This window comes from Streptomyces sp. TLI_55, from assembly GCF_900206255.1.
GTDB classification, from domain to species: Bacteria; Actinomycetota; Actinomycetes; order Streptomycetales; family Streptomycetaceae; genus Streptomyces; species Streptomyces aquilus.
This window is the reverse complement of sequence record NZ_OAOJ01000002.1, coordinates 171,880-229,550: the sequence shown is the minus strand read 5'-3', so window position 1 is coordinate 229,550 and position 57,671 is coordinate 171,880. Positions and strand designations below refer to the sequence as shown.

Here is a 57,671-nt window from a genome sequence, read left to right as displayed (position 1 = left end):
GAGGCCGCTCCCGCCCTCCAACCGCCAGCGTCGAAGCCACTTGTGGGCTGTCACGGGAGATGCCCATCTCTGCTGCGACGTGGGCGACGGGACGGCCGGAGCGGACACGTTCGACAACGCTCGTGATCAATACACCTACGGCCACAGCGAGGGTGGCAGGGCCCATACGAACTCCGCCCGCCGAAGCGGCTGTTCGCGCTTCGCGGGCGGAGGGGGAGGGCCTGGTGTCACGCCCGTACAGGTGTCAGGCCGTACGCCACTTCTGGTTCGCCGTGCCGGCGCAGGTCCACAGTTGCAGGACGGTTCCGGCCGCGGTGCCCTTGTCCTTGGCGTCCACGCACAGATCCGGATTGACGTTGAGGACCAGGTCGTAGGAGCCCTTGAGCAGGAGCCTCTGGTTCGCGGCGCGCGAGGAGGAGCAGTTCGCCAGCCGCACCAGAGCCCCGTTGCCCGGGTTGGTGACGTCCAGGCACATCGTGCCGCCGAAGTCGCGGACGGTGCCGTCGGAGGGGAACGTCCAGCCCTGCGACGGGTCCTTGCTGTTGCAGTCGGCGAGCACCGTCTGGGTGCCGGCCGCCCGCGAACCGCCCTGGGTGGCCAGGCAGCGGCTGGAGGCGAAGTTGAACAGGAACTTGCCGGTGAAGCCGCTGGACGTGGTGGTCGTCTTCGGCGGCTTCGGGGTCGACTGCGTGCCCGAACCCGTCGTACCGCTCCCAGCGCCGCTGCCTTGGTCCGCGCCGCCGCCACCGCCGCCGCCACCGCTGCCGCCGCCGCTGCCGGTGCCCGGCACCGCGGGCGCCGCGGGCAGCCCGGAACCGGCGTCCTGCGACGACGAGCCGTCCTTCTTGGCCGAGGAGTGGCCCTTGGGCTTGCTGGACGGCCGATGAGAGGGGTGTGCGGAGCTCGCGGACGGGGAGGGCGTCGCCGTGCCGGCCGCCTCGTCGGTGGCCTGGACCGTGGCCGCGGCCTGCGCGGTGTCGTCGCCGCCGAGGCGTGCGATGCCGGCGACCACGCCGGTGCCCACGACCGCCAGGCCGGTCACCCCGGCCAGCGCGATCGCCACCCGGCGGCCGGGTTTGAGCAGCCGGGCGCCGGAGAAGTAGTGGCGGCGGGCGAAGTCGGCCGCGAAGGACCCGCCACCCGCGGCCGAGGGCTCGGCAGCGAGGCGGACCAGGGGCGTCTCACCGCCAGTACGCGCCGGATTGTCATCGCCGCTGTCGTCGGCGGGCGGCGGCAGCGGCTCCTCGTCGGGCGCGGGTGACGGCGGCCCCGGCGGTCGGGGTCCGTCGGACGGGGAGGGTGTCGTCATGTGGCTCTCTCCGAATTCCGAGTACAGCGGTCGTGGGCGGACAGGGTCAGGGCCACTCGGGCAGGTCCTGCGGCCGCAGGGTGATCAGGTCGGTCTCGTCGGGAGCAGCCATCTCCGCCACCCGGTACGCCTGACGCTCGGTCATGGCCTGGAAGGTCTGCCGGGCGGTACGGCCGTTGCCGAACCGTTCGCCGCGGGGGGTCGCCTCGAAGTACGCGCCGAGTGCCTCGCGGGCGGGCTCCGTCAGCCGGTACTGGTGCCGCTCGGCGTGGTGCTCGACGATGCTCACCAGCTCCGGTGTGTCGTAGTCCTCGAAGAGCAGGGTGCGGCTGAAGCGGGAGGCCAGGCCGGGGTTGGAGTCGATGAAGTGCTCCATCTCGTCGGGGTAGCCGGCAACGATGACCACCACCGAGTCGCGGTGGTCCTCCATCAGCTTCACCAGGGTGGCGATCGCCTCGTGGCCGAAGTCGTTGGAGCCGGCGGCCGGGGTCAGCGAGTACGCCTCGTCGATGAACAGCACCCCGCCCATCGCCTCCTCGAACACCCGCTGGGTCTTCGGGCCGGTGTGGCCGACGTACTCGCCGACCAGCGAGGAGCGGTCCGCCTCGACGAGGTGTCCGCGGTCCAGCAGGCCGACCGCGGCGAGGATGCGGCCGTAGAGCCGGGCGACAGTCGTCTTGCCGGTGCCGGGGTTGCCGGCGAAGACGAGGTGCCGGCTGAGCGGGGGCGCCGCGAGCCCCGCCTCCTCCCGGCGCCTGACCATCCGCATGAGTTTCACCAGCGACGACACGTCGTTCTTGACCCGCTCCAGGCCGACGAGTACGTCCAGCTCGGCGAGCAGGTCCTCCAGGCTCTCCTCCGGAACCTCTTCCTCGTCCTCGCCGTCGGGATCGCGGGGCGTGGCGGACAGCGATCCCGCCGCCGCGGTCGCCGGGACACCGGCGGAGACAGGACCCGCACCTGCCGTGCCGGGGGCGGCCCACACCGCGTTCTTGACGTCTCGCGAGACACAGCCGGCCACCTCGGGCAGGGCGCCCTCGTCGACGCTGAGATCCTCCCCGCAGTCCGTCACCAGCAGGTGGCGCAGTACGGGTTGTGCGTCGCCGCCGACGTGGACGGCCGGGTAGGCGGTGGTCGACAGCACGCAGTCCTCGTACCGGCCCTTGCCGCCCTCGTCGACGAACAGGCCGTTCTTCCCGGTGTCCTTCACGGTCGTGCGCAGTACGGTCGGGTCGCCGTCGCGGGCCACCACGAGCCCGGAGCCCACGGTGCCGGAGACCGCGCAGTCGCGCAGCGTCGGCGCCGCCTTCTCGGCGATGACGATCCCGGCCGTGCCCGCGCCGCTGATGCGGCAGTCGGTGAACTCCGGGACGCTGTCGGGGCCGCAGGTCAGTCCGGCGCGTTCGACGTCGATGATCCGGGCGTCCTTGATCCTCACCTCGCCCCGGGACTGGGCGGTGACGCCGTTGCGGCTGCGGCGTACCGTGACGCCGTCGACCGTGGCGGCCGCGTAGCCGTCCAGGTTGAGGCCGGACAGGCCGCAGCCGGTGAGCCGGCAGTCCTCCGCCGTGAGCCGGCCGCGTTCGCTGACGCCGATGCCGTGTTCGGGGGTGTCCTCCACCCGCAGGGCGGCGAGTTCAGCCGTGGCCTCGCCCGTGATGTGGACGGCGCTGTAGGAGGTGTCCCGCACGGCGCCGCCGACGACCCGGATCTCGGCCCGCTCGCCGACCAGGATGCCGTTGCCCTGCGCGCCGCGCACGGTGGTGTCGGCGACGACCGCCCGGGCCGAGCCGCGCACCACCACGCCGGAGGCGCCGGAGCCGTTGATCCGGCAGTCAATCAGCTCAAGGCGCGCGCTGCCGTCGGCGGAGACACCGGCCGCCGCGCTGTCCCGTACGGAACACGTGGACACCAGGACGTCCCCGGTACCGGCCGCGAGAATCCCGGCGGCACCGGCGCCGGTCACCTCGCCCCCGGTGATGCGCACCCCGCCGCTCTCGCCGTCCTCGGTACGGGCTGCCGAGCCCAGCACGCGCACGGCCTCCGCCGCCGCGTCCTTGAGCCGGCACTCGTCCAGCACCACGGCCGCCCGCTCCTCGACGAGCAGGCCGTTGCGGCCGGGCTTGTCGACGGCGCAGCGCCGCAGCACGGCCGTGGCCTCGCCGCGGACCCGGATTCCGGAGCCGCCGACCGCACGTACCGTCGAGTCCGTCAGGTGCGCGGTGGCGGCACCGGAGACGACAACGCCGGTGCCCTCGATGCCGGTGACGAGGGTGTCGGTCAGCCACAACTCCCCGGTGGTGTCGGCGTGCACACCGGCCAGGGCCGCTTCCCGGACCACGCTGCGGGTGATCCGCAGGGAGGCCGCGCACACGGCCTCGACCCGGCCGCCGGCGATGTCGCAGTCCCGCAGTTCGGTGGTGCCCGCCGTCACCAGCACCAGCGGCCGGGACGGGTCCGCGCCCAGCACGGTGAGACCGTGCACCGTCGCGGAGGCGGCCAGTTCCAACGCCGGCAGGCCGGGCTCGACCGGCGTCAGCCGTACCGTGCCGGGGCCTTCCTCGGCGACCAGCGTCACCGCCCGGTCGACCAGCAGCCGTTCAGCGTACTCGCCCGGGGCGATCCGGATCTCGTCCTCGTTGTCCGCCGCCCGCACCGCGTCGGCGAGGGTACGGAACGCGCCACGGCGCGCGTTCGGCCGTACGTGATGGATGGCGGGGCTCACCGTCCGGTTCCCTCCGTGGGTGCGGGGCGGCCAGGCTCCACGAACCCGGGATTGGTCACGTAAGGGCCGACTGCGCGGCCCGCCTCCAGCCGCTGCGCGCCGCGGATGTGGCGGCCGTCCACCCCGCCCGGGTAAAGCACCTCGGCGCGCTCCGGGTGCGGGGCGGCCAGGTCGAGCGTCGCGTCGACGTCGACTCCGCCGGGCGCGGCGATGTCGTACCGCCAGCCGTAGCGGCCGAGCAGTTCGGTCGCGGCCAAGTCCCCGAGGACGGTGGCCTGATCCCGCAACCAGCCGATCTTCCGGGTGGCGGTGAGCCAGGCGCTGTCCGGGACTCCGCCGACGTGGGCCGCGACGTGCACCAGCTGATCACCTGCCGGACGCAGCCCGTCGGCGAAGACGGCGGCCGGGTGCTCCGCCCCCGCGCCTGCGAAGACGTACAGCTCCTCGTCGTCCGCGCGCCAGTGCAGGCCGGCGCTCCAGGGCGCGGTCTCAAGCGCCGATACGAGGGGATCGGCGGCCTCGGCAGCGGCGATCCGCGCGGGTGCCGGGGCGGCGTTGTGCGCTGTCGCCGTCGTCGGCAGTCTCAGGGGCGTGACGGCCACCGGCCCGCTGTGGCCGGGCAGCTGCCAGTGCCAGGCTCCGACACCCCCGTCCGCGGTCGGCGGCACGAAGACACCCCGCAGTCCGAGGGCGCTGTTCTCGATCGCGTACGAGGAGGTGTGCGGGGTGTCTCCGTCGTGGCCCCACATCGTCCAGCGACCGGTGTGCACCAGGACGTCCGGGAACCGTTGCCGGACGGCGTCGAAGGCCGCTGCCGGGTCCGGGTATGCCGTTCCAGCAGCCTCTTCCAGGTCTGGGTGTGCCGTTCCGGCCGCCTCAGATGCTCCGACCGGCACGGATTCCTCCTCGACCATGACATGTGTTCCGTTCGCGACCTTACCCGGGGAAGGTGTCGCCTTCGCGACCGAGGTGTGCGCTGACACAAGTGTGCCATCTCCGGCAGGTGTCTCCGCTGTCCGGGCGGCCGGTCCGACCGCTCCGGGCTCAAGTGTCTCGACGGTGAAACCGAGCCCCGCCTCCTGGGCGAACTGCTCCAGCCGCGCCTTCTGTTGATGCGCCGGCGTACCGCCCTCCCGGACCAGCACGATCCGCTCCACGTCTTCCCAGCGCACCCCGCCGTGGAGCTGGACCTCGAAGAACCCGACGAGGTGGCGCTCCAGTTCCCCGGTGTCCCGCAGCAGCCGGAACTCCTCGTCGTAGCGGAAGCCGGTCGCCTCGGCGAAGGCGAGCCGGACCAGCCGGTCGGGTCCGTGGTTCAGCAGCGGCAGCAGGTTGCCGGAACCGGTGACGCTGCGGGCGCCCTGCCGTCCCGGGCTGAAGCTGTCCCCGGGGGTGAACGTGGCCCGCTCCAGCAGCTCGTGCTTGAGGTGGAAGACGGCGTTTCCGTACAGCCCCAGGCCGCGCGGCCGGTGCCGCGAGGTGAGGGCCGCGTAGTTCGGCAGGTCCGCGCGGTCGGCCGGGGTTGGGGCGAAGGACTCGTCCCAGGCGTCCGGTCCTGGCCTGGGCCGGTAGATCCCGGACGCGTGGGTGGTCCGCTTCACGCTCGCGGGGTAGCCCATCGCCTCCTCGGCGGCACCGCGCCGTTCGAAGTACCGCAAGTAGCCGGGGACGACCTCCCACACGTTGCGCAGCAGCCGCTCGTCGCCGGTCATCGCGTCCAGCAGCGTGCCTTCGCCCACCCGCGCGCCGAGATCGATGTTGACCGTCGGTGAGAGGTCCGCCAGCAGATGCCGGTGCACCTGCCGGACGAACCGGCCGAGGTTCTCCTCGTCGAACGGATAGGACCGCGTCCAGCGCCAACTGCCGCGGCCTTCCAGCAGGTTGGCGGTCAGCCGGTCCCAGTCGGCCGACAGGGTGCGCAGGGCCCGCCGTTCGGCCAGCACCACCGCGACGAGCTGGGCGGGCGCCAGCTTCCGCAGCGAGGTCCGGTCCTCCAGGACGCGGAGCAGTCGCACGTCCTCCTCGAAGGACGTCACCTGCCGCTGGACCACCTTCTTCAGCTGGGATGTCTGCTCGGCGGCCGTCAGCGCCTTGTCCAGCAACTGCCGCTGTACGGCGATGTCCCCCGCGTACGCCTCCTGGCTGGTGGCCGGGTCGGCGGGCCGGCCGTGGGCGGACGCCGGGTCGCTCACCCAGTGCGCGACCGTCAGGTCGGGGCCGCCGGGGACGAGGGCGTAGGCCTCTCCGTCGTCGGTGTCGAAGACGACGTGGCTGGCGGACGGGATGTGCTCGACGGAAACCACCTGGCCGACGGGGGCCTCGGAGGTGTACGGCACACCTCCTCTGCGCGACCGCGACCAGTGCGGCGCCCCGCCGCCGAGTCCGGGCACGGACCCCTCACGGACGACCGGCACCGGAAGCGGCCGACCGCCGGTCACCTCCGACCAGTGGGCCTCAGCCAGGAGTTCGGCGGCCTCGGCCCGCTCCCACTGCGCATGGGCCATCGCCCGCCGGGTGCCGTCGGCATCGGTGACGCCGCCGACACCGGTCTCCTGCCGCTCCTTCAGATCGCTCAGCACCCGCTCGGCCTCGGCCCGCAGCCGCCGGGCGTCGCTCAGCGCGGCGCCCGCGTCGATGGCCTCGCCCTCGTCGACCGTGAACTCGGCCCGCTGTTTGCCCTTGCCGGGGGAGGGGGCGGGCACGGGCGTCTCCGTACGCTCCGGCGATGCCGCCCGCGTGAAGACGTGGCCCTGGTCGACCACCACATGTTCGGTGATCTGCGCCGAAGGCACCGAGACGCCAACCGGGACGATGCCCGAGACCTTGGTCTCCGTGCCGCCGCCGCGATGGAAGGTGAAGGTGAACTCGACGTGCCCGTCGTAGTGTTCGAGCCGTGTCGGGATCTTGGCGTTGGTGAAGGTACGGCCGCCCGTGACCTGGTCGCCGCGGGTGCGTCGCCGGAAGCCGCCGCCGAAGGTCATCGCCGCGCCCAGCTTGCTCTCCAGGGTGCCGGCGACCGCGCCGACCTGGCCCAGCAGGAAGAACTGCCGTGAGTGCAGGTCCCGGCGTCCGTACACGTAGGTCTTCTCGGTGGCCAGGGCGACTTCGGCCTTGGGTTCGGGGCGCGCGTGCGTCAGGTCGAGCACCTGCGCCCTGACCGACACCCACGCCTCACGGCCGTTCACCCGGAACGACTCGCTGCGCAGCTCGCCCCCGCGGGTCAGCTCCGGGAGCGCCGCCATCAGCCGGTCCTTGGTGAAGCCGCCCATCACCAGCTCGCCGCGCCGCTGCCCGGTCCGGGTGACGTCCGACCAGGCGCCGCCGAACACCTTGCCGCCTTCGTTGTCGAGCAGACCCCGCAGGGACTGGACGTCGGGCAGGTCCCGGACGAGCTGCCCGTCGGACATCCCGTGCGTCAGCAACGACTCCGGCGGCCTGGGGACTTCGACCGGTGCGGGTGCCGCACCCGGCCGCTCGGCGGGCCGGGGGCGTGGGGCGCCGAGTGCGGGAGCCGTGAAGCGGGCCTGGTCGGGACCGGCGACCTTGACGGCATCGGCGCTCGGCAGCAGCGCCTGGAAGCCGATCTCGGCCTCGCCGACACCGCGCACCCGCACCCCGAAGGTCCTCTTGGTCATCGGGGAGAAGCCGAGCGTGCCCTGGCCGGTCCGCCGGGTGTCGACCGCGTTCCGGATACGTGTGCTCTGGTCCGTGAGTGCCTTGTCGAACGTGGCCTTGGCCTGGTCGAGCCGCGACTTGAGCGCATCGGTTGGGTGGCCTTCCGCCGAGGCCGCCCCGAACTGCCGTTGCAGGTCGGCGACCTCCTGGCGCAGTTCCTTGAAGCGGACCTGTTCGTCGACCGTGCCCTTCGGCACGCGGGTGTCGACCCCGCGCCCGAAGGGCCGCCAGCGGTCGCGGACCTCGATGTGCAGCCGGGCGACACCGTCGTAGACACTGCCGGGCACCTTGGTCTTGGTCCCGGCGGCGGAGCGTATGCCGGAGGAGGAGTCGGCGAGGTGCTCGGACTGGGTGGTGTGGGCGAGGGTGCCGCCGCCGAACACCTCGGCCGGGGAGCCGCCGATCGGATCGGAGGTGCCGACGACGGTGACGTTGGTGCCGTCGGAGGTGATCTGCGGCCCGGTCAGTCCGCTCTCCGTTCGTCCGCCGCCCGTGCCGTCCACGGTGGCCGAGTTGAACTCGGTGGCCTTGGTGTCGGCGGTGTGGATCATCTCCTGCACGCTGGCGCGGATGGCCACCTCACGGCCGTTCACCCGGACCACCCACGGCTGTCCGGCCATCATCGACTTCAGCCGGCGCTGGAACTCCGACGCGGGCAGCCGCTCCGCGAGCTTCGCCCGGGCCGCCTTCCAGTCGGCGGCCGAGCCGAACAACTTCGGCCCGTTCGGGTCCAGTTGCCGCAGTACGTCGTCCACGAGCCGGGTTCCGGCAGCATCGCCCCGCACCGGGCGGGTGTCGAGCACGACGTCCTCAGCGCCGAGGCGCAGCGAGTCGGCGATACCGTCGGGGACCCGGCGGTACTGGTCGGGCCGGAGGGCCGCACCGGTGGCGGGATCGGCGGGCAGGTCACGAACCGGGAAGGCGAACTCGCCGCCGTTGGTGACGGTGAACGTCCGCTCGCCGCCCCGGCCCGGCAGCGCGTGGGAGACCTTCACCTCGACCGTGTAGGTCACCTCGCCCTTGAACACGGCCGCCGGTTCGACGGTCTTGTTCTTGGCGACGACCCCGCCGCGGACGTCGACGCCGTGACCGGCGACAGACTCGTTGTGGCGCACATGGCCGAGCGTGAAGGTGACGTGCGGGGCCTTGAACCCGGCGCGCTCCCACAGGGTGCGCCGTACGTGGGTGTCCTTCTGGACGGACGCGGCGGCGGCGGACTCCGTGCCCTGTTCGAACTCGAAGTCCTTCTCGACGCGCAGGTACTCGGTCATCTTCGCGTCGGCCGCGGTGATCCGGATGTCGGCGGTCAGCGGTCCGGCGCGGAAGCTGCCGCCCCAGGTGTCGCCCGCGGTGAGCCCTGCGGTCCTGGGCTGGAGGGCGATCGAGTCGAAGAACTGCGCCACCTCGCCCTCGACCTGGTCCCAGCGTTCCCCGAAGGTGTCGGAGAGCTGCCGCCTGAGCTCCTTGACGACCTGGTCACCGGGCAGTTCGAGGACGGCGTCGCCGTTGCCGATCCGTCCGGAGTCGGACACCCGGAGCGGGGGCCGCACACTGAGGTCGGGCGCGGCGGGCGCGGGGCGCGGGGCCGCGACGGATTCCTGGCGGTGGAACACCTGGATGCCCGCGGCCCCCTCCGTGATCTCGTACCGCTGCGTGTGGCTCTTCGGGATGGCGACGACGAACCGCACGTCGGTCCGGCCGCCGTGGGTCGCGTCCTCCCCGACGCGTCCGATGTGCGCGTCGACGCCGACCGTGGCGATGTACACCGTCATCGGCTCGGGGTACTTGGCGCCGGCCACACTGCTGTGCCCGCCGGACACCCCGTCGGCGGTGCGGTACCGGTGTGCGATGCCGCCGCCGGGGGCGTGCACGGCGAGGGTGACGTCGCTGCCGAGCTCCGGCTGCACGCCACCCTGCGCCAGCTGACCGTGACCGAAGGCCGAGCCGAGCCGGCCGCCTGTCTCGTCCGCGACATCGCTGAGCAGGTTGATCTCGGCGGCGTCCAGGGTCCGCACGTACTCCAGCGACTCCAAGCGCCCGCTCAGGCTCAACTGCGCGTTGGAGCGCAGCGGCAGGGGCAGCGGGGCGCTGCGGGCGGTGGTGCCCCGGGTGAGCTGGGGCAGGGTCGCCGCGAGCTGCTCCCGGGTGGCCATGTCGTGCGCGGCGGGGCGTACGTCGGCCCAGCCGGCACCGAAGTGTGCGCGCCCCGCACCGTCCACGAGGTCGGCGAGCCGGGGCGACTGCGCGGCTCCCAGGGCACGTTCCTCGCCGGACAGGACGTCGAGGACGACCGTGTGGGACGGCAGCCCGTCCCAGACCCCGGCCGCGGGCCGCCAGGCGTGGTCGCCCTCCTGGAGGGCGGGGGCAGCCATCCGGCGCGGGCCCTGGGGCCGGGTGGCGGCGGAGAAGACGCTCGGTTCGGCGACGGGGCGGGCGTCGGCGGCGTCGACGAGGACCTGGAAGCCGAGTTGGGCCCGCCCGCCGGGCGGGGTGTTCGTCGCCGGGTGCGGCGTGCGGCCGGTGTCTGTGGCGGGGGTGGCGGCATGCGTCGGTGTCGGTGCCGGGGCGGGGGTGGCGGTGTGTGCCGGTGCGGGGGCGGGGATGGCCGTGTGTGCCGGTGCCGGGGCTCCGAGAGGGTCTGCGCGGTGGACGAAGGAGAGCGTGGCCACGCCGTCGAAGACGGCACCGGGCACCTTCATCTTCACCGCGGTACCGGTGCGGACCGAGTCCTGCACGGTCAGCGCGCCGTCACGGTCGAACTCGCCGTGCCCGACGCCGGTGACGGTGGTCGGCCCGGCGTGCAGGTCGGCGCTCTGTGCCTGCATCGTGGCCCGTACGCCGTGTTCGGAGCCGCGTGTGTGAGTGTAGACCCGGGTGACGTCCGAGCCGGTGTTGAACTCGGTCTTGTCGGTGTTGCGCAGGTGCTTCATCGTCGTCACCTCGGCGGTGACCAGCAGACTGCCCTCGTCCGCACCGAGGTCGATCTCCAGCGCCTCACCCGCAGTCATGCCCTTGAGCCGGTACTGAAGGGAGTCCAGGGAGCCGATGCGGTCCAGGACCAGCTCCCGGACCGCGGGCCAGCGGTCGCCGAAGGCCCGTTTGCCGTACGACTCCAGTGAGTGGGGGTCGGCACCGCTGCCGAGGAGGGCCTTGTGCAGGGTGCCGGAGACCCGTGCGCCGTCGGCGTCGACGAGGAACAGGTCGCGGACGGTGTCCATGCCGCCGAGGGCGAGGGTCTGCTCGACGCGGGCCGGCGGCAGATAGTGCTGGATGGCGGACTGCGGGCGGACGTCGCCCTCGGCGACGGCCACGGGCACGTTCGCCGTCACCTCGACCCGGTCGGCGGCGCCCGGCGTCAGGTGCTTGCCGAAGGTGCCGGCGACGGCGGAGAGGTCGAACTCCAGCCGGACCTCGACGTCGAGCTTCAACGCCGGCTCCGGGGTCTTCGTACGGCTGAACAGGCGCCCGCTGGAGGTCATGCGGTGCGACTCGGTACGGGACCAGTTGGAGGACAGGTGTCCCGTCAGGTCGGTCTGCGCGGCGGCCTTGCCCTTGACGAGAACACCGGCGGTGACGACCGACCGCGTCTCGCGCTGGAAGCCGTCGCGGACGAGGGACTCACTGCCGTCCTCGAACTCCAGGCTCTTGAAGGCGCCGTCCGGCTCCGCCTTCGTCACCTCGGCCCGGACCGTGATGTCGCCCCTGAACCCGGCCGTGTCCACGGTGAGGGTGTGCGTCTCGCCGCGGGTCATCGCCGACAGCGACGGCCAGACCTCCCGGCCGAGTTGCGCCTGGAGGTCGGCGCGGAGCGTCTCGCGCTGGGCCGGGGTAAGGCCGTCGAAGTGCGCGACGAGATCCCGGCTGACGCCGGCCGCGGCCTCCTGGGAGGGCAGGACGCGGTCGGCGCCACCGATCTGGCCGGTGCCGGTCATGCGGGCGGGGGGCGGCAGCGGCGCCCCTGAGGCGGACTGCGATGCGGCCTCACGCACAGGCGCAGGTGCAGGCGCGGGCCCGGCTGCGGCGGGAAGCGCGGTGTCGACATGGGGTACGCCGGCATGGGATACGGCGGCGGGCGGGTTGTCGGCATGGGATACGGCGGCGGCGGGCGTGGCGTCGGCATGGGATACGGCGGCGGGGGGCGCGGTGAGGGGCTCCCCGAGCGCCTTCTCGACCTCGGCGTGCTCCGCCCCGGACACGCCGGGACCGGGCGGGCCGGCCGACTCGGCTTCGCGTACCGGCCGTACGGCGAGACCGTCCGGAGACGGCGGCAGGAGTAGGTGGCCGCCTTGCTCGGTCAGGAGCAGTCCCCCGTTCACTCGCCGGACGAGGCCCTTACCCTCCAGGTCCTTGGAGACCTTGTCGTAGGCCCGCTTGCTGAGGCCGAAGGTCTTGCCTGCCTCGGTCGGTGCGCTGAGGTCGCCGTGCTCGACCAGGCCCCGGGCCACCGTCACCAGATCGGGGGTGGTCCTGTCCCCGAAGAGCGGGGACAGCGCCGTGTGCAGACGGGTGCCCTCGGCGTCGGGGAGCGTGGCTCCGGCACTCTGGACGGCGGGTGTCTTCGATCCGGATGCCTTGGGGCCGGCCCCCTTGGCGCCCACACCCTTCGCCCCGGAGGGCTTCGCAGCCGGTGTGTGGTCCGCGCTCTGCCATGTCGTGAGTTTCGTGTCGATGTGCTGGACGAGGTCCGTCCGTTCTTTCAGCAGCTTGGTCGCCAGGTCCCGTCGTTCGCCGGTCGAGCCCTCCTGGAACGCCTTCGTCAGGTCGACCGACTGCTGGGCGTGCGCCTTCGCGTCCTTGAGGTGGTCCTTGGCCTTGCCGTCATGGCCGGTCGCCTTGCTGTTGTCGGCCTGGCGCAACGCGTCCGACGCCATGTCGTGCTGCTTGCCCGCGGCGCGGGCGACGGGGTCGATCGTGCCGTCGAGGAGATAGCGCCCGTCACCGTGCTCGTTGACGACGCGCAGGGGCTGCGGCATGCCGTGGTGGACCGCGGCGTTCATCGGGGTGATGGGCAGACCGGAGCCGAACTTGGCCTCGGGCCGGAAGAGTTGGGAGACGACCTTGCCCAGCCCGTCCGTGTCGAGCCCGAGGACATGGGCCGGGAAGGCGCCGCCGATGCTGTCCACTTCACGGATGACCGACAGCGCGAGCGCCTCCACCACGTGCTGCCCGTGGAAGACCTCCTGCTCGAAGGTGACGGTCCGGGACGCGCCGCTGTTCTGCGGATAGGTGTGGGTCCACTGGGCCCGCTTGCCGATGTCCGTGAAACCCTCGTCGTACTGCCCTGTCCGGAAGACCTTCGCACCGGGTTCCTGGGTCGGTGCCATCTGCTCGTTCAGGGACAGTTCCCGCATCGTCTGCCGGTCCAGCGGGTGCAGCTGGTCGTGGAGCGACACCCAGCCGCCGTGCTCTTCGAGCACCTTGGCGTCGAAGACCAGGGTGGTCGGTCCGTAGCGGCTGGCCATGGCCCCGTCCCCGACCTCCATGCGGAAGAAGACGAAGTCGTCGTTGCCGAGATTGGTGGTGTTGTTGGCCGAGCTCTTGCCGGAGGCGAGGTGTTTGACGTTCCGGCGGGCCAGGTCGCCCTGGGAGGACATCACCCCGCTGTTGGCGATGGCGTGGTAGGCGGGTGTGGCGTGCTTGATGCGGTACGGCAGGTCCAGCAGCCGCTGCTTCAGGGCGCGGAAGGCCTCCTGCCGCTCGGGCGGCATCTTCGCGATGAGGGTGTCGATCTCCTGGCGCAGATTCTCGATGTTCTTCTGCGACAGCTTCTGGACGAACGCCTCCTGCTGCGCGATTCCCTCGCGCAGGCTCGTCAGCTCGGCCTGGGAGAGCTCGTGGGTGGGCGCCGGCTGCCGGGACGTCAGCTTGTCGAGGTCGCCGAAGACCTCCTTCCACTGGCCCTCGCTACCGGGCAGCACCGCCTGCCACTGCGTTCCGGTCGGGACGTCGGCGTACGCCTTGCCGGTGCGGAAGTCCCGGAGCCAGTGCGTGGCCCCGTTGCGCAGGCCCTCGGCCGCCTTGTGGGTGTTGAAGGGGTCCGTGAGCCGTACGGCCGTGCCCGGGCCAGCCTTGCTGAGGGCGTCGTCCGCGAGGTCCACGAGGTGACCGGCCGCGAGGGCCAGCGGCCCGTGCGTGTTGCGCAGGGCGTAGATGCCGCCGTGTGATGCGGCGTCCGTGATGAAGCCGTCGAGCATCCCGTGGAGTTGGCCGACGGACGCACGTACCTCGTCCACCTGGGCCTGGACGTCGGCCCGCGTCGCATGGCTGCCGTCCGCCAATTGTTCTTCCAGCCGCGCGGCCTGGACACGTATCCGCTTCGCCTGGTCCTCGATGTCCTTGCCAGTCCACAGGACCTGGTCCGGCCGGGCATCTGGGCCGTCGAGTCCGCGACGTGCGCTGATGTCGAGTGCGCGGGCGTGTTGTTGCAGACGCGTCGCGTGCTCGACGTCGGCGGCGCCGGCGAAGGTGTCGACGAGGCGGCTCAGTTCCTGCTGCGTATGTGTGCCGGCGCGTACGGCGTCGTCCACCGCGCCGTCCAGCGCGCGCCAGGCCTGCGACACCTTGGCGTCGGCCGCGTCCAGCTCGGCCTTCCTCGCGTCGAACTTGGCTTGCTGCGCCTGGTAGTTCTTCTCCTCCGACTCGGCTTCCTTCTGTGCCTTCTGGTACTGCCTGGTCTGCTGTTTGGTCGGCTCGGGAAGCTGGTCGTACTCGGACTTCAGGGCCTCGAACTTCTGCCGGGCGGCCTGCGACTTGGCCAGTGCGCCGTCCCGGGCGACGGTGGCGTCCTCCAGCCGCACTTTCGCCGACGGCACCTGGCCCGCCACCTTGGTGTGCTCGGCCAGCAGGTTGCCCAGGGCGTGCGGCTCGCCCGCCGGGTGCGGGGCCGCCGCCTGATGCCCACCGGCTACCGCGCGCGGGCGCTTCTTCAGGCTCTGGGAGTAGAGGGCGGACAGGTCCCGGTCGACCCGATCAGGGTCAAGCCCCAGTCTCACCAGGTCCTGCTTCGCCGAGTCGAGTTGGGTGTTCGCGGCGGCCATGTCCTGCCGGATCTTCACCTCGTGCGCGCTCGGCCCGCTCGACCCACCGGCATGGGGCTGACCGCCCCGCACCTGCCCCTCAAGCCGGCCCACGTCATAACGCGCCTGCGTGAGCTTCCCCCAGGCCGCCACCCGCGCGTCGTACAACGGATGCTGCGAGCCACCGAACAACGCGCCGACCCGTTCGACGTCCTCGTCCCAAAGCCGCGCGACATCACCCGCCGTCAGCCGCTCGACCGACGTCAGCTCCACACCACGAACCGCATGCGACAAGGAGTCCAACTCGAAGCCGACCTGGACCTTCAGCAGTTCCACCCCCGGAACCCGCTGCGGATCGGGCTCACCCGCGAGGTACCGCTGGGCCTGCGACTCCAGTTCCCACAGCACATTCACGCGCTGCACTACGTCCGGCTCCGGAACAGCCTGGTACTCGCGCAACAGCTCGTCCAGGACCCGGATCTCCGACCACGACCGGACACCCGTCAGCGTCGACGTCTGCTGCTTGAAGACGACGGGATCCAACATGTCGGGCCGACGCCCACCATTCACACCCACGGACCCCTGAACCCGACCGGGCCCATCGGCCGGGTCGGCGGCCTTGGACCCGGTCTGAGATCGGCCGGGCGCGGCAGGGGCGTCAGGCGTGACATGTACGTCGGGGGCGGCATGTATGTCGGGCGCGGCGTGTATGTCGGGCACGGCATGGGCGCCGGACACGGCATGGGCGTCGGGCGAGGTGTGGGCGTCGGGCACGGCATGGGCGTCGGGCACGGCATGGGCGTCAGGCGAGGTGTGGGCGTGGGGCCCGCCGTGGGCTTCGGTCACCACAGTCCGCTCCGGCACCTGCCCCGCGGAAACGTCGGTCTTCGCCGCGACGGACTCGGAGGCCTTGGCCCCAGGGGTCTCGGATGGCGCGGTGACCGCGGACTCGGGCACCTTGGGCCCGGGCGGTGTGACCGGCGAAGACTCCGACGCCTTGGGCCCGGACGGTCCGGACGGCGTGGCCGTTGCTGCCGATGCCTTCGGCTCCGCGACCGCCGTCGTGCCGACCTTAGGCTCGGGCAGCTGGATGTCGGCGATCGGGCGGCCTTCGCGCGCCCCCGACACCGTCTTCACCTGCACGTCAGCAGCCGTCACCTGCGCGTCGCCGGACACCGGCACCCCGGCCTTCCCGGCCGGTGCCTTGGGCTTGCCGGAGGGCTTCGGACCGGCGACTTGGGAGGGCTTCGGAGCCTTCGTCGCAGCACCGTCCTTCGGAGCCTTCGCGGCACCGTCCTTCGGGGGCTTCGCGGCGTTGTCCTTCGGGGGCTTCGCGGCGCCGTCCCTGTAGCTCGTGCCCTTCGGTTTGGGCGTTTCGCCCGTGCCGGGCTTGTCGCCGTCGCCGTGGAGGGTTTTGACCTCCACCTTCCAGTTGCCCTGAAGGTGCTCGATCTTCGCTAGGAGCGACTCCCGCCGCTCAAGGAGGCGCTCGATGAGTTCCTGGCGTTCCGGGTTCTTGAGCTGCCACCCCTTCGTCAGCCCGATGGACTTCTCGATGGAAGCCTTCGCTTCCTTCAAATGGGCGTCGATCTTCACGGTGTTGTTCTCCTGCACACCGTGCTCGGCCGACCGGAACGCGTCGTCCGCCGCATCGGCGTGCTTTCCTGACCACCGCCCGATCGGGTCCATCGTCCCGTCGGGGAAGTACCGGCCGTCGCCGTCCGGATCGTGCACATGCAGGGGTTCCGGGCCGACTCCCAGGAGGTTCCACTCCCCCTGCGAGAGCCCGTCCACGGCCTTCGGCGTGATCGGAAGACCCGACCCGAACTTCGCCTCCGGGCGGAACAGTTTCGACACCAGACGCCCGAGATCGTCCGCCGACATCTTCAGCGCGAGTTCCGTGTATTCGGAACCCATGAGAACGACTTCGCGCACCACCGACAACGCGAGCGCGTCGGTCACGTGCTCGCCGTGGAACACCTCTTTCTCAAAGGTGACCGTCCGCGTCAGATCGCCGTTCTGCGGATACTTGTACGTCCACTGCGCGTGCTCGCCGATCTTTTCGAAACCCGAGTCGTACTGCGCGCTGCGGAACACCTTCGACGTCGGCGCGTCCCCCGGCGCCGCGCCCTTCTGTTTCACTTCCAGCTTCTGCATCGCCGGACGGTCCAACGGATGCAACTGGTCGTGCAGGGAGACCCAACCCCCGTGATCCTTCAGGACCTTCGCGTCGAAGACCAGAGTGGTCGGACCGTAGCGGGTCGCCATCGGCGCGTCGCCGACATCCATCCGGAAGAACACGAAGTCGTCGTTGCCGAGACTCGACGTGTTCTTCACCGAACTCTTCCCGGACGCCAGGAATTTCACGTCCCGGCGTGCCAGGTCACCCTGCGAGGACATCAGACCGCTGTTCGCGATCGCGTGATACGCGGGCGTGGCGTGCTTGATTCGGTAATCCAGGCCCTTCAGATTCGCCAGCAGCCCGCGCAGCTCCTGTTCCCGGCCGGGGTGCTGCTTCATCAGCCCCTCGACCTCGGATTCCAGTGTCGTCAGGTTCTTCTCCGAAAGATCCCGCACGAACTTCTGCTGCTGTTCGGGAGTCAGCTTGTCCAGGCTGCCGTACAGCTTCTTCCAGTCCTCGTCCCGCCCCGGCAGCACGGTCTTCCACTGCGTCCCCGTCGGGACATCCTGGTACGCCTTGTCCGAGCGGAACTTCCGTACTACCTGCCCCAGTTCATGGAAGTCGGCCAGGGCCTTCTCCGTGCTGAAGACACCGTCGATACGCACTACGTCGCCCGGTGCGGCGTTCTCGAGCGCGTGATTCACTCGTTGCGCGAGCTTGCCCGCCGTGAACGACAGCGCTCCGTGCTCCGCGCGCAGCCCGTAGATGCCGCCCACCGAGGCGGCGTCCTTGATGAACCCCTTCTCCAGCATCGACCCGAGGCTGTCCGCCGACTCGCCCAAGCCCCGCGCGGCATCCTTGAGCCCCGTTGTCACCTTCACCTCGACGAAGTCCAGGTGCCCCGACTTCTTCACCGGCCCGAGCAGCCCTTCCAGCTCCTTGGCCTGCGCCAGCACCTGCGCCGCGTGCCGCTTCACCTCCTGGCCCGTCAGCGCGATCTGGTCCCAGCGGACCGGACCGCCCGTGCCCAGGTCGGCCCGCGTCAGACGGGTGAGCTCCTCCGCGTGCGTCCGCAGCACGCCTGCGAGGTCCAGATGCCCCTCGGCGGCGAACTTCTCGACGTACCGCTGCACATCCCGCTGGGTGAGGTCACGGGCGGCCACATGGAGATCCACGCCGGCGGCCAGATCGTCCTTGGCCTTCTGCAGCGCGTCCTGGGCCTTCTTCAGCTCGGTCAGAGCGGTGTCGAGACCCGGCTTGACCTTGTCCACGTCGGCCTGGGCCTTGTCGAAGTCCTTCTTCGCCTTCTGCAGCGCACGCTCATTGGTGCCCGCGGGCAGTTGGTCGAACTTCTCCTGCTGCTGCTTGAGCTTGGCGGCCTTGGCGTCGTAGGAGCTCTGCGCCTGGGCCGCCGCCGACTCGGCTTTCGGCATGCCCTTCACGGCCGCCTGATGCCCGGTCATCAGGTCGTCCAGTTTCGGCATCTCCCCGGCCGCGTGGGACGACGACGCTGTTCCCTGCACACCGGCGCCGTCCAGACGCGGATGCTCCTTCAGGCTCTGGCTGTGCAGGTCCCACAGCTGCCGGTCCATGTGTGCGCTGTCGACGCCCAGTTCGTCCAGCTGGCGTCCCAGGTCGTCGAGGTTCGCCTGCGCCGCGGACAGCTCCTGCTGAAGCTTCAGCTCATGCGCGCTCGGCCCGCTCGATCCCCCGGCATGCGGCTGATCACCCCGCACCTGCCCCTCAAGCCGGCCCACGTCGTAACGCGCCTGGGTGAACTCCCGCCACAGCTGCCGGCGATCGCCGCTCAGCGGATCGTGCGGACCGCCGAACAACGCGTCGACGCGTTCTCCGTCCAGCCCCCAGAACCGTTCGATCTCGCCGGGCGAGAACGGCAGGGACTTCCCGAGCGCGGCGGAAGTGGCGCCGACGCCAGCCTTGGTGCCGAGCCCCGTACCGTCTTCCGCGGCCTTGCCGGCCGCCCCTGCCCCGTGCCCGGACGCGCCGTCGGCCATCCGGCTCGGGCGCGGCCCGGGTATGCCCAGCGCGTCCAGGTGACCCTCGATGGTCTCGACGTCCATGCCGAGCCGGACCATCTTGCCCTTGGCGATGTCGACGGCACCCTCGGCGTGCTGGAGGTCGAGCTTGGCGGCGGCCTGGTCGACGGTCTCCGAGGGCTGCCCGAACTTGCCGCCCGTCTCGTCGAGTTGACGCTCGGCGTCGGCTACGGCGGCGCTCGCCACCTCGTACTCGTTCCAGGCGGTCAACCGTTCCGTGCCGGTCTTGCCCGCGACGCCCCCGGTCACCGCCTCGAACTTGCTCAGCGGCGCCAGCCTGCCACCGCCCGCGTGCGGGGCCGGCCTCGGCGTGGGAGTCGGGCGCAGGGCGATGTGCTCGCCGACCACGACCGCGCCGTCGTCCAGCACATGTGCGGCAGCGGTCGGGGGCGTGCCGGACCCGGTCTTGACGGCGGTCGGGGCAGCCGCGCCCGCGGTGTCGCCGGTGCCCTCCCGCTGACCGAGCAGGTCCAGGTCGGCACGGGCCGACACACCGAGCTGGTCGCCCTGCGCAGTGACCGAGGGAGATACGGGTTCCTCGGTCAGCTTCTCCGCAGCACCCGCACCCTTGCCGCCGGACAGACCGTCGAGATCCCGAACGCCCGTCTTGGCACCCGCGGCGGACGGCCCGGCCGTAGCACCGCCCCCCGTCGCCGGGTTGCCCACCGAACCGGCCTTGACATCACCGCCGACCGACCCCGCCTTCACCTCCACGCCGGGCGACGAAACGACGGCACCCGCCTGGACATCGGCCGCCGACACCTTGACGTCCGTCGCCAGAGGAGCGCTCCCGAGCGTGCCGGGCTTCACGTCCACCGTCGCCACAGACGTGTTCAGCGCCCCCGCCTTCACATCCACCGTCACCGCAGACGTATTCAGCGCCCCCGCCTTCACATCCACCGCGGGAGACAGGACCGGGGCCGGGGCCTGGAGGCCGTGCGCGGCCCCATGGGTCGTCATGATGTCGGCCGTACCGATCGCCTCGTGCACCTCGGGCGCGACGACCACCTGCTTGCCCTCGCCGTTGGTGACAGCCGTACCGCGGTAGTCGACGTGCAGCGTGGTCGGCGTACCGCTCTGGGCGCCGACCTGCATGCTGATGCCGTCGTGCGTCATGCGGACGCCGGAGATGTCGCCGTCCACGATGCTGCGCAGCTCCGGGATGCCGAGCGCGTGGAAGTCCTCGACGTGGCCGGTGGCGACGCGGACGGAGTTCATGGCGTCGCTGAACGACGTGTGCAGGCCGGTGCCGGAGGGTGTCAGGTCGCCCCGCAGGGCGTGCAGGCCGGTGGCGCCGAGGTCCGAGAGGTGGTGCGCGCCGGTGAGCGGCGTGCCGCCCAGGTTCGTGGGCAGCGGCTCCAGCAGTCCGACGCTGGTGCGCTGGAAGCCGGTGGCGTGGTCGAAGGCGGTCAGGTGGTCGATGGCGTCCAGGCCGCCCGCGTTCGCCATCAGGTTGCCGACGGAGCCGGGTTGGCCGGTCCCGTTCAGCGAGTGCAAGGAGCTCAAGCTGCCGTTGGCGCCGCCTATGTCGGTGCCGAGGTTGATGCCGTGCAGGCCGCCGAACTGGGTCTCGATGCCGGTGTTGAGGCCGTGCAGGCCGCTGGCGTCGAAGCCTGGCAGGGCACCGTGGCCGAAGCCGTCGACGGAGACTCCGGTCGGCAGCCCGGTGAGCCCGCCGTGTCCGCCGGTCAGTGCACCGATGTGCAGGCCGCCGCCGAGGGCCGACTGCGGCAGATGCGCGGTCGGGGTCAACAGGCGGGTACCGAAGCCCATCGTGAAGGCGCCTTTGAAGCTGACGCCGAGTTCGAAGAAGTCGACCGGCAGCACGGCCCCGAGCAGGAGTCGGCCGCCGAAGCTGATGGGGTAGACGGCCACCTTGCCGACCGTGGTGCTGATGCCGGCGGTGGCGACCTGGAAGTCGGTGCGGAAGGTGTTGGCCAGCAGCTTCAGGCCGCCGGCGGTGACCTTGAGGCCCTTGATGGCCAGTCCGGCCAGTCCGTTCAGTCCGCGCAGGACCAGCCCGGGCAGCGCCGTCACCCCGCTGTAGATGCCCTTGAAGGTGATGCCGGTGGTGAGGATGTGGGTCAGGGCGCCGCCGACGTCGGTCAGGCCCGCGGAGAGCGACTTGGGCAGGTTCTTCAGCGCGTTGAAGACGCCTTTGGCCAGCGCGCCGACGTTGAGGCCCTTGGTGGAGGGGAAGAGGATGCCGACGAAGGCGAGGACGACGTCCAGGACACCCGCCTTGCCCTGGGCGAAGTCGACGAGTGAGCTGATGAACATGACCATGCCGAGGCCGAAGGCGAGCAGGCCGATCCAGCCGCCGAAGATCGCGCCCACGATGGCCAGGATGATCTCCAGGATGCCCAGGCTCTTCAGGAACAGGTGCCAGGCGTCGATCGGCTGCCGGATCATGTGCTCGGCGTCCCGCATCCGCTGCTCGAACAGCCTGACCGCGTTGTGGTAGTCGTCCTGCGCGGCATGGGCCTGCGCCTTGTGCGCGGCCAGCTGCGGGTCGTCCTTCGCCAGTCCCTGAGCGCCTGACAGGGCCTGGTCCGCCTTCGCCTGAGCGTCCTGGATCGCGGTCTGGTAGGCCATGGCCGCTTCCGCGGCGGCGCCGAAGGAGTGGCCGATGGCGTCGATGAACTGCTTGAGATGCCCGTCGATCTTCTCGCGGACGGCCTCGGCGGTCTTGCCGATGAAGCCGTTGCCCGACTGGTCGAGTACGCGGTTCAGGCCGCTGGTGATCTCGTCACCCAGGTGCTCGGTGTCCCGCAGGGCTTGGTAGAGGGACGACAGGGCGTCCGGATCACCAGGGGTGGGGTCGCTGTGCATACCCAGCGCACTCCAGTCCTGCGACCGCCCCATGTGCACACTCCGTACCGTCGAACAACCCCATGACGCATGGCACGTCGGGGTGGTTGGTTCACATGTATGCATCCATCGTAGTGTGAGTACTGCCGCGTCTTCGCCGAGGCCGGACATATGTGTCGTAAAAACATGTGCCGGTCGACTGCGATGGCGGCAGGTGAGCAGGCGTGCGGAGGGAGAGGACATGCCCGATTTCGACGTAGCGTTCGACTACGAGTTGCTGAACACGCTGGCCAAGGACACGGACCGGCTCCACGACCAGCTCGGAGACGGCCGTCTGCTGGGCCGAGGGTTCTACGACAGTGCCGCTCTCGGGGCGGGCTTCAAAGCCGTCAACCATTTCTTCTTTCAGTGGGGCGGCCCTTTCGCGAACGCCCAGGACCTGCTGAAGTCCCTCAGCGAGACCTACCGGTTCGTGGCCCAGCGGATGTTCGAGCAGGACGCGGGGTACGCGGCCAGCGCCGCCGTCCAGGCCCAGGGCTTCATGCACAGCAACTGGAAGATGAAGAAGGACTCCTACGACGCCTGGAAGGACCTGACCGGGCAGTCCATCACCGTCCACGCCTGGGACGACAAGGGGCACGAATACCTCAAGGAGCAGAAGCTCGCGGACCCCAACGCCCCGGACGCGCCCCCACCCCCGGGCTACGAACCGACCCTCTACGACTACATCCACGACGACGGCGAAGGCACCGACAACGTCCACCACTCGGCGCAGGTCACCTATGACTCCGACGGCAAGGTCACGTCGACCGACAGCACGGTCGACGACGGGGACGGCGGCCTGAAGTACCACGAGCACACCGACTACGGGGCGAACGGCAGCTACACGACGACGATCACCCACACCGACGGCTCCAAGACGGTCATCGAGGTCCACGGCAACGAGAACGGCACCGGGACCCGGAACATCACCAACACCGACAAGGACGGCAAGACCACGGACACGTCGAGCTGGAGCGGTACCGGCCTGGGCGGCGACCACCCGGACCCGAAGTGGACCAACAACGACCCGGACGCCACCGACACCGACGGTGACGGCAAGGACGACAAGGACGACGGCGGCACGAAGAACTCGAACACCGGCGTCGGCAGCACCTTCTGACACACCACCCGCGGACAAACCCCGAGGAGCCCACATGCCCAGCAACAACGTCCAGCTTCAGTACGGCCAGATCGACTCCGTCGCCAGCCAGCTGCAGAACGCCGTGACGAACATCAACCCACAGCTGCTGTCCTTGAAGGGGACGGTGGACCAACTGCTTCAGGACGGTCTGTGGCTTCAGCAGACCAGTCCGGCGATGCAGCACTCCTACTCGGAGTTCACCAACCAGCTGACGCAGATCGTCACCAAGATCGAGGACTTCGCCAAGCAGTTCACGGCGATCAAGACCCAGATCGACGACATGGACCGGACGATGCACGCGCAGATCACCGGCAACAAGTGACACCGCACAGGTGAGAAGAGGGGCGCCGCTCGAAGTGGCGCCCCTCTTCCGTTCGCTCGTCCTCAGCGGGCGTCGGCGGCCACGGTCTCCGGCACCAGGACCGTCATCAGGGCCCCGGCCTCGTCGACCGTGAAGGCCCGCCCGGGGACCCGGTTGACGCGGATCACGTTGTGCGGCAGCCGCAGCCCCAGGACGTCACCCTCGCTGATGGTCTGCGGGGACAGCAACAGGCCCTTACGGGACCGCCGTACCTGCCCGATCCAGGTGCTGAGCGGCGACACCAGCGCCTCGGCGGGACCGGCGACGGCCAGGCCGACGGACCGGTCGCGGCCGGAGGAGGCGATGTCCCGGAGCATGCCGTCCAGCGGTGACATGCCCAGCAGGTCGGCGTCGTCCACCATGACGACCGCGGCACCGCCGACCGTCTCCAGCGCCGCCCGCAGCTCCTCCTCGCCCGGAGCGGGCGAGGACAGCACGACCGCCTTCGGATGACCCGCAAGGCCGCGCAGCGGCGACTCCCGGGGAGTGAGGGCCACCACGCCGGTCCCGGCGCGCAGCAGGGACGCGGCCAGCGACAGCAGTGCGGTGCTGCGGCCCGAGCCGGGCGGGCCGACGATCGAGTACGTCGAGGCGACGCCGGCGAAGTCGACCCACACGGGGGCCACGTTGTCGCCGCCGAGCCCGAGCATGGCGGTCAGCGGGCCGCGCGGCGCGGCGCCGGCCCGGCCGTACGCCTCCTTGAAGCCGATCGTCATCGGCAGGGTCTCCACCCGGAACGGCCGCAACGGCGCCGGCACGCCCAGGTCCCGGGCGGCCGCCTCGGTGCCGATCTTCTGTACCGCGTCGGCCTGTTCCGGGCCGCTGAGACCGCCCGGCAGCACGGCGACCTGGAGTTCGCCGCCGGTGTCGGTGCGGAAGCCGCGCCCGGCCGGGATCACGGAGGGGATCTGCTCGCGCGGGATGCCGCTCATGGTGTAGTCGCCGACGTCGTTCATCCGCAGCAGCAGCTTGTTGTCGTTGAGCGCCGCGATCCGCCCGGCCATCAGGGCCCGTTCGGAGGTGGCGACGACGTGCACGCCGACCGCCGCGCCCTCCCGCAGCAGCATGCCGACCTGGCTGACCATGCGGCCTTCCTCGATCTCGCCGATCAGCGCGCTGAGCGTGTCCCAGCCGTCGATGAGCAGCATCAGGTGCGGCGGGCGCTGGTTGGCGGGCAGGGCCGCGCGCAGTTCGGTGATGTGGCCGGCCGAATGCGTGGTCATCAGCTCCTGGCGGCGGACGAGTTCGGCGGTGAGCCGGTTGAGGAGCCGCCCCAGGCGTTCCAGGTCGGCTCGCGGCACCACGGCACCGGTGTGCGGGAGCGCGGAGAGCACCGACAGCGCGCCGCCGGCCGCGTCGATCGCGTAGAGGTGCAGGTCCGCGCAGGAGTTGGCGCGGGCCAGTGCGCCGGCCATGGTGCGCAGCGTCTGGGAGCGGCCCGAGCGCGGCATGCCCAGGACGAAGAGGTGGGAGAAGGTGTCGAGGTCGAGGAACACCGGTGGCTGCGCCTGGAGTTGTGGCAGGTCCTCGCGGGCCCAGGCGACCGGGACCAGTCGTCCGTCGCCGGTGGGAGCGGCCGGTTCCGGCAGGTCGGACAGGGTCAGGGTGTCGGCCAGCGGCGGCAGCCAGGGGCTGGGCTGCGACTGGTGACCGTACTGTTCGGCCGCCGCCACGAGCGCGTCGACCAGCGCCATCAGGTCGGTCGGCCCCTCCTCGTCGTCGAGGAGGGCGAACTCGTCCTCGCTCTCCTGGGGTGCCTCCACCGGGCGGCCGAGGCCCTGCCAGGACAGCGGGGTCATCCACACCCCGGCGTCGTCGTCGGGGAGTTGGGCGGGGCGCTGCTCCTGGGACTCCTCGTGCTGCGGGCGAGGAGCACCCACGTACGCGGTCTGGAAACTCATCGCCGAACGGTGCCCGGTGCGCACCAGGGCCCGGCCCGGGGTGGCCGGGGAGATGCTCGCCGCGTCCGGCACGTCCAGTACGTCGGTGCTCTCGGTGGCGTCGGTGACGCGCAGCGAGATCCGCAGGTTGGTGTTGGCGCGGATGTCGCTGGTGACCACGCCGGCGGGCCGCTGGGTGGCCAGCACCATGTGCAGACCCAGGGAGCGGCCGCGCTGGGCGATGCCGACGAGGCCGGGGATGAAGTCGGGGATCTCCCGGGCGAGGGTGGCGAACTCGTCGATGACCAGCAGCAGGCGCGGCATCGGCGGCAGGTTCGGGTCACGGCGGCGCAGGGCCCGGTACTCGGGGTGGTCCTTGGCGCCGGCCGCGGCGAGCAGGTGTTCGCGCCGGAGCAGCTCGGCCGTCAGCGAGGCGAGCGCGCGCTGCACGAGGTGGCTGTCGAGATCGGTGACCATGCCCAGGGTGTGCGGCAGCCGCACACAGTCCTTGAAGGCGCTGCCGCCCTTGTAGTCGACCAGCACGAAGGTCAGTTCGTCGGGGCGATTCACCGCGGCCAGAGAGGCGACGAAGGTCTGGAGCAGCTCGGACTTGCCGGAGCCGGTGGTACCCGCGATCAGCGCGTGCGGGCCGTCCTTGACCAGGTCGAAGGCGACCGTCCGGTCGAATCCCTGCCCGACGGGCGCGGACGTGGAGGCCGGCCGGCGCTCCCAGCGCCGCAGCACCTCCTCGGCCGTGGGAGGCTCCAGGTCCAGCAGGTCCAGCAGAGAGACGCTGTCGGGCAGTCCGCCACCGGCATCCGGGGTGACGTCGTGAACCGGGGCGATGCCGCGGGCCAGGCGTTCGGCCCACTCGGCGGTGACGTAGTCCGGGCGGATGCCGCTTATGTCGGGCATACCGGTGCGGCGCAGCGTGAGGGTGTCCCGGGCGATGGACACCACCGCGCTGGCCTCCTCGGGCAGCATCCGCTCCTCACGGTCCAGGCACAGCAGGTGGATGCCGCGCAGCGGACCTTCCTTGAGCACCTGGACCATGCCGGGCACGTCACGCAGTTCACGCGCCCCGTCCAGGACGACCAGCACATCCGGCTCGCTGAGCAGCGCGCCGCGCAGGGTGGCCTGTTGCGCCTGGTTGCGGTTGCGGATGACGTTGATCAGCTCGGTGACCCGGTTGGCGACGGTCTCGGGGTCGTTGCCGAGCAGGATGACGGGCGCGTTGTCCTGGGCGGCGGACAGCCCGGACCGGGCGTGCGGCAGCCAGCGGGCCCACTCCCAGGCGTCGGCGGCCTTGCTGTCGGTGAGTACACAGATCTTCAGGTCGCGCGGGCTGTGCAGGACGGCCGCCTGCGCCACCGCCCAGCGGGCCAGCGCCCGGGCAGGCTCCTCGGGACCGGCGACACCGACGACCTGACTGCCCGCGAGGTCCACGCCGATAGGCATGTCGGGAATCTGCCAGTGCGCGGTGCGGTGGTTGTCCTCACGGGACCCGTCGTCGATCTGCAACAACGACTGCTGCTGCGTGGTGCCGATCCGCAGCACGAGGTTGTCGGGGTCGGACGGCCGCCGCTCCCACAACCGCGCACCCGGTCCTACGGCCATCAGCCCGACGACCGCCGGATCGGGCGCGGAGGCGACCCGCACCCGCCGCTCGTGCTCCACCTTGGCCCGCACGTCCGCCTCCAGCGAGGCGCGCCGCAGCCGGTAGTTGGCGACGCCCTCCAGGTACTCCTTGCGTCCGCCGCGGCGCCCGCTGATCCAGTTGCCGACGGCCAGGACCGGGCTGAGCACCATGAACATCAGGTAGAGGAAAGAGTGGAAGAAATACACCATGGCGACGCCCATGAACATCGGAGCGATGATCAGCAGGAAGGACAGCGGGCGGCGCTTGGGGGGCTCGGGCGGCCCGGGCAGCCGGAAGGTCTCCGGTTGCAGCGGGGGCAGCAGGCGCGGCGGCCGGTTGAAGTCCAGGCTGGCCTTCGGCGAGGCCACCACGGCGGCATCGGCCAGGGTGGGCCGGGCCGCGCGCAACAGGTGCTCGCCGACGACGAGTTCACCGTCCAGCTCCCAGGCGGTCCAGCCGCGCGGCAACCCGTCGGACTCCTGCTCATCGAGGCCGGGGCCGGGATCAGGTTCGGGCGGCAGTGCCACCACGTCCACGCGCGGGCGCGGCGCCGGCGCCTCGGGAAGCGACAGCCGTACCTGCCCGTCGTCCTCGGGCAGTACGGCGAGGACCGTACCGTCCGGACGCACCGTCAGCCGCAGCCCCTCTTCCGGCACGCCCCGGCCCGCCAGAGGCACGGAGCTGCCGACCCGGGGGCCGATCAGATGGGTGCCGACGCCGAGCTGGTACACCTGTCCGGCGTCCGGACCGCCGATCACCTGGATCTCGACGACCGGGGCGGAACCGGGCGCCTTGGGCGTGGGCATCTCGTCGCGGGCGGGGCCGTAGACCGAGGCGGCGTCGGCGACCGGGCGACCCAGGCCGAGGGTGCTGCCGTCCCGTATCCCGGAGGCGGCCAGAGCGAGGTCGGGGTCGAGCAGCCGGTCGCCGAGATAGAGCGGGGTGTCCTGCTCGGCGGCGGCCGCCTCCGATTCCTCTCCGGGCGCGCCGCCCTGGTGCGCGGCCACCAGCTGCGCGGCGAGCCTGCGGACGGGGGTGGCGGTGGCCGCGTTGACGAGTACGTCGCGTCGCTCCCGCCGCTGGTCGTCCACGGTGGTGACGAGGAACTTCACGACTCGTTCCGCCTTTCGGCTCGGGGGTTCTCGAGGGGGTCGGGGTCACCGCTTCCGGCTCCGGCTCCGGCCGCCGAGACTCCGCTGATCTCCGGCTCGGCGAACAGGTCTCGGATGGCGGGAGACAGGGGTTCGGTGGGGGCGGGGGGCAGGGGTTCCGCGGGGGTGGAGGTGGTCGTGCTGGCGGAGGGGGCGGCCGTGGTGCCGACGGAGGCGGTGGAGGCGGGCTCGGCGGTCAGAGACGCCCCCGGGCGGGTACCGGACCCGACGGGCTCCGGCAGCGGGCGACGCGACTCAGGGCCGCCGATGGGAGGCCGAGGCCCGGCAGGAGGCTGAGGCCCGGCAGGGGGTCGCGGTCCAGCCGACCGCGACCGCACGGCCCCACTCACCGACGGAACCGCACCACCCGTCGGCCGCTCGGCGCGCGGCCTGCGCGAACCAATCCTGCGGGCGACGCGGGCCACGCGGGCGACGGCCGGACCGAGCGGCGCGGCGTCGGTCGTAATGTCCAGGCCGGGTGTCTCGGTACGACCACGCGAGTTGACCCGGATCTCCCAGCGGTGGACGGAGACCGGTCCGACGACCACAGCACACAGCAGTCCGGCACCGGCCAACTCGGCCAGCCGCGCCGCCTGTTCGTCGTCCGGCGCCGCACACACCACGACCACCGGCCGGGTGCGGTCGGCCGTCAGGTACACGAGGGAGTGCAGCACCTCGTCCAGGTCGGGGCCGTCGAAGCGGGGGTGTACTCCGCGCGTCACGAGCACGTCGGCCGGGCCGCCCGGCAGGTCGAGGTAGGCCGCCACAGCCTGGACGAAATCACGGACCGCCCGGCGGTCGCCGTAGGTGGTGAGGATGCGGGGCCCGCGCATGAGGTCGAGGAAGACTGCGCCGTCGTCGCTCAGTCCGAGCGGCACAAGAACCCTGGGCGCATCGGCCGGCAGCCCGGCTCCGGCACCCTCGGCGTCAACGGCGGAGGCGTACCACAGCAGCGGATCGTCCTCGGTCTCCCACGGATGCCCGGGCGGCGGCACGCCCCGGCCCGCCACGGACACGGCGACCTCGCCGTCGCTGCGCCGGGTGGCGGGCCGGACCGCGACCGCGAAGCCGAAGGCCTGGGGGGCGGTGGGGCGGACCTCGGCGTCGACACCGTCGAGTGCGTGCCGGGCGATGGTCACCGGCCCGTCGGACGCCAGCAGCCGGGTGAGCCGCCTGACGGCGGCGCGGAAGCGCAGGAACTCGCGTACCGGCTCGGAGAAGGCCTGACGGGTCAGGCGGACCTGGCGGACCAGTCGGCGCCAGGCCCGGCGACGGCCGCCCTGCCTGCGCACCAGCCAGCGCACCAACAGCCAGACGAGCAGCAGGAGTTCGGCCAGCGCGAGGATCAGGGCGCTGGCACCCGAGTCCCAGGAGAGGGCGAGCGTCCTGTCGGCTCGGGCCGCCGTTGTCCAGGCCTCCATCGGACCCACCTGATGGATGTGCACGAGAACCCCTCGATATGTCGCCGACCGGAGAACGACCGGATGTCTCAAGGGCTACGACACATATACCAGGTGTGTGCTCCCCCGGCCGCACAGGTGTGACCGCGACCGTCTCGCGCCGCTGTCACCGCCGAGTCTAAGCGGAAACGTGTCCCCTGCACGCGCGACCCCGTCCGGACGACTCACATGTGACACCGGCATGCCTTGGTGCCCTTGCCGACACGCGCCCGGACGGACCGGGACGCAGGTCCGGCGGCCAGCCGTGGCGGCCCACCGGGGCGAGGGTTCAGCCATCGATGTGTACGAGCGTTCCCGTACCGTCGGGGTATTCCACGTAAGCGGTGGCCGGCCCGCTGGTGTCCACACCGGACCAGGTGCCGGTCACGTCGAAGGGCACACCCGGCTTCGTCACCGGGCGGGTGGGGGACACGCTGAACGTACCCTTGCTCGGTGTGTTCGTACCCACCACGTTCGCCTGGAACTCGAACTTGATGTCGGACGAGAACGCCGAGCCCGGGGACCAGCCGGTGATGACGGTGGCCAGATACTTGCCGGGTTTCAGGTCGGCCATCGCGACGCGTGCCTGATGCGTGGGATCGCTCAGCGCGCCGCCCGGTCCCGCGGTGCCGTCGGGCAGCATGGGAGCGATCCAGAGGTACACCCGGGCCGCGGGGTCCTTGGTCGTGGCGTAGAACGCGCCGGCCTTGCTCCCCTCGGGCACCGTGACGGCGAACTCCTGGTAGCCGCCGGTCTCCTGCCGGAGTTCACCGCTCACCGGAGCGCCCGCGACCGGGCCGTAGGCGGTGAGGGTGAGCTTCTCGGTGCCCGGGGTCACGGAGTAGGAGACGCTTCCGGAGCTGCCGGTGCCCGAGATCTGCTCGGGGGCCAACAGCCCTTGCGGTGTCACCACGATCGGGCTGCGCACAACCACGCGCCCGCTGCCGGTCCAGGTGAGGGAACCGGTGACGGCCACCCCCGAGGGGGCCGTGGGCCGCGTCAGCTTGATGCTCACCTTCGCGCTCTGCCCGGCGCGGGTGAAGTGCAGGGTGGCGGGCTGGACCTTGGTCGTGAAGCCGGGCAGCTTCACCGACGCCCGATACGTGCCGGGCTCGGCCGCGGTCAGCGTGCGGGTGAGGGTGCGCGAGCCGAGCAGCTGGTCCACGGAGAGGGACGGGTAGTTCAGATCGCTCGGTGCCACCGGTGCGACGCCGGTCCCGGTGTCGATGCCCAGGCCCTCCTCGTAGGCGAGCCAGTCACGGTTGGACGAGTCGTACACCAGCCCGGGGTTGAGCATCGCGGCCGGGTTGACCACGCCGGAACCCTGCGCGTACACGTCGGTGTTGGTGCCGCCGGAGGCGAGCTTGGTGTCCACGGCGGTCGTCATCAGGGCCGACTTGACCGCCATCGGGGACCACTTGGGGTGCACGCCGAAGTAGAGGGCCGCGAGGCCGGCGACCTGCGGTGCGGCCATCGACGTGCCCGACATGAAGTCGAAGTCGTGCCCCTGGTTGTCGGGCGGGGCGACGGCGGCGAGGACGGCCACGCCCGGTGCGGCCAGGTCCGGCTTGATCAGGGCGCCCTTGTTCTCATCCGAGGGCCCTCGGGAGGAGAACGGGGCGATCTGCGGGTACGGCGTCCCCGTGGAGCCGCCCGGCTTCAGCACGACGGTGGCGCCGGGTGTCGCCGCGTAGGCGCGGACCGTCGTGGCGGCCGGCGTGTTCAGGTGCACGGTGGGGACGACGTGGATGTCTCCGTCCGTGTCCTGGTCGCTGGTGTTCACCAGGACCATGCCGACTCCTCCGGCCCGGGCCACCTCGGCGGACTTGCTCACCCGGGTGTTGACCCCGCGGTCGCACACCACGACCTTCCCGGCCGTCTTGTCCGGGTCGAGGGTGCCTTCCTGGCACAGTGCCGCCGCGCTCTGTGCCGCCGACGCCAGTCGCACGTCGGTGGACGGCACCAGGGGTTTCGGGCCGAGTTCGGCGTCCAAGGTGACGCTGGCTCCGACGAAGGTCCGGCCGTCGCCGAGTCGCACGGTGGCCTCGGGGGTCGCCATGGTGCTGGCCGCGACCGTCGTGATCCATGGGGCCGTGTTGTCTATCCACGCCGGGGAGGGACCGTTGTTGCCCGCGGACGCGGACACGAACACCCCGGCTTGCGCCGCCGCCCGGAAGGCCTGCTGGATGGGTGAGTCGAGCGAGGTCTCCACGATCTGTCTCGCGGAGTAGTTGATGACATCGACGCCGTCCGCGACCGCCTGGTCGATGGCCGCGACGATGTCGGAGTCGGCGCCGCCCCGGTCCTTCCAGAGCGCCTTGTACACGGCGACCGCGGCGCCCGGGGCCACGCCCGAGATCTTCCCGAAGCCCTTGCCCGCCACGGTCACTTGAACGTCCGCGTCGCCCGCCGCGGTGGAGGCGGTGTGGGTGCCGTGCCCCTCGCGGTCGCGCGGCGATATGTAGTCGTCCCGCTGCTCGGGGGGAACCGCGGCGAGATAGGCGTGGCTGAAGTACCGCGCGCTGATGAGTTTGGAGTTGCAGGCCGCGGCGGTACACTCCTCGCCGGTCTGGCAGGTACCCGTGAAGGTGCCGCCGTCGGCCTTCTTCATCCTGATCGTGTCGCCCGACCGGTACGGGCGGTAGGGGTCCTTGGCGGTGGGCCGCGTGCTGCCGAGGGCGGGCGCGGCGAACGACTTGCTCTCGGGCCAGATGCCGGTGTCGACGACGCCGACGACCACGCCCTTGCCGGACTTCGCGGTGCCGCCCAGCGCCGACCACACGCCGTTCGGTCCGGACAGCCCCATGAGATCCGTCGACCGTGCGTCGTCGGTGGTTTTGTTCCAGGCGTCCGGCCTCACCTGGAGAACGCCTGGTTGCCCACTGAGCCGGGCCGCCTGTACGGCCGTCAGATTCGCGGTGAACCCGTTGGTTACCACGGAGTAGTGCCGGCGGATCTTGGCGCCGACCGCGGCAGCGGCCTTGTTCTGCCGCCCCTGGAGGTAGTCCCGGTATCCGTGTGCCTGGGCGCTGGACGTGTCGAGCTTGCCTCCCGGGGCTGGCGCGGTGGCGGCCAGGCCGTCCACGCCGCCCCGGTAGAGAGCGACGGGCTCGTCGGCGAGAGTGACGATGTAGCGCCCGGACTTGAGGTCCCCGGTCACGGGGACGGGGGTCGGCGGCTCTCCGGCGGCCCGAGCGGGAGAGGCGGGGCAGAGCGCGGTCAGGGAGACGGCGAGTACCGCCGCGCTCAAAGGCAGAGTCCTTCTTCGGAGCGTTGAAGTCACACGGTTCTCCAGGGAGAGGATGCGAGCCGGAGACACATGTCCGGCGGAGAAAGTGAACGTTGCACCGCTGACAGGTGTCCAGATACGGTGTTGGCGAATTTGGACGGATGGCCAACCGCGCCAGGGTGGTTACCTACCTATCCGACGGAGGTACGCATACGTTCTTGCCGCTCTGGGCATAGCGGAGTCCGACGAACGGGTGTACCGGTGCCTCCTGGACCGCGGTCGGGCCGTCCCCGCGGAGATCGCGAACTCCCTTGGGGTGTCAGAGACCGACGTCCTGCGATCCGCGTCTCGACTACGCGAACTCGGGCTCCTGCACGGCTCGGCCGGTACTTCTTTCCAGGCGACGAACCCCGAAGGCGTTCTGCTGCCCTTGCTGGCCAGGCGGAAGTTCGAGGTGGAGTCGACGCTGGCGGCGGCGTGCACGGAGATCGACCGGATCGCCGAGCACTACCGCGCGGGCCGGCTGCGCTCCGATCCGCACCGTCTCATCGAGGTTCTGTCGGACCGTGAGCTCATCCGGGAGCGGGTCGACCGGCTGAGCAACTCCGCGACGAGCCACATGTGGGCGCTGGACCGGGCCACCCTACATAGGCAGGCCCGACGGTGAATTCCACAGCAACGAAGAAGAGTTCGCCATCACGGCCACGTGGTTGAGCCGGGGCATCGACGTGCGCTCGATCTACTGCCCCCAGTCGATGGAGCGCCCCGGCCGGTTCGCCACAGTGCGGCGGCTCTCCGAACTGGGCGAGCAGTCCAGGATGCTTCCCCAGCTGCCCTTCAAACTGCACATCATCGACAAGCAGGTCGCACTGGTCCCGCTGTCCGGGCCGGTCTACGACGACCTCGTCGTCATCCATCCGTCCGGCATGCTCGACGCCCTGATGGAGCTCTACGAGGCCTACTGGGCGCGCGCCGAACCCATCACCGGCACCGCCCCCGCCGACGACGACGCCCTTGGCCCGGAGGACGTCCTCATCCTCGGGATGCTCAAGGCCGGGCTCAAGGACCTGGCCATCGGACGCCAACTGGGGTGCAGCACCCGGACAGCGACCCGCCGGGTAACCGCCGTCCTGCTCCAAGCTCGGGGCCGACACCCGATTCCAGGCAGGGATCAAGGCTGCCGGCCTGGGCCTGATATGACAAAGGCGCTGGATGCGGCCGGCCCGGCGGGGGGCCGGGACGGCCGCTGAGCCCTTCACTCCTCAGCCGAGCGAAGGGCGTCTGTAAAGACAGACGGAATCTGACCGGGAAGGGTTCACACGCGTTCGGTGCACATGCCGTACCGACGGCAGACACATATGCTCCTCGGCGGTATGTCCCGATCACACATTCACACGCTCACACCCGAGGACGAGACGGACGTGAACGACTTCCATCCCGGCCGCAGGCGCCTGCTGAAGATGTTCGGTCTGGGCGCCACCGCGAGCACGGCGGCCATGCTCCAGGCCGACCCGGTGCTCGCAGCGACGCTGGGCTACGACGAGAAGATGGGGGTCTCCCCCGCCACGTACCGGGCACCCAAGGGGCTGGCGCAGAACACCGCGGCCAAGCAGACCGCCCTCGACTGGATCGCGGCCGAGCAGGGTGCGATCACCCGGCTCAGTGACGAGGTGTGGCAGCACGCGGAGCTGTCGTTGCGCGAGTCGTTGGCGATCTCGGTGATGCGTGGTTCCATCGCGGCGGACCGCTTGCGGGAGAAGACACCCAAGACCAGGCGGCGCAGCCGGGTGTGCTCGGGTGGGTCCGTTTCCAGCATCTAGGCGCCGAACCCGGTGCCGCGCTTGTGGCCGAGGAACCCCGCCGCCTCCAGCGTCGCGGCGGCCGGTTCCGGGGTCCTTGAGCAGCGCCGGATGGGTCAGCGCCTCGCGGGCGAGGTCGTAGTCCACGACCAGCCAGCCGGTGATGCCGGGGAAGAATTGCGCCCGGTGGATCGGGCCCCGTGCCCGTAGCCGCGCGTGGCGCCGGGGGCGTCGGGGGCGTCGGCCTTGAACTCCGGGTTTATGACGACGAGTTCATGCGGGTCGTCGGCTTCGTTGTGCACAGCGTGCTGCTCGTCCGGTTCTCCGGCCGGCCGGGTGGTGTTCTGGTCTGTGGCCATCCTGGTTCATCGGCCCGGACGCCCCTGCCGGGTGCAACGGCCGCCATGCAGGACACGGAGCGGAGCGGCCGGAAGGTTCACACGCGCATCGTTCGCGTCCGGGACGTCACCGGACCCGGACCACCTCCAAGGTGCTCGGTCCCTGTTTCGTGCCGCGCAGCGGGTGGTCTCGGCTCCGGGTTCGAGCGCCCGTTGTGGTCCCTGCTCACGCTCGCCCTGGCGGGCCCCGTCTATGCACGTTACATAGACGCGGGAGCGGCCCGCGTTGCGCACCGTCACGCCGTCTGTCCGTACACATCGACGGACTTCACCAGGCCCCGTGGGGCAGCGATATCGCAGGTCACCGAACCCGTAGGTGGCACAGGGCAGTTCCATGCCGCGGGGCAGGGCGGACCGGCACGTCCGGCCCGCGGCCACCAGAGCCAGTGCCGCCACGACGGACCAAGGGCACAGACCGGGCCAGGGGACGGCCGCCCTCCGCCACAGGGGTTTCATCGGCGGCATCCTCCATGTTCCGCACCGGCCGGGAAACGCGCGCCAGTCTAGACACACCCGTCAACTGCCAACGGACACATGTGCGTTGGTGACGGGTGGTAGGGTGCGCGCCGACCTCCCTTTCACATGTCTCTGGACTCACAACCCTTTGGATTCCATGAGTAACGCGGCAGAGGAAACACAACAGCCGAACGCCTTCGTGCCCGGTGGCCGTCGCCGGCACCGAAGGCCCTCACAGAGTGGCTCGCATGCGCGGCGGGCGCTCGTGCTCGCGCTCGCCGTTCCCATGGCCTCGGCCGCGCTGGCCGCGCCCTCCGCCTTCGCCGCGTCCGGCAACGGCACCACGACCGCGGCCGCCGACCAGACCGGTGACATCGACGCCGACGATCAGCGGATGGCCGCGAACCTCGACTCCCGCGTACTCGACCAGCGACTGAGAGCGGACGTGAGTGGCGTCGTCCTCGACGCGGACTCCGACAGCACGCTGTGGGACCACAACGGCTCCACCGCGCTGATGCCGGCCTCCAACGTCAAGCTGGCCACGTCGACCGCCGCCCTGTGGGTGCTCGGCCCGAACCACCGGTTCACCACAAAGGTGGTATACGGCGACGGCACCCTCACCCTCGTCGGTGGCGGCGACCGCACCCTCACCAGGGCCGACCTCGCCGAGATGGCGCGGAGCTCGGTCGCGGGGCTGAAGAGAGCAGGCCTGACCTCGGTGAAGGCGCCGTGGACGACAGCCTGTTCCCGGCGCCGACCCTCGCGGACGGCTGGAACGACGGCTACTACCCGGACACCGTCGCCCCGGTCCGCGCCCTCGTCGTCGACGACCACGGCATCCAGGACACCTCTCTCGACGCCGGGCAGACCTTCGCCGAGCTGCTCGCGCGGGACGGCGTCACGGTGGAGGGCGACGTCACACGTGGCACCGCCGACCGCACCGGCGTACCGGTCGCACGGCACACCTCGGCGCCGCTGGCGGACATCGTCAAGAAGATGCTCAAGACCAGCGACAACAACATCGCCGAGACCCTGCTGCGAATGACCGCCCTGGGCGCCGGACATCCCGCCACCTTCGAGGGCGGCACCGACGTCGTCCGCGAGGTGCTCAGGCACTACGGCGTCTCGCTCGACCACTTCGAGATCCACGACGGCAGTGGCCTGTCCCGGGCCGACCGCATCCCGGCGGCCACCCTGGCGCAGATCCTCGAACTGCTCACCGAACCACGCCACGCGCACACCCTGGGCACCATCCTGGACGGCCTGCCGGTCGCCGACGAGGCGGGTTCCACCCTCGGCCCGGAGTGGGGCAGGTTCAACGACCCGAACTCCCAGTGCGCGGTCGGCAAGGTGCGGGCGAAGACCGGCACGCTCACCGGTGCCCTCGCCCTGAGCGGTCTGACCAGGACCGACGACGGCGAGTGGCGGGTCTTCTCCTTCATCGAGAACGACTCGACGGCCGCTCCGAACGACATCAAGGACGCGATGGACGGCCTGGCCGCCACCGTGAACGGTTGCTGGGGCTAGGGCCGCCGCTGCGTACCGGACAGACCGGGCACCGTCCGACCGCCGAGGTCGGGCGGCGCTCCTGTGTGCCGCCCCGTCCGGGCCCGGACGCTCTCCCTCGGCTCCGCTGGAAAGGAATCCATGAACCCTCCCCACACGCCCCGGCCGGAAGGGGAACTCCCGAAGAGAGTTCCGGGCAGTGCCAAGTCGGTCAGCTCGGCCGGCTCTGCTTCCGACCCCTCACCGGAGGGTGCCGCGGCCGACAGACGTGGCGGCTCGCTGCCCCGGCTCACCCAGCTCTCCTCACTCGGGTCGCGGGGTACCGCCGGACGCGCGGACGCGAGCCGGGAGCCCGCCCCGCTCTCCTCGGCCGCGCACACTCCCCTGCCCCCCACCGTCTCTCCGGACACCGCCGATAAGCCCCGGCGTGAGGGGCTTCGCGGCGCTCTCGGCGTCGTCGGTGTCGTCGGGCTGTTGTCCGTGATCGGGGTCCTGGTGACCCTGGGTGTCGTCAACGGCTCCGACGACGACCAGCGTGCCGACGATTCGGTGCGCGTGACCTCCGACCGGGACACCGACGTCCTCGACGCGCTCGGAGGCGCTTCGGTGACCCCGGCGAGCGTGTCCGCCGACGCGTCGGGCAAGAAGCCCGGTGCCTCGAAGACGTCGGCCTCCGCCTCACCCAGTGGCAGTGGGTCGGGCAAGAAGTCGGCGGCTCCTGAGGCGGACAGCACCGATCAGGCGGCGACCGACGGCCGGCCCAAGGCCACAACCGAGGCCGCGGTGCCGGGTGTGAACATATTCAGCCACGACTCGAACCGCTGTATCGACATCGTCGGCGGCCAGGCCGTGCAGGGCGCGAAGCTGATGATCTGGGACTGCTCCGGTGCCGCCTCACAACGGTGGACGTTCACCGGCGGGACCATGCGTGCGCTCGGTATGTGCGTGCAGCTGGCGGGCGGGTCGACCGACGACGGCACCGACCTCGAGATCGGTACGTGCAACGGGAGTGCGGCGCAGCGGTTCGTGCTGAACTCCTCGCACGACCTGGTGAACGTGCCCGCCGACAAGTGCGCGGACGTACGGGACCACCAGCAGGGCAACGGCTCCAGGCTTCAGCTGTGGTCCTGCTCCGGCCAGGACAACCAGAAGTGGTCCACGCAGTAGCAGCGCGGGGCCGGCGGCAAAGAAGGTACGAAGCAGACGGGTCCGGCGCGAGTCGTCGGACACGCTCAGACGGGCGTGAGCAGGCCTTCCGTCCGAGAGCCGACGGGGGAGCCGGCGCGCCGGACGGGTCAGCTGCCGTCCGCCAGCCGGTCCAGCCACTCCCTCAGCAGGGCACGCTCGCCGGGGGTGAGGGCCGTGGCGGCGTCCTGGTCCAGAGCGGTGCGCAGGGCCATGGTGTGGCTCGCCAGGGTCGCGCGGGAGGCGGTGGGCGTGTCGGTCCGGCCCTCCACCGGCGGAAGCGTCAGGGTACTGATCACCATCTCACGGGCGATGTCGGCGGTGCGCGGGTCCCGGGCATCGGGCGGGAGGCTCAGCAAGGTGATGATCGTGCCCACACCGGAGGAGTGCATGATCTGGGTGGCTCGCTCGACGCTCATGCTCAACCGCCCGGCGGCCGCGACCTGGGTGATCATGCCGCGCAGACCGGCGACGGCACGCTGGCCGGCCTTTGGCATACGCCCCGGACGGGGCTGTCCGTAGACAAGACCGTAGTAGCCGGGGTGCTCGAGCCCGAAGCGGATGTGCAGGTCCCATGCCTCCCGCAGTCTCTGGACCGGATCGTCGCCGACGAGCAGTTCGTTCTTGATCTCCAGGTAGCGCTTGAAACCGTGCTCTGCCACCTCGTCCAGCAACCCGTCCTTGTCACCGAAGAGCCGGAAGATCGACGGCGCCGGCACACCGGCGGCAGCGGCGACGGCCCGCGTCGACACGGCGTCCAAGCCGCCTTCCTCCAGCAGCCTGGCGGCGGCCAGGACGATCCTGCGCCGCATGGTCAGGCCCTCGGGTGCCGCTTCTGCCTGCGTCTCGATGAACATGAACCAATGATATCAACGCATACATATCGCTGATTCCACTGATGATACGTTTGACCGTGAGCACCTGCTCGCCCCATTCACACGTGTGTACGTCGGGCTCTCGCGGACGCACATCAGAAGGAGCTTGTGGCCATGGAACGTCAGCACTCCCCCCATTCCGTCCCCCGACTCGACCCTGAGCAGGCTGCCGAGCTGGGCTACGACGTGATCGTCGTCGGGGGCGGCTCGGCCGGCTGTGTCCTCGCCGCGCGGCTGACGGAGGACGCCGACGTCAGGGTCCTGCTCCTGGAAGCCGGCGCCGCGACACCGCCGGCGATCGCGGCCCATCCGCCGGCCTGGCCCGCCCTGGAGGAGACCCCGGCCAGCTGGGGTGTCACGACCGTCCCCCAGTACTCCGGCTCCGCCCTCGAACCCGGACCGCGCGTCCAGGTTCCGCGCGGCAAGGGGCTCGGGGGTTCCTCGGCGATCAACGCCATGGTCTTCGCCCGGGGTCATCACACCAGCTATGACAGGTGGAGCGACCACGGTGCCAAGGGCTGGACCTTCAACGACCTGCTGCCCTACTTCCAGCGTACCGAGACCGCCGTCAGCGGGGCCCCGGGCCGCGGCACCAGCGGCCCGCTGACCGTCGCCCCGACGGCCGACCCCAACGCGGTGCTGCTCGCCTGCCTCGACGGCGCGATCGAGACCGGACAGCGCCGGGCACACGACATCAGTGGCGGCCTGGAGGAGGGCTTCGCCCCGGTCGACCTCAACATCGTCGACGGTCGTCGGCAGAGCGCCGCGGACGCCTACCTCACCCCTGTCCTCGGCCGCCCCAACCTGACCGTCGTCACGGGGGCGATGGCTCACCGGCTCCTCTTCCGCGGCGACCGCTGCACGGGGGTCGAATACGGCGTCGACGGCCGGGTGCTCAAGGCGCGGGCCAGCCGTGAGGTGGTTCTCACCGCGGGCACCATCGGCTCCGCCCAGCTGCTGCTGCGGTCCGGCGTCGGCTCCGCGGCGGAGCTGCGCAAGGCCGGGGTGGAAGCCTTTCACGAGCTGCCCGGCGTGGGCCGCAACCTGCATGACCACCCGAAGGTGGACCTCGTTTACCGCGCCGTCCGTCCCGTGCCCACGCCGCGTGCCAACCACGGCGAGATCATCGGTCTGCTGCGCAGCACACCCGAACTCGACGGCCCCGACCTGCAGATCATCTTCGTCGACGTCCCGTTCCCCAACCCGGTGGCCGCCGTGGAGAACGGCTTCTCCATCGCTGTCTCCCCCCTGCTGCCGTACAGCCGCGGCACTCTGCGGATCACCTCCGCCGACCCGTACGCCACGCCGGTGCTCGACCCCGGCTACTTCACAGACGAGCGGGACGTACGTACCGCCCTTTCCGGCATCGAGACGGCGCGCGCGATCGCCCGCTCCAAGGCGCTGGCACCCTGGGGTGCCGTGGAGGTCGCCCCGGGCCCGGACGTCACCGGCGCGGAGGCGCTCGCCGCGTACATGCGTACGGGCGTGACGTCCTACTGCCACCCGGTCGGCACCTGCGCACTGGGTGAGGAGGAGGAGTCCGTGGTGGACTCCAGGCTACGAGTCCGGGGGCTGGAGGGGCTGCGCGTGGCGGACGGCTCGATCATCCCCTCGATCCCCTCCAACAACACCAACGCGACCGTATATGCCATCGCGGAACGGGCCGCAGAGCTCGTCTCCGAAGGCGTCTGAGGCTGACCTCCTGGACACGTGTTCACGCATATCTTCCCTTTCGCGGGCAGCTGACACGACTCCAGGAGCAAGGATGACCGCGGACCTGGCCCCGAGGGGCCTGCTTCTGGCCGGGCCAGGTCCTCGGCGGCAACAAAGCCTCGAAGGCGACGGGTTCAACGTCGCCAAGACGTTCGACATCGCACCACGGGCTACCGGGTGTGCTCGGCGGACGGGAAGACGACCTACGCCCACGGCAGCGTTACGGTGGTGCGCCTCGACGGCGCCACCATGCGGCCCGCACCGTGGTCCGCACGGGTCCCGGAGATCGCGCGGCCCCTGGGACTGCCAGACCTGCAACCTGAAGGACGACGACAGCGGCGCCGTCGATCCGGGTGCCAAAGCGGCGGACGGCAAGGCGGCCGTCGTCCTCGACCAGCGAGCCGCCCCCCGCGCCGCGACGAGCCATGCCGCCGAAGTCAGCGTCGGCCAGGGCCTTGCGGCGTGTGTCATGCCCGTCGGCGGGCCCGCAGCGCGGCTGCCTTGACGCGATTTCCGCAGGTCCGCATCGCGCACCACTCGCGTCGGCGCCCTCGGGAGCGGTCGAGATAGACGTGGGTGCAGTCGGTGCGCCCGCACTCACGCAACAGCGTCGCGTCGTCGCCGGCAAGGATCTCGACGGCCTGGCGGGCGAGGTCGGTGAGGGCCTGGGCGGTCTTGCCGGAACGGCTGCTGCCCGCGACGCCCAGGCGCATCACCACCGGGACCCCGGCGGCCTGCCGGTTCACGGTGATCACGGCTTTGACGGGCAGGGCACAGCCGGTGAGCCGGGCACTGACCAAGGCGTAGATCGCCTCCCGCAGTTCCAGCGCCGCGCACAGATCGGCCCGGTCGGAGCCGGGGTGCCGGTCGAGCAGCCCGGCTTGGACCAACCAGGAGTCGAGCAGCGCGGGAGAGCCGATCCGCTCGAGGGGGACCGGTGTCCGCCGCTCTTGCAGGGTGCCCACAAAGTCGAGTGCGGGTATTCCGCACGGAAACACATGTCTCACTCGACCTCCTGGGCAGGGATCTGACCGCCTTTCAATAGTAACCATCTTGACAGGTGACGAAAACCTTTGGGAAGCTCTCGTCACCGGTCAGAACGGTTACTTTCCAGTGAGGACACTGCCATGACAGTCGTACGCTTCCACCTCGTCTCCCAGCTCGGTCCGAAGGACGTGCTCCAGGTGCTCACCGACTTCAGCCCCGCACGGACCAAGGCATGGCCCACGATCGACGCCGAGCACTTCGAGGTCCACGACCTCGGCGACACCTGGGCCGAGGTCACCGAAGGAACCTCAGCGGCCTGGGAACGGGCCCGCTACGAGTGGGAGCCCGCCGGTGACACGGTCACCATCACCACGCTCGACTCCAAGCTGTTCGGCCCGGGCGGCGGCTGGGTCTTCCGGATGACCCCGGAGGGCGAAGGCACCCGGATCGACGTCGAACTGACCCGGCAGCCCCAGACGGTCAAGGGCAAGATGCTCGCCGGCCTGCTCCCCCTCGCCGCCCCCGGGTCGCTGCGCAAGTCCTTCGCGGGGCCGCTGCAAGCCAGGTGACGTCCTGCGGTCACTTGGTGAGATGAGTGGTGAAGTAGTCGGTGAGCATGTCGACGGCGGGGTCGATGTACTCACGCTTGTCGTAGAGGTCGACGTGGCTGGCGCCGGGGATGCGGTGGAGTTCCTTGGGGCCGGTGGCGGCCTGGTGGGCCTCGGTGGCCATCCAGGCGGTGACGGCCCGTTCGCCGATGATCTGCAGGATCGGGCGGGGGCCGATGAGAGGCACGGAGCGGAAGACGTCGCTGGAGGCCATCTTGTCGATGCTGTCCCAGGTGAGGAACTTCGCGGAGCGCTCGTGGTAGCCGCGGGCGCCGCAGTAGTACTCCCAGCCCTCGATGCCGTGCTCGCCGCCGAGGGCACCGGCTTCCTCGGCGGTGTCGGGGAACATGGTCAGCACGCCGGGGTCCTCGCCGCGCGCGGCGCGGGTGCGGGCTGCCGCGGCGGCGTCCAGCAGGCTCTGGAAGACGGCCGGGTCCTGGGAGCCGTCGGCGCCGAAGCGGAACTGGCGGGCGGGTTCGGCGGTGGAGACGGTGGCGACGGCCTTGACACGGTGGTCGCCACCGGTCGCGGCCAGCGAGTAGCCGCCGCCGGCGCACACGCCCAGCAGGCCGATCCGCTCGGCGTCGACCTCTTCGCGGGTGGTCAGGTAGGAGACGGCGGCCTTGAAGTCCTCGATGCGCTGGGCGGGGTCCTCAAGACCGCGCGGCAGCCCGCCGGACTCGCCCTGGTGGGCGGCGTCGAAGGCGAGGGTGACGAAACCGCGCTCGGCCAGCAGTGCCGCGTAGGTGCCGGAGGTCTGTTCCTTCACCCCGGTCCCGGGGTGGCCGACCACCAGCGCCGGACGCGGACCGGCCTCGCCGGTGTCGGGGAGGTAGAGGTGTGCGGCGATCTCGATGCCGACGCTGTCAAAGCTGACGCGGGTCCTGGACATGGCGAACACTCCTGAGATGTTTCGGGGACGAACGAGGTTGGTAGCGCCCGGTCTCCGCCGGGCACATATCCACCATCCACCGTCCGCCCTCATCGCGGGAGAGACAGGTTTCTGCCTGGGAAAGAACCTGCCCCCTCATACCTGTGCCGGGCTCACCTCATCCGCAGCACACTGGAGAACATGAAACCGACACCCGACTCCCACCTCGGCGCCTTCTTGCGGGCCCGGCGGGCGCAGCTCGACCCGCAGGAGTGCGGCCTGCCGACGACGGAGTCCGCACGCCGGGTCACGGGACTGCGACGGGAGGAGGTCGCCGCCCTCGCCGCGATCAGCGTGGACTACTACACCCGCCTCGAACAGGGCCGCGTCCGCGCCTCCGCCCCCGTCCTGGCCACCCTGGCACGCGCCCTGCGCCTCGACGACGACCAGCAGCGCTACCTCTACGAACTCGCCGGCCGCACCGACGACCGGCCACGCCGCCGCCGGGCACCGCAACGCCTGCGCCCCGCCATGCGCCGCCTGCTGGACCAGCTCACCGACACCCCCGCCCTGGTCCTCGGCAAACGCCTGGACATCCTGGCCTGGAACCAGGCCGCCGCGGCCCTCTACACCGACTTCGCCGCCGTACCGGCCGCCCGCCGCAACTACCTGCGTCTGCTGTTCACCGACCCGGCGATGCGGGAGCTGGACGTGGACTGGGAACACGACGCCCGCGACGCGGTGGCCGCCCTGCGCCTGGAGGCCGCGGCCGACGTCGACGACCCGGAACTCGCCCGCCTGGTCGGCGAACTGTCGATCAGGGACGCCGACTTCCGCACCTGGTGGGCCGAACACCGGGTGAGCAGCGCCACCTACGGCACCAAGCACTACCGCCACCCCCTGGTGGGCGACCTCACTCTCGACTGCGACACCTGGGCCAGCCCCGACGGCTCCGGACAGCGCCTGATCGTCCTGACCGCCGAGCCCGGCAGCCCTTCCCACGACGCCCTGCGCATTCTCGCCTCCTGGACCGCGGAGGCCACCGATCCCGAGGCTGTGAACCGATGACCGCCTGGAAACCCGAAGACCAGTCCCTGTTCTCCGAGGCCTACTCCCTGTTCCTGACCGCCGGAGACAGCGACCGTCCCGGCGTGGAGATCGGCATGGTCGTCGTCGACGGCGAACTGTACGTCCGTGCCTACCGGGGCGTCCGCTCCCGCTGGTACCAAGCGGCACGCACACACGGCCACGGAACGATCCAGGTGGGCGACGTCAGCCACGCCGTGGTGCTCACCACGGAGGACCTCGAACCACCCATCGGGCTCGACGCCGCCTTCCGCACCAAGTACGGCCCCATCGCCGACGCCCTCGTCGCCGGCCCGGAGGCCCGGGCCGCGACCATCCGCATCGATCCGACACCTGAGGCAGGTTTTCGCACGGAAGAATCCCTGTCTTCTCACATGTGACGCGTGCCACTTGAACTGTCAGGTGTCTCCGCCCCCATCGTCGAGCAGACACATATGCTCCTCTTCGGCATGTCACGACCACACACCGAGGACGAGACTGACATGAATGACTTCCATCCCGGCCGCAGACGCCTGCTGAAGATGTTCGGTCTGGGCGCCACCGCGAGCACGGCGGCCATCCTCCAGGCCGACCCAGTGCTCGCGGCAACGCTGGGCTACGACGAGAAGACGGGGGTCGCCCCCGCCACGTATCGGGCACCCAAGGGGCTGGCGCGGGACACCGCGGCCAAGCAGACCGCCCTCGACTGGATCTCGGCCGAGCAGGACGCGATCACCAGGCTCAGTGACGAGGTGTGGCAGCACGCTGAGCTGTCGCTGCGCGAGTGGAAGTCCTCCCTCGCGCACGCGAAGTTACTCCGGGACAACGGCTTCACGGTCACCTGGGGCGCGGGCGGCTTCCCGACCGCGTTCGTCGCCACATACGGCACCGAGGGCCCGGTCATCGGCTTCAACGCGGAGTACGACGCCCTGCCCGGCCTGTCGCAGAAGAAGGGCGTGGGCACCCACGACCCGCTGGTCTACCACTACGACGCCTACGGCCCCACGTACGGCGCCGGCCACGGCGACGCCCACAACGCCCTCGGCGCGGGCGGCACCGCCGCCGCCATCGCGGTCGCGCGGGCGATCCGCGCCCACGGGCTGAAGGCGACCGTCAAGCTGTTCGGCAGCGCGGGCGAGGAGCAGCTCGTCGGCAAGGCGTACGCGGTCAAGGCGGGCGTCTACGACGGCCTCGACGCGTTCCTCGACTGGCACCCCTTCAACATCACGGTGCCGTTCTGGAACACGACCAGCGCCCTGATATCGGCCACCTTCACCTTCCTCGGCGCCTCCGGCCACGGCGGCACCCCGCTGGGCAACAAGTCCGGCCTGGACGGCGCCCTGCTGATGGCGACGATGTCGGAGTACCTGCGGGAGAAGAACGTCGCCCCGTCCGGCCGCTTCCACTACGCGATCATCAACGGGGGCGGCGCCCCGAACGTGACCCCGGACATGTGCTCCATCTGGTTCTTCGTCCGCGAGGGAAGCCCGGCGCGCGCCAAGGTGCTGTACGACAAGATCGTGGAGTGCGGCAAGGCCGCCGCCCAGGCCAGCCAGACCCGTCTGGTGCACAAGTTCCACTCCGGGACCTGGAACCTGCTGGCCAACAAGGCCGGCGCGGAGCTGCTCAACGACAACATGCGGCAGATCGGCGCCCCGCGGTTCACCGACGCCGACCACGCCCTGGCGAAGGCGGTCCAGAAGTCGCTGGGCAAGCCCGAGGTGGGGATGCCGACCGAACTGACCCCGCTCACGCCCCCGGCGGCGGCGTACACCGGCGGTCTGGCCACCGACACCGCCGACATCAGCTGGCACGCGCCCACCGCCGTGCTGCTGTCCGCCACCTACCCGCCCGGCATCCCGAACCACAACTGGGGTGCCACCGCGACCGCGGCCACCAACATCGGCCATCAGGCGCTGCTGTCGGCCGCCCGCTATCTGGCGGCGGGAGCGATCGACCTGATCGAGCAGCCGAACCTGCTGGACGCGATGAAGCAGGAGTTCAAGGACCGTACCGAGGGCCTCGCATGGTCCTCGATGATCCCCGACGGGCAGCAGCCCCCGCTGTACGAGCCGCCCGCGGAGTTCCTGAAGGCGACCGGGCAGTCCTGGCCGCCCAAGGGCGTGACCTGGCCCGTGACTCCGATCGTGTCCACCGAGCAGCTGGGCGGCACCGGCCCGGCCCTCGCCCCGGTGACCTGACGGCACACCGCCCCGCACACGCCTCCGCCCGTGGTCGTCGCGCCCCCGCGACCGCGGGCGGAGGTATGTGTGACTTACGTCAGACCGTCCGCGCTCCGCGAGACACCTCGCGGCGATTCCCCCGGCGCCGCCACCCGCACCGTCAACTGACCGATGTGCTGCCCCGGCGCGCGGAGAACAGTGGTGAGCACACACTTCGACCGAAGGAGGGGGAACTCCTGTCATGCACCGTGATCAGTCACCCCTGAGGGCGCGTTCGGCGCCCGAGCTCGTGCCCTCGCTATACCTCCCCATCGACCAGATGATCGACGAGTTCACCCGACAACCCATCACCGCGAAGTTCCGGTTCGACCCGGACATGCCCGCGGTGATCACGGTGGAGTTCGTGGCGGAGCGCGGCCCGGGGCTGGTCTGGCGCATCGGCCGTGAACTGCTCCATCGGGGGCTGACGGCGATGAGCGGCTGCGGCGACGTCCGGATGTGGCCGATGGCGCCCGGGGAGCGGCGATCGTCCTGGCTGCTGCTGGAATCGCAGGAGGTGGAGGCCCTGTTCGAGGTGCCCATCCCGCCCTTGGCGCAGTGGCTCGACACGACGTACCGGATCATCTCGGCCGAGGCGGAGATGGCGGGTCTGGACTGGGACGAGTTCCTCATGGATCTGCTCGACGGCCCGGAGGCTGCCGCGGGTTGAGCGTGTCAGGGACCACGCGGGGGGTGACTTGCCCTCCACACCGTCACCTGTCAGAGTGGTGACGCACAGGGTTTCCGTCCCGACGACACCCTGTGCCGCAAGCCGCACGTGTGCGGCGACGAGGAGGACCGAAGTGAGGACCAGCAACCCTTTCCTGTCCCGCTGGGGAGGCACCCCTGACTCCGGTCGGGCAGCCGCTCGCGCGGGACGGCCGGTGGGCGCCACCGTCGGCGGCCGCCCGACGGACGACCACGACTACCTGACCAACCCCTACGCCCAGGCCGACCAGACCGACCAGGCCGTCCGGACCGGCTCGACCGCGGTGACCATGGACGACGTCGTCGTCCGCACCGCGACGACGCTCGGCACGGTGGTCCTAACGGCTGTGCTGGCCTGGCTGCTGCTCCCCGTCGACGAGGCGAACCTCGGCCGCTCCTACGGCCTGGCGACGGGCGCCGCCCTCATCGCCTTCGTCCTGGCGATGATCCAGTCCTTCAAGCGCACCGCGTCCCCGGGCCTGATCCTCGGATACGCGGCCTTCGAGGGCGTCTTCCTCGGCGTTCTCTCCAGCACGATCTCGACGTACATCGCGCCCGGCGTGGTCGTGCAGGCGGTGCTCGGCACCTTCGCGGTGTCCGCGGGCGTGCTCATCGCGTACCGGATGCGCTGGATACGTGTGAACCAGCGGTTCGCCGGCTTCGTCGGCGCCGCCGCGACCGGCTTCGTCCTGTTGCTCGTCGCCGACCTCCTCTTCTCCGCCTTCGGCGCGGGGGACGGCCTCGGCTTCCACAGCGGCGGCCTCGGCATCGTCTTCGGTCTCGTCGGCATCGTGCTCGGCGCGGCCTTCCTGGCCCTGGACTTCAAGCAGGTCGAGGACGCCGTCGCCTACGGCGCCCCGCGCGAGGAGGCCTGGCTGGCCGCCTTCGGCCTCACCACCACCCTGGTGTGGATCTACCTGGAGGTGCTGCGGGTGCTGTCGCTCTTCAACAGCGACAACTGATCACCCCGCCACGACCGACGTTTGAGGGGCATGCGCACCGCGCATGCCCCTCAGGTGCGCCCGTGGCCTGAACCCTCCATGGGAGCAAGCTCGTTGTCATGAAGACCGCCCGACCGCCACCACGGGGGAGCCGCACCATGAGCCCGCACGAGCAGTGCCCGTACCAGGACGGCCGGGTGGTCATCGACGCCGCCTTCAAGGCGGACGCCCCCGCGCGGTACGCCCGTCTCCGCGAGCTCGGGCCCATCCATCCCGCCCAGTTCCACCTCGGTCTCAAGGGCTGGGTGGTCGTCGGTTACGACCTGGCGCGCGAGGCGCTCACCCACCCGGCCCTGCTCAAGGACGCCACCCCAGCCGCCGAGGCCCTGGCCGCCGCCGGTTACGTCCTGAACAAGCCCTCCGTCGGGCTCGGCGCGCAGATGATGGAGGCCGACCCGCCCGAGCACACCCGGCTGCGACGGCTGGCCGCGGCCGCCTTCACCCCCCGCCGCACGGCCGAACTGGCGCCGCGCATCGAGCAGATCGCCCACGACCTGATCGACGCACTGCCCCCGGCGGGCGAGGTGGATCTCGTGGAGGCGTTCAACGCCCCGCTGCCCGCCACGGTCATCGCCGAACTGCTCGGCATCCCCGCCGCACACCATCTGGACTTCCGCCGCTGGTCGGCCCAGGCGCTGCGGGTCGCCTCCCCCGAGCACCGCGCGGCGCTGAGCGGCCTGCACGCCCTGCTGGCCGGCCTCCTGGCGGACAAGCGCCGCAGCCCCCAGGACGACCTGCTGTCCGCCCTGGTCGCCGTGCGCGACGAGGAGGACGGCCGGCTCTCCGAGGAGGAGCTCGTCGGCACGGCACTGATGCTGGTCGTGGCGGGCCACGAGAGCACCGTGAACCTGCTCGGCAATGCCGAACTGGGCCTCCTCCAACACCCCGAACAACTAAGGCTGTTGCGTGAGCGACCCGAGCTGATCCCCGGCGCGGTGGAGGAGTTCCTGCGCTACGACACCTCCGTCGAGCGCTCCACCAGCCGTTACGCGGCTGAGGACATCGAACTCGCCGGCGTGCCGGTCCCCCGGGGCAGCATGGTCGTCGTCGCCCTGGGCTCGGCCGGGCACGACGCCCCGCAGGCCGAGGACGCCGACCCCGCCGTACTCGACGTGACCCGCCCCGGCGCCCGGCACCTGGCCTTCGGACACGGCATCCACTACTGCCTGGGCGCCCCGCTGGCCCGCCTGGAAGCGGCCATCGCCCTGCGGGTTCTGCTGGCCCGCGTCCCGGAGCTCGAACTCGCCGTACCGGCGGACTCGTTGGAGTGGATCGGCTCCGGCATCGTTCGCGGGGTGCTGTCGCTCCCTGTCCGCTGCCGGACGACCGGGCGGGCGGACGGATCAACTTGAGACGCCCTCGGACCGCCTCGGCTATCCCCGAAGATGGCGGCTGACATCCCCCACCAGATGGATCTGGACGCGCCGCTCGGTGAATCGCCATCGTCCGTCCCGGCGCTCGAACCGGTCGCGATAGCGCCCGGCCGCAACCGCCTGGAGAGGAAAGTCGGGGAGCGCCTGGAACACCGTGACGTACGAACGCGCTGCGGCCGTTCCCGCCTCCTCGTCCACCTGGACGGCGAGGTTGGTCGTGACGTGTTGGGTGCGCGGCGTCCCGTCCTCGTAAAGGATCACGCTGTCCCTGAGCATCTTCTCCACGCCTCCGTCCCGGCCGGAGACGGTTCCGGTGCTGCCGATGAACACGCCGTGGGCGAACAGCTCACCGACACCGGCGAGGTTTCCGGTGTCGACCAGCTCGGCGTATTCGGCGATCAGGTCGGCGATGGCCGCGTTGTCTGCGTATGCACTCATGGAACCGAAGTTACTTGCTGAACGGTCTGCCACATGTGTGCGCAGCCCGGCAACGTTTCGCCCCGCGGCCAGGAACGGCCGCGGGGCGAAAGGTGGTGCGTGAGCAGGTCACACGGCCTGGGCTCGCAGTTGGCGGGACTTCCAGCCCAGCAGCAGGGCCTGGAGGATGAACCACACCCCGCCGCCGGTGGCGTACACGGACAGCACCTCCAGCGTGGGGTGGTCGCCCGCGGCCTGGATGTTGTAGGTGATGCCGACGAGGAAGGACAGCCCGCCCGAGATCAGCGTCGGCCACTGCTTGCCCAGCTCCGGGCCGCGCCGCCGCACTCCGACGATCACCTGGGCGAGGCCGGAGATGACCGCCCAGACTCCGAAGACGTGGAACGCCGCTGCCAGGCTGCCGGCTCCGGCGATGACGAGCGCGACGGCCGCCAGCGTGCTGAGCACCCCGTTGAACGCGGTGACCTGCCGCTCGGAGCCGGCCGGGGTGGCGCGGTAGTCGATGAACGAGGACACCGCGTCGATCAGCGGGTAGACGACCAGCAGGACGACGGCCCCCGCACCGAGGTCCTCGTGGTCCCCTTGGACACCGGCGAACGCCAGGGCCCACACCACGGCGAGGATGCCGCGGGTCAGGAAGAGCTTCAGCAGGGAGGAGCGCTCCCCCGCGCCGGACTGTCCGGTCGGGGTCGAGGCCACGGTCGAGGTGCTCATGTCGGTTCGGCCTTTCTCAGGTCAGGGAGGTGTCGCCGACCCGGTCAGTGCCGGGAGGGGAGGACGCAGCGGAAGCTGGAGGCGAGGGAGGTGTCGCCGTGGCCCGTGTAGCGGGAGACCTTCGGGTAGGCGCACAGGTTGCGGGAGACGCTCTGGCCGTCGGTGTTGATCAGGGTGGCGGGCAGCGTCTTGGGCGCCTTGCCGTGCTCGACCCACGAGGTCAGTGCGGCGAGGCCGTCGGTGGAGCCGTCCAGCCCGTTGAGACCGCAGTGGGCGGTGTTCGGCGCGAGGAAGAGACGGTAGAAGTCGTCGACCCGCTTGGTGCCGCCCATCTCACGCTCGACCTGCTTGCGGTAGTGCACCGTGCCGTCGGCGGGGATGTACTGGTCGGCCAGGCCGTGCCAGGTCAGCAGCTTGCCGCCGGCGCGGCGGAAGTCCGACAGGTCCGGGTCGTCGGTGCCGATGACCTTGTCGTACTCGGCCTGGGACTGCCTGAACAGCTGGGTGAACTGGCTGTAGCTGATCGTGGAGAGGTCGAGCGAGGGGTTCTTGGCGACCCACAGCTTGACCCAGGCGGCGGGCACCGGGAAGGCGTCGGCACCGGCCAGCGCGCTGATGTCGGCCTCGATCGGGACGCCGTACCAGAGCTTCTTGCCGGACGGCGTGCGCGGGCCGTCCCAGATCTTCTGCACGACGGCCGCGTCGGCCGCCGTGATGGTGAGTTCCCTGCCGTCGCACACGACCTTGGTGCCGATCAGCCGGCGCGGGTCGAAGTCGCACCGGGACGGGTCGTTGACCAGGCCGTCCTTGGCGCCGTCGAGCGTGTCGCAGGCCTTGACGGCGGCGTCGGTGAAGGCCTTGAACTCACAGCCCGTGGGATGGGTCTTCTCGTTGTTCATGACGACCTGCGGCCACAGCGTGGCCACCTCGAACTCGTCCCAGTTGATGGCGGGCGCGTTGGCGAGGATGCCGTCGTAGTCGTCGGGGTGGCGCTGGGCCTCCATGTAGCCCTGGCGTCCGCCGGTGGAGCAGCCGATGAAGTAGGAGTACGCCGGACGCTTGCCGTAGACGCCGTCGACGACCTCCTTGCCGACGACCGAGGCCTCGTGCTGGGAGCGGGAGGCGAAGTTCTTCAGCAGCGTGGTGTTGACCTGGCCCGCGCTGTTCAGCGCCCAGCTGGTGTCGAGGGCGTCGCCGACGCCGGCGTCGGTGGTGACGGCGGCGTAGCCGCCCTTGACCGCGTTGGCCAGGCCGACGTTGTTGTCACCGGCCAGGTAGGCGGAGCCGCCGAGCCCCTGGAAGCGGCCGTTCCAGCCGCTGACGGGCAGCCAGGTCCGCACCTTGGCGTGGTCGTCGGCGCCCGGGTGGGTGAGCGTGACGGTGACCTCGCAGTAGGCCGGTACGTCGGTGACGGTGCCCTGAAGGATGCCGGTGCCGTTGACGGTGCCGCCGGCCTGCTGGACGGCCGTCACGGACTCCACCCTGGTGCCGGCCGGGGCCTTCACTGCGGGCGCCGTGCAGGTGGTCGCGGTGGCGGTGGTGGCGTCCTGGGTGTCGGCGGAGGCGGTCGGCAGGTATACCGCCGCGGCCAGCGGCACGCCCGCCGCGAGAACCGTGAGAAGTCGTCTCATGCTTGTCCGTCCAAAGAAAGGGGTGTGCGGAAATAGGTGTGTGGAAGCAGATGTGCGTGCGCCACGAACATGTGCGCATGGCTCACTCTGGCCGCACGCGGCCGTCCCGGCGACAGTCAGTTGACTGCGCGTATCCCGGCCCCCCGGCTGGAGCGAGTGAAGGCGGTGTTAGGTCATGTGACGGTCGGAAGGCCCGTCACCCTTGGTCTCCTCGCTCAGCCACCGTGCGTGGTACCGGTCCGCCCACGACCGGTTGACGTATCCGGTGCGCATTCCCAGCCGTGCCTCGGGGTCCTCGAAGGCCCTGCGCATGTGTCCGATCAGGACGAAGGTGATGGCCCAGGCCAGGATGTCGTGGACGAAGATCGCGCTGGTGCGGGAGATGAGGGGCAGCAGGCCCATGAACCACATCAGCAGGCCGGTGAACATCATCACCAGCACCGCTCCGGCGATCCATCCCGCGTAAAGCTTCTGGCCCGCGTTGAACTTGCCGGCCGGGCGCGCCTCGGGTGACCTGCGGCGCCTGCGTACGGCGCGCAGCCACTGGCGGTCGTACACCGCGAAGCGGTTGAGGCGGCGCAGGTCGGCGCGGAAGGCGGGTGAGAGGAGCCCCAGCAGGGTGGGCAGCGGCAGCAGGATGCCGGACCACTCGTGGACCGTGACCATCAGGTGCCGGCGTCCGACCAGCAGGGCCAGCGGCCCGAAGTAGAGGCAGGCGGCGGAGACCAGGCACAGCAGCATCAGGTAGCCGGTGGTCCGGTGGACCAGGCGCTCGGCGGTGGTGAAGCGGCGGACCCGGTCCGGAGGTTCAGGCCGCGTGCCGGTCGGCGCCGTCGAGCCAGCCGTCGACCGCATAACCGCGCTCCTCCCAGTAGCCGGGGACGACCTTGTCGGTGACCGAGATACCGGACAGCCACTTGGCCGACTTGTAGAAGTACATGGGTGCCACGTAGAGCCGGACCGGCCCGCCGTGCGCGTGGGAGATGGGCTTGTCCTGGAGGTTCAGCGCCACCAGGACGTCCGAGCGGCGGGCCTGTTCCAGGGTGAGGCTCTCGGAGTAGGCGCCGTCGAAGCAGGTGAAGCGGATCGCCGCGCCCGAGGAACGCACGCCGGCGTCGTCGAGGATGTCCGCCAGCTTCACCCCGCTCCAGGGTGTGTCGTCCACGCGCCATCCGTCGGTGCACACGGCATCGCCGACGACCCGGGTCTGGGGCATGGCGCGCAGCTGGTCGAGTGTGTAGGTCTTCGGCTCGTCGACCAGGCCGGTGACCGTCAGCGCGTAGTTCGTCTCGTCCTTGTGCGGCACCGAGCCGACGACGCTGTAGTACCGGAAGCCTCCCGGATTGGGCAACAGACCGGTCAGGCCGGTGGCGTCCACCTCGGACGCCTTGGCGAGGAACGCTTCCCAGCCGCTCTGGAGGTAGGGCGCGGCGGCGAGCCCGGCCGCGCCCGCGCCGAGCATGCCCAGCATCGCCCGTCGGCCGACGGGGGCTCCCCCGGTCCTCGGCTTCGGCTTTTCTGCCATGGTGTGTGCTCCTTCGGACACGTATGAGCTCGGCGACATCCCGGGTCGAGCATCGTCACCGGTTTAACTGGTGACGATGCTGGCATGCGCGCTCACGGCTGTCAACACGGGACGGGCGACGACACACACGTATGAGCGAAGCGGACCGGACTCCGCACCGGCTGTTAAGCTGAGAGGGACGTAGACCGTGTATCGAGGAGTGGCAGACGTGGCGGGTGACGACGACATCTCCGGGTGAGATCCGGACCTGACGGCCACCGGCCGGCGCTCAGGAGCGCTGCCGAGGTGGTCCGTTTCGTCGTACCCCTTTTCCCATGTCTGCCCAGGGCAGCGGCTCAAGCGCGTTGCCCCCGCCCCTTTTCGAGGTCGCCTCCATGTCCGACGCCGCGATCGTCTGCTCGAACCTCTCCTTCGCCTGGCCCGACGACACCCCGGTCTTCCAGGACCTGTCCTTCACCGTCACCACCGGCCGCACCGGCCTGGTCGCCCCCAACGGCTCCGGCAAGTCCACCCTGCTCAAGCTCATCGCCGGTGAACTCAAGCCCGCCACCGGCTCGGTGTCCGTCACCGGCACCCTCGGCTACCTCCCGCAGAGCCTGCCCCTCACCGGCAACCTCACTGTCGCCGAGGTGCTCGGCGTCGCCGCGGTCATCCGCGCCCTGGACGCCGTCGAGTCCGGCGATGTCGCCGAGGAGCACTTCGCCACCATCGGCGACGACTGGGACATCGAGGAGCGCACCCGCGCCCAGCTCGACCGGCTGGGCCTGGCCGACCTCACCCTGGACCGCAGCCTGAGCACCCTCAGCGGCGGCCAGGTCGTCTCCCTCGGCCTCGCCGCCCAGCTCCTCAAACGCCCCGACGTCCTCCTGCTCGACGAACCGACCAACAACCTCGACACCGAGGCCCGCCACAAGCTCTACGACGTGCTGTCGGACTTCAACGGCACCCTGCTCCTGGTCAGCCACGACCGCGCGCTCCTGGACCGCATGGAACGCATCGCCGAACTCGGCAGCGACGAACTGCGCCTGTACGGCGGCAACTTCACCGAGTACGAGGAGGCCGTGCGCGCCGAACAGGAGGTCGCCGAGAAGAACGTCCGCAACGCCGAGCAGGAACTCAAGCGCGAGAAGCGTGAGATGCAGCAGGCCCGCGAACGCGCCGAGCGCCGCATGAGCAACGCGTCCAAGAACCTCAAGAACGCGGGCCTGCCCAAGATCTTCGCGGGCAACATGAAGCGCGGCGCGCAGGAGGCCGCGGGCAAGTCCGGCACCATGCACGCCTCCCGGGTCAGCGAGGCCAAGGCGCGCCTCGACGAGGCAGGACGTGCCCTGCGCGACGAGCAGCGCCTCACCCTGGAGCTGCCCGACACCCAGGTGCCCGCCGGCCGCAACCTGTTCCTCGGCGAGGGCATGCAGGTCAGCCTCGGGAACCGCGAAGTGTTCGCCCCGGGCGGCGTCGACCTGACCGTCCGCGGCCCCGAGCGCATCGCGCTCACCGGCCCCAACGGTGCCGGAAAGACCACCCTCATGCGGCTCGTCACCGGCGAACTCACCCTGGACAGCGGGGAGATCAAGCGCAACGACGGCCGCATTGCCTACCTCTCCCAGCGCCTGGACCTGCTCGACCTGGACCGCACAGTCGCCGAGAACTTCGCCGCGTTCGCCCCCGAGCGCCCCGAGGCCGAGCGCATGAACCTCCTGGCCCGCTTCCTCTTCCGCGGCCCCCGGGCCCACCTCCCGGTCGGCGTCCTCTCGGGCGGCGAGCGCCTGCGCGCCACGCTCGCCTGCGTCCTGTGCGCCGAACCGGCCCCGCACCTGCTGCTGCTCGACGAGCCGACCAACAACCTCGACCTGGTCAGCGCGGGCCAGTTGGAGAGCGCGCTCAACTCCTACCAGGGCGCCTTCATGGTGGTCAGCCACGACGAACGGTTCCTCGCCGAGATCGGTGTGAACCGCTGGCTGCGCCTGGCCGACGGCACACTCAAGGAGACCGGGGCGCCCGAGGTGTGAGCAGCTGACGTGTGACATGGCCCGCGTCCGAGGCGCCCTGCGCCCGGCGGGCCGCCCACCGCTCACCCTTGGGGGACCCCTGTGTCCGCACTGATCGCCCACGACCTCGTCCGCGCCCTCGGCGACCGCCGCGTCCTCGACGGCATCTCCCTGACCGCCTCCCCCGGCCACCGCATCGGCCTGATCGGGGAGAACGGCGTCGGCAAGTCCACCCTCCTGCGCGTCCTCGCGGGCGTCGACGAACCCGACGCCGGCAGCGTCACCCGCCCCGCCGACCTCGGCTTCCTCCACCAGGAGATGCCGTACGACGCCCACGCCACCATCGCCGCGGTGCTGGACGAGGCGCTGCGCGAGGCCCGCGAGGACCTCGCCGAACTGGACCGCCTCGGCGAGGAACTCGCCCGCACTCCGGAGGACCAGGACCTCCTGGACGCCTACGGCAAGCGCCTGGAGCAGGCCCAGGACCGGGAGTCCTGGGACGCCGACCGCCGCGCCGCCCTGGTCCTGGACGGCCTGGGCCTCGGCGCCTTCGGCCACGACCGCACGCTCGGCTCGCTCTCCGGCGGCCAGCGCGGCCGTCTCGCCCTGGCCGCCCTCCTCGTCCGCCGCCCCTCGGCGCTGCTCCTGGACGAGCCGACCAACCACCTCGACGACGGGGCCGCCGCCTTCCTGGAGGAACAGGTCCGCGGCCTGCCCGGCTCAGTCGTCGTCGCCAGCCACGACCGGGCGTTCCTCGACGCCGTGTGCACCGACCTGATCGACCTCGACCCCGCGGTCGACGGCCCCGTCCGCTACGGCGGCAACTACAGCGCCTACCTCTCCGAGAAGCGCGCCGAACGCGAGCGCTGGGAGCGGCGGTTCGCCGAGGAGCAGGAGGAACTGGAGGCGCTGCGGGAGTCCGCGGGCGTTACCGCGCACCGGGTCGCGCCGGACCGTGGCCGTACCGACAACGAGAAGATGGGCTACGGCCACCGGGCCGGCCGGGTGCAGAGCCAGATCTCCCGCCGGGTCCGCAACGCCACCCGGCGACTGGAGGAGCTGGAGCGCGCCCGGGTCCCCGAGCCGCCGCGCCCGCTGCGATTCGCGGCCGGGGAGCTGGCCGCGCGCAGCGAGGACGACGCACGTCCCCTGGTCGCCCTGCACGACGTGCGGGTGCCGGGCCGGCTCGCCCTGGACGGCCTGGAGGTGTCGCCGACCGACCGGCTGCTGGTCACGGGCGGCAACGGGGCGGGCAAGTCGACGCTGCTCGCCGTGCTGGCCGGTCGTCTGCCGGCCGAGGGTGAGGTGAGCAGGCGGCGCAGGCTGACGGTGGGCCTGCTGACCCAGGACACGGCCTTCGAGCACGACGACCGCACGGTCCGCGACACCTACGAGCGGGCCCTGGGCGCGCGGCGGGCGGAGAAGGTGCCCCTGAACTCGCTCGGCCTGCTGCACGACGCGGACCTGGACAAGCCGGTCGGGCAGCTGTCGGTGGGACAGCGCAGGCGGCTGGCCCTGGCCCTGCTGGTGGCCCGCCCGCCCCAGCTGCTCCTGCTCGACGAGCCCACCAACCACCTCTCCCCCGCCCTGTGTGACGAACTCGAGGCCGCGTTGGGCCCGGGCCCCGGCGCGATAGTCGTGGCCAGCCACGATCGCTGGCTGAGGCGACGCTGGCAGGGCCGGGAACACCGGTTGAAACCGTAACGCTTCTTGCGTCCGACCGGAGTCACCTGTCAAGATGGTGATGTGAATCTTGACCATGTCTTCGTATGCGGGCACCCGGCTCTCGACTTCGCGGCCACGCTCCGGGCCCGGCGCTCGACCCGGTTCGAGATGTTCGTGACGCCGGAGCGGCTGAACGCCTGGTACCTGGAGTCCGGCCTGGTGGACACGATCACACCGGGCCAGGAGGACGACGTCCAGGAGGCCACGGCCGTGCGCGAGGCCATCTACCGCCTCGTGACCGACCGCCGGCTCGGTGAGGAGTTCGACGCGGAGGCGCTCGAAGCGG

Annotated in this window: 31 protein-coding genes and 2 pseudogenes (2 of these 33 only partly in view); 18 read left to right on the top strand and 15 right to left on the bottom strand. The window is 71.0% G+C overall.

The window, feature by feature from the left end:
- The 4 genes and pseudogenes from CRP56_RS43905 to CRP56_RS43890 all read right to left on the bottom strand — a co-directional run.
- Nucleotides 1-166: pseudogene (locus tag CRP56_RS43905) on the bottom strand (IS481 family transposase) (it extends 792 nt beyond the left edge of the window).
- 78 nt (nt 167-244) lie between these two features.
- Entirely contained in the window at nt 245-1,309 is a 1,065-nt protein-coding gene (locus tag CRP56_RS43900) for an RICIN domain-containing protein (RefSeq protein WP_097275414.1), read from the bottom strand.
- 46 nt (nt 1,310-1,355) lie between these two features.
- Nucleotides 1,356-4,034, bottom strand: coding sequence for a right-handed parallel beta-helix repeat-containing protein (locus tag CRP56_RS43895; protein WP_097275412.1), 2,679 nt, complete (start codon nt 4,032-4,034; stop codon nt 1,356-1,358).
- A complete protein-coding gene (locus CRP56_RS43890; RefSeq protein ID WP_143665012.1) occupies nt 4,031-21,769 on the bottom strand; it encodes a scabin-related ADP-ribosyltransferase in 17,739 nt (5,912 codons plus the stop codon). Before CRP56_RS43890 ends, CRP56_RS43895 begins: the two co-directional genes overlap by 4 nt.
- 187 nt (nt 21,770-21,956) lie before the next feature.
- Between CRP56_RS43890 and CRP56_RS43885 the strand changes: the two genes are divergently transcribed.
- Together CRP56_RS43885 and CRP56_RS43880 are read left to right on the top strand one after the other, a co-directional pair.
- Entirely contained in the window at nt 21,957-22,877 is a 921-nt protein-coding gene (locus CRP56_RS43885) for a hypothetical protein (RefSeq protein ID WP_097275408.1), read from the top strand.
- Between the two features lie 34 nt (nt 22,878-22,911).
- Nucleotides 22,912-23,220, top strand: a complete 309-nt coding sequence (locus tag CRP56_RS43880) for a WXG100 family type VII secretion target (protein WP_097275406.1) — start codon at nt 22,912-22,914, stop codon at nt 23,218-23,220.
- 62 nt (nt 23,221-23,282) lie between these two features.
- Here the strand turns inward: CRP56_RS43880 and CRP56_RS43875 are convergent, their stop codons facing one another.
- The 3 genes from CRP56_RS43875 to CRP56_RS43865 form a co-directional block, all read right to left on the bottom strand.
- Entirely contained in the window at nt 23,283-27,890 is a 4,608-nt protein-coding gene (locus tag CRP56_RS43875) for an FtsK/SpoIIIE domain-containing protein (protein ID WP_097275403.1), read from the bottom strand.
- A complete protein-coding gene (locus CRP56_RS47880) occupies nt 27,887-29,350 on the bottom strand; it encodes a hypothetical protein (RefSeq protein ID WP_179851379.1) in 1,464 nt (487 codons plus the stop codon). Before CRP56_RS47880 ends, CRP56_RS43875 begins: the two co-directional genes overlap by 4 nt.
- Before the next feature lie 307 nt (nt 29,351-29,657).
- Nucleotides 29,658-32,618, bottom strand: a complete 2,961-nt coding sequence (locus tag CRP56_RS43865; RefSeq protein ID WP_257042234.1) for a S8 family serine peptidase — start codon at nt 32,616-32,618, stop codon at nt 29,658-29,660.
- A 52-nt stretch (nt 32,619-32,670) separates the two neighbouring features.
- Between CRP56_RS43865 and CRP56_RS48835 the strand changes: the two genes are divergently transcribed.
- The 5 genes and pseudogenes from CRP56_RS48835 to CRP56_RS43845 all read left to right on the top strand — a co-directional run bounded on the left by CRP56_RS48835 (nt 32,671) and on the right by CRP56_RS43845 (nt 37,923).
- Complete coding sequence (locus tag CRP56_RS48835) at nt 32,671-33,264, top strand: helix-turn-helix domain-containing protein (RefSeq protein WP_257042233.1); 594 nt, start codon at nt 32,671-32,673, stop codon at nt 33,262-33,264.
- A gap of 43 nt (nt 33,265-33,307) precedes the next feature.
- A complete protein-coding gene (locus tag CRP56_RS48830; protein WP_257042232.1) occupies nt 33,308-33,847 on the top strand; it encodes a hypothetical protein in 540 nt (179 codons plus the stop codon).
- Between the two features lie 123 nt (nt 33,848-33,970).
- Nucleotides 33,971-34,417: a hypothetical protein gene (locus CRP56_RS48825; protein WP_257042231.1), complete on the top strand. Its 447-nt coding sequence runs from the start codon at nt 33,971-33,973 to the stop codon at nt 34,415-34,417.
- Between the two features lie 990 nt (nt 34,418-35,407).
- A pseudogene (gene dacB, locus CRP56_RS43850) lies at nt 35,408-36,777 on the top strand (D-alanyl-D-alanine carboxypeptidase/D-alanyl-D-alanine endopeptidase).
- Between the two features lie 120 nt (nt 36,778-36,897).
- Nucleotides 36,898-37,923 (top strand): RICIN domain-containing protein, encoded by a 1,026-nt coding sequence (locus CRP56_RS43845; protein ID WP_097275399.1) that lies wholly within the window; start codon nt 36,898-36,900, stop codon nt 37,921-37,923.
- Between the two features lie 128 nt (nt 37,924-38,051).
- Here CRP56_RS43845 and CRP56_RS43840 read toward each other — a convergent pair whose 3' ends face one another.
- Nucleotides 38,052-38,798 (bottom strand): TetR/AcrR family transcriptional regulator, encoded by a 747-nt coding sequence (locus CRP56_RS43840; protein ID WP_097275397.1) that lies wholly within the window; start codon nt 38,796-38,798, stop codon nt 38,052-38,054.
- A gap of 132 nt (nt 38,799-38,930) precedes the next feature.
- On the opposite strand from CRP56_RS43840, the gene CRP56_RS43835 reads away from it, so the two are divergent.
- Nucleotides 38,931-40,508 (top strand): GMC family oxidoreductase, encoded by a 1,578-nt coding sequence (locus CRP56_RS43835; protein ID WP_097275396.1) that lies wholly within the window; start codon nt 38,931-38,933, stop codon nt 40,506-40,508.
- A 488-nt stretch (nt 40,509-40,996) separates the two neighbouring features.
- Here CRP56_RS43835 and CRP56_RS43825 read toward each other — a convergent pair whose 3' ends face one another.
- A complete protein-coding gene (locus tag CRP56_RS43825; RefSeq protein ID WP_306459476.1) occupies nt 40,997-41,536 on the bottom strand; it encodes a CGNR zinc finger domain-containing protein in 540 nt (179 codons plus the stop codon).
- Nucleotides 41,537-41,656: 120 nt separating this feature from the next.
- On the opposite strand from CRP56_RS43825, the gene CRP56_RS43820 reads away from it, so the two are divergent.
- On the top strand, nt 41,657-42,085 hold the full coding sequence (locus tag CRP56_RS43820) for a hypothetical protein (RefSeq protein WP_097275393.1): 429 nt from the start codon (nt 41,657-41,659) through the stop codon (nt 42,083-42,085).
- Between the two features lie 10 nt (nt 42,086-42,095).
- Here the strand turns inward: CRP56_RS43820 and CRP56_RS43815 are convergent, their stop codons facing one another.
- Nucleotides 42,096-43,016 (bottom strand): alpha/beta hydrolase, encoded by a 921-nt coding sequence (locus CRP56_RS43815; RefSeq protein ID WP_097275392.1) that lies wholly within the window; start codon nt 43,014-43,016, stop codon nt 42,096-42,098.
- 180 nt (nt 43,017-43,196) lie between these two features.
- Here CRP56_RS43815 and CRP56_RS43810 point away from each other — a divergent pair, with 180 nt between their 5' ends.
- From CRP56_RS43810 to CRP56_RS43785, 6 genes are all read left to right on the top strand, one after another.
- Complete coding sequence (locus CRP56_RS43810) at nt 43,197-44,063, top strand: helix-turn-helix domain-containing protein (RefSeq protein ID WP_097275389.1); 867 nt, start codon at nt 43,197-43,199, stop codon at nt 44,061-44,063.
- A complete protein-coding gene (locus tag CRP56_RS43805; protein WP_097275387.1) occupies nt 44,060-44,461 on the top strand; it encodes a DUF2255 family protein in 402 nt (133 codons plus the stop codon). The genes CRP56_RS43810 and CRP56_RS43805 overlap by 4 nt, the downstream gene beginning before the upstream one ends.
- 102 nt (nt 44,462-44,563) lie before the next feature.
- Nucleotides 44,564-46,261, top strand: coding sequence for an amidohydrolase (locus CRP56_RS43800; protein ID WP_097275746.1), 1,698 nt, complete (start codon nt 44,564-44,566; stop codon nt 46,259-46,261).
- Nucleotides 46,262-46,484: 223 nt separating this feature from the next.
- Nucleotides 46,485-46,952 carry an SsgA family sporulation/cell division regulator gene (locus CRP56_RS43795; RefSeq protein WP_097275385.1) on the top strand — a complete coding sequence of 156 codons (468 nt, stop codon included), beginning with the start codon at nt 46,485-46,487 and terminating at the stop codon, nt 46,950-46,952.
- Between the two features lie 133 nt (nt 46,953-47,085).
- Nucleotides 47,086-47,952 (top strand): Bax inhibitor-1/YccA family protein, encoded by an 867-nt coding sequence (locus tag CRP56_RS43790; RefSeq protein WP_097275383.1) that lies wholly within the window; start codon nt 47,086-47,088, stop codon nt 47,950-47,952.
- A gap of 137 nt (nt 47,953-48,089) precedes the next feature.
- On the top strand, nt 48,090-49,343 hold the full coding sequence (locus CRP56_RS43785) for a cytochrome P450 family protein (protein ID WP_097275381.1): 1,254 nt from the start codon (nt 48,090-48,092) through the stop codon (nt 49,341-49,343).
- 21 nt (nt 49,344-49,364) lie between these two features.
- On the opposite strand, the gene CRP56_RS43780 is transcribed toward CRP56_RS43785, so the two are convergent.
- The 5 genes from CRP56_RS43780 to CRP56_RS43760 form a co-directional block, all read right to left on the bottom strand.
- Complete coding sequence (locus CRP56_RS43780; RefSeq protein WP_097275380.1) at nt 49,365-49,802, bottom strand: nuclear transport factor 2 family protein; 438 nt, start codon at nt 49,800-49,802, stop codon at nt 49,365-49,367.
- 108 nt (nt 49,803-49,910) lie between these two features.
- Nucleotides 49,911-50,516, bottom strand: a complete 606-nt coding sequence (locus CRP56_RS43775) for a DUF308 domain-containing protein (RefSeq protein WP_097275378.1) — start codon at nt 50,514-50,516, stop codon at nt 49,911-49,913.
- 44 nt (nt 50,517-50,560) lie between these two features.
- Nucleotides 50,561-52,147: a tannase/feruloyl esterase family alpha/beta hydrolase gene (locus tag CRP56_RS43770; protein ID WP_097275376.1), complete on the bottom strand. Its 1,587-nt coding sequence runs from the start codon at nt 52,145-52,147 to the stop codon at nt 50,561-50,563.
- A gap of 168 nt (nt 52,148-52,315) precedes the next feature.
- Nucleotides 52,316-53,002, bottom strand: coding sequence for a cytochrome b/b6 domain-containing protein (locus tag CRP56_RS43765; protein WP_097275374.1), 687 nt, complete (start codon nt 53,000-53,002; stop codon nt 52,316-52,318).
- The gene (locus tag CRP56_RS43760; RefSeq protein WP_179851377.1) at nt 52,956-53,672 is read right to left on the bottom strand and encodes a molybdopterin-dependent oxidoreductase; all 717 of its coding nucleotides are present in this window, start codon (nt 53,670-53,672) and stop codon (nt 52,956-52,958) included. The genes CRP56_RS43765 and CRP56_RS43760 overlap by 47 nt, the downstream gene beginning before the upstream one ends.
- A 374-nt stretch (nt 53,673-54,046) precedes the next feature.
- Here CRP56_RS43760 and abc-f point away from each other — a divergent pair, with 374 nt between their 5' ends.
- The 3 genes from abc-f to CRP56_RS43745 all read left to right on the top strand — a co-directional run.
- Nucleotides 54,047-55,681, top strand: a complete 1,635-nt coding sequence (gene abc-f, locus CRP56_RS43755) for a ribosomal protection-like ABC-F family protein (RefSeq protein WP_097275370.1) — start codon at nt 54,047-54,049, stop codon at nt 55,679-55,681.
- An 81-nt stretch (nt 55,682-55,762) separates the two neighbouring features.
- A complete protein-coding gene (locus tag CRP56_RS43750; RefSeq protein ID WP_097275368.1) occupies nt 55,763-57,364 on the top strand; it encodes an ABC-F family ATP-binding cassette domain-containing protein in 1,602 nt (533 codons plus the stop codon).
- Nucleotides 57,365-57,406: 42 nt separating this feature from the next.
- On the top strand, nt 57,407-57,671 hold the 5' end (the start) of the coding sequence (locus CRP56_RS43745; protein WP_097275366.1) for a CGNR zinc finger domain-containing protein. It continues 299 nt past the right edge of the window; only the first 265 of its 564 coding nucleotides appear in the window; the start codon lies at nt 57,407-57,409; the stop codon falls past the right edge of the window.

What these genes read in the sequence shown, in the direction of transcription:
- CRP56_RS43900 (WP_097275414.1), bottom strand. Translation starts at nt 1,309, where the DNA reads ATGACGACACCCTCCCCGTCCGACGGACCCCGACCGCCGGGGCCGCCG.
- CRP56_RS43835 (WP_097275396.1), top strand. Translation starts at nt 38,931, where the DNA reads ATGGAACGTCAGCACTCCCCCCATTCCGTCCCCCGACTCGACCCTGAG.
- CRP56_RS43880 (WP_097275406.1), top strand. Translation starts at nt 22,912, where the DNA reads ATGCCCAGCAACAACGTCCAGCTTCAGTACGGCCAGATCGACTCCGTC.
- CRP56_RS43845 (WP_097275399.1), top strand. Translation starts at nt 36,898, where the DNA reads ATGAACCCTCCCCACACGCCCCGGCCGGAAGGGGAACTCCCGAAGAGA.
- CRP56_RS43800 (WP_097275746.1), top strand. Translation starts at nt 44,564, where the DNA reads ATGAATGACTTCCATCCCGGCCGCAGACGCCTGCTGAAGATGTTCGGT.
- CRP56_RS43840 (WP_097275397.1), bottom strand. Translation starts at nt 38,798, where the DNA reads ATGTTCATCGAGACGCAGGCAGAAGCGGCACCCGAGGGCCTGACCATG.
- CRP56_RS47880 (WP_179851379.1), bottom strand. Translation starts at nt 29,350, where the DNA reads ATGGAGGCCTGGACAACGGCGGCCCGAGCCGACAGGACGCTCGCCCTC.
- CRP56_RS43815 (WP_097275392.1), bottom strand. Translation starts at nt 43,016, where the DNA reads ATGTCCAGGACCCGCGTCAGCTTTGACAGCGTCGGCATCGAGATCGCC.
- abc-f (WP_097275370.1), top strand. Translation starts at nt 54,047, where the DNA reads ATGTCCGACGCCGCGATCGTCTGCTCGAACCTCTCCTTCGCCTGGCCC.
- CRP56_RS43780 (WP_097275380.1), bottom strand. Translation starts at nt 49,802, where the DNA reads ATGAGTGCATACGCAGACAACGCGGCCATCGCCGACCTGATCGCCGAA.
- CRP56_RS43765 (WP_097275374.1), bottom strand. Translation starts at nt 53,002, where the DNA reads ATGCGGTCGACGGCTGGCTCGACGGCGCCGACCGGCACGCGGCCTGAA.
- CRP56_RS43775 (WP_097275378.1), bottom strand. Translation starts at nt 50,516, where the DNA reads ATGAGCACCTCGACCGTGGCCTCGACCCCGACCGGACAGTCCGGCGCG.
- CRP56_RS43795 (WP_097275385.1), top strand. Translation starts at nt 46,485, where the DNA reads ATGCACCGTGATCAGTCACCCCTGAGGGCGCGTTCGGCGCCCGAGCTC.
- CRP56_RS48835 (WP_257042233.1), top strand. Translation starts at nt 32,671, where the DNA reads ATGCGAGCCGGAGACACATGTCCGGCGGAGAAAGTGAACGTTGCACCG.
- CRP56_RS43890 (WP_143665012.1), bottom strand. Translation starts at nt 21,769, where the DNA reads ATGGGGCGGTCGCAGGACTGGAGTGCGCTGGGTATGCACAGCGACCCC.
- CRP56_RS48825 (WP_257042231.1), top strand. Translation starts at nt 33,971, where the DNA reads ATGTCCCGATCACACATTCACACGCTCACACCCGAGGACGAGACGGAC.
- CRP56_RS43805 (WP_097275387.1), top strand. Translation starts at nt 44,060, where the DNA reads ATGACCGCCTGGAAACCCGAAGACCAGTCCCTGTTCTCCGAGGCCTAC.
- CRP56_RS43760 (WP_179851377.1), bottom strand. Translation starts at nt 53,672, where the DNA reads ATGGCAGAAAAGCCGAAGCCGAGGACCGGGGGAGCCCCCGTCGGCCGA.
- CRP56_RS43770 (WP_097275376.1), bottom strand. Translation starts at nt 52,147, where the DNA reads ATGAGACGACTTCTCACGGTTCTCGCGGCGGGCGTGCCGCTGGCCGCG.
- CRP56_RS43810 (WP_097275389.1), top strand. Translation starts at nt 43,197, where the DNA reads ATGAAACCGACACCCGACTCCCACCTCGGCGCCTTCTTGCGGGCCCGG.
- CRP56_RS43820 (WP_097275393.1), top strand. Translation starts at nt 41,657, where the DNA reads ATGACAGTCGTACGCTTCCACCTCGTCTCCCAGCTCGGTCCGAAGGAC.
- CRP56_RS43885 (WP_097275408.1), top strand. Translation starts at nt 21,957, where the DNA reads ATGCCCGATTTCGACGTAGCGTTCGACTACGAGTTGCTGAACACGCTG.
- CRP56_RS43785 (WP_097275381.1), top strand. Translation starts at nt 48,090, where the DNA reads ATGAGCCCGCACGAGCAGTGCCCGTACCAGGACGGCCGGGTGGTCATC.